The organism is Peribacillus saganii (assembly GCF_003429095.1).
GTDB lineage: Bacteria > Bacillota > Bacilli > Bacillales > DSM-1321 > Peribacillus > Peribacillus saganii.
This window is the reverse complement of record NZ_QVTE01000004.1, coordinates 1-57671: the sequence shown is the minus strand read 5'-3', so window position 1 is coordinate 57671 and position 57671 is coordinate 1. Positions and strand designations below refer to the sequence as shown.

The 57671-nt window shown below is 41.9% G+C and carries 58 protein-coding genes, 3 pseudogenes and 1 riboswitch (1 of these 62 running past the window's edge); of the genes and pseudogenes, 20 read left to right on the top strand and 41 right to left on the bottom strand.

Going from position 1 to position 57671, the window contains the following annotated elements; translation table 11 throughout:
* A pseudogene (locus tag D0469_RS01670) lies at positions 1–604 on the bottom strand (SpoVR family protein) (its annotated part extends 200 nt beyond the left edge of the window); the annotation flags it as partial.
* A gap of 262 nt (positions 605–866) precedes the next feature.
* Positions 867–1193: a DUF3889 domain-containing protein gene (locus tag D0469_RS01665; protein WP_117324924.1), complete on the bottom strand. Its 327-nt coding sequence runs from the start codon at positions 1191–1193 to the stop codon at positions 867–869.
* Positions 1194–1374: 181 nt separating this feature from the next.
* Here D0469_RS01665 and D0469_RS01660 point away from each other — a divergent pair, with 181 nt between their 5' ends.
* A complete protein-coding gene (locus tag D0469_RS01660; RefSeq protein WP_117324923.1) occupies positions 1375–1614 on the top strand; it encodes a YhdB family protein in 240 nt (79 codons plus the stop codon).
* A 566-nt stretch (positions 1615–2180) separates the two neighbouring features.
* Here the strand turns inward: D0469_RS01660 and D0469_RS01655 are convergent.
* Entirely contained in the window at positions 2181–3911 is a 1731-nt protein-coding gene (locus D0469_RS01655; protein WP_117324922.1) for a phospho-sugar mutase, read from the bottom strand.
* Between the two features lie 124 nt (positions 3912–4035).
* Positions 4036–5583 (bottom strand): bifunctional GNAT family N-acetyltransferase/carbon-nitrogen hydrolase family protein, encoded by a 1548-nt coding sequence (locus D0469_RS01650; protein ID WP_117324921.1) that lies wholly within the window; start codon positions 5581–5583, stop codon positions 4036–4038.
* Between the two features lie 489 nt (positions 5584–6072).
* Here D0469_RS01650 and D0469_RS01645 point away from each other — a divergent pair, with 489 nt between their 5' ends.
* Both D0469_RS01645 and D0469_RS01640 read left to right on the top strand, forming a co-directional pair.
* Positions 6073–6510, top strand: a complete 438-nt coding sequence (locus tag D0469_RS01645) for a disulfide oxidoreductase (RefSeq protein WP_117324920.1) — start codon at positions 6073–6075, stop codon at positions 6508–6510.
* Positions 6507–6974 carry a thioredoxin family protein gene (locus tag D0469_RS01640; RefSeq protein WP_117324919.1) on the top strand — a complete coding sequence of 156 codons (468 nt, stop codon included), beginning with the start codon at positions 6507–6509 and terminating at the stop codon, positions 6972–6974. Before D0469_RS01645 ends, D0469_RS01640 begins: the two co-directional genes overlap by 4 nt.
* 195 nt (positions 6975–7169) lie before the next feature.
* Here D0469_RS01640 and D0469_RS01635 read toward each other — a convergent pair whose 3' ends face one another.
* A complete protein-coding gene (locus tag D0469_RS01635) occupies positions 7170–7586 on the bottom strand; it encodes a DUF5365 family protein (protein ID WP_233522912.1) in 417 nt (138 codons plus the stop codon).
* Positions 7587–7794: 208 nt separating this feature from the next.
* Between D0469_RS01635 and D0469_RS01630 the strand changes: the two genes are divergently transcribed.
* Positions 7795–8721, top strand: coding sequence for an RluA family pseudouridine synthase (locus D0469_RS01630; protein ID WP_117324918.1), 927 nt, complete (start codon positions 7795–7797; stop codon positions 8719–8721).
* 74 nt (positions 8722–8795) lie between these two features.
* On the opposite strand, the gene D0469_RS01625 is transcribed toward D0469_RS01630, so the two are convergent.
* Both D0469_RS01625 and D0469_RS01620 read right to left on the bottom strand, forming a co-directional pair.
* Complete coding sequence (locus tag D0469_RS01625; RefSeq protein ID WP_117324917.1) at positions 8796–9056, bottom strand: GlsB/YeaQ/YmgE family stress response membrane protein; 261 nt, start codon at positions 9054–9056, stop codon at positions 8796–8798.
* A gap of 605 nt (positions 9057–9661) precedes the next feature.
* Positions 9662–10492 (bottom strand): aldo/keto reductase, encoded by an 831-nt coding sequence (locus D0469_RS01620; RefSeq protein WP_117324916.1) that lies wholly within the window; start codon positions 10490–10492, stop codon positions 9662–9664.
* A gap of 298 nt (positions 10493–10790) precedes the next feature.
* Between D0469_RS01620 and D0469_RS01615 the strand changes: the two genes are divergently transcribed.
* Both D0469_RS01615 and D0469_RS01610 read left to right on the top strand, forming a co-directional pair.
* Positions 10791–11411, top strand: coding sequence for a DUF47 domain-containing protein (locus tag D0469_RS01615; protein WP_117324915.1), 621 nt, complete (start codon positions 10791–10793; stop codon positions 11409–11411).
* 15 nt (positions 11412–11426) lie between these two features.
* Positions 11427–12425: an inorganic phosphate transporter gene (locus D0469_RS01610; protein ID WP_117324914.1), complete on the top strand. Its 999-nt coding sequence runs from the start codon at positions 11427–11429 to the stop codon at positions 12423–12425.
* Positions 12426–12566: 141 nt separating this feature from the next.
* Here D0469_RS01610 and D0469_RS22045 read toward each other — a convergent pair.
* From D0469_RS22045 to D0469_RS01590, 4 genes and pseudogenes are all read right to left on the bottom strand, one after another.
* Positions 12567–12896, bottom strand: a pseudogene (locus tag D0469_RS22045) (methyl-accepting chemotaxis protein); the annotation flags it as partial.
* Positions 12897–13559: 663 nt separating this feature from the next.
* Positions 13560–13778, bottom strand: a pseudogene (locus D0469_RS21455) (GNAT family N-acetyltransferase); the annotation flags it as partial.
* Between the two features lie 341 nt (positions 13779–14119).
* The gene (locus tag D0469_RS01595) at positions 14120–14299 is read right to left on the bottom strand and encodes a hypothetical protein (RefSeq protein ID WP_117324912.1); all 180 of its coding nucleotides are present in this window, start codon (positions 14297–14299) and stop codon (positions 14120–14122) included.
* Between the two features lie 256 nt (positions 14300–14555).
* On the bottom strand, positions 14556–15398 hold the full coding sequence (locus D0469_RS01590; RefSeq protein WP_117324911.1) for an aldo/keto reductase: 843 nt from the start codon (positions 15396–15398) through the stop codon (positions 14556–14558).
* A gap of 237 nt (positions 15399–15635) precedes the next feature.
* Here D0469_RS01590 and D0469_RS01585 point away from each other — a divergent pair, with 237 nt between their 5' ends.
* From D0469_RS01585 to ald, 4 genes are all read left to right on the top strand, one after another.
* Positions 15636–16892: a PucR family transcriptional regulator gene (locus D0469_RS01585; protein ID WP_117324940.1), complete on the top strand. Its 1257-nt coding sequence runs from the start codon at positions 15636–15638 to the stop codon at positions 16890–16892.
* Between the two features lie 339 nt (positions 16893–17231).
* Positions 17232–18050: an EcsC family protein gene (locus D0469_RS01580; protein WP_117324910.1), complete on the top strand. Its 819-nt coding sequence runs from the start codon at positions 17232–17234 to the stop codon at positions 18048–18050.
* Position 18051: 1 nt separating this feature from the next.
* Entirely contained in the window at positions 18052–18384 is a 333-nt protein-coding gene (locus tag D0469_RS01575) for a hypothetical protein (RefSeq protein WP_233522911.1), read from the top strand.
* A gap of 57 nt (positions 18385–18441) precedes the next feature.
* On the top strand, positions 18442–19572 hold the full coding sequence (ald, locus tag D0469_RS01570; RefSeq protein WP_117324909.1) for an alanine dehydrogenase: 1131 nt from the start codon (positions 18442–18444) through the stop codon (positions 19570–19572).
* Between the two features lie 79 nt (positions 19573–19651).
* On the opposite strand, the gene proC is transcribed toward ald, so the two are convergent.
* Positions 19652–20464 carry a pyrroline-5-carboxylate reductase gene (gene proC, locus D0469_RS01565; RefSeq protein ID WP_117324908.1) on the bottom strand — a complete coding sequence of 271 codons (813 nt, stop codon included), beginning with the start codon at positions 20462–20464 and terminating at the stop codon, positions 19652–19654.
* A 99-nt stretch (positions 20465–20563) separates the two neighbouring features.
* Positions 20564–21025 (bottom strand): DUF1259 domain-containing protein, encoded by a 462-nt coding sequence (locus D0469_RS01560; protein WP_117324907.1) that lies wholly within the window; start codon positions 21023–21025, stop codon positions 20564–20566.
* Between the two features lie 217 nt (positions 21026–21242).
* Between D0469_RS01560 and D0469_RS01555 the strand changes: the two genes are divergently transcribed.
* A complete protein-coding gene (locus D0469_RS01555) occupies positions 21243–21857 on the top strand; it encodes a DNA-3-methyladenine glycosylase (protein ID WP_117324906.1) in 615 nt (204 codons plus the stop codon).
* A gap of 368 nt (positions 21858–22225) precedes the next feature.
* Complete coding sequence (gene modA, locus D0469_RS01550; protein WP_117324905.1) at positions 22226–22996, top strand: molybdate ABC transporter substrate-binding protein; 771 nt, start codon at positions 22226–22228, stop codon at positions 22994–22996.
* Positions 22997–23067: 71 nt separating this feature from the next.
* Here the strand turns inward: modA and D0469_RS01545 are convergent, their stop codons facing one another.
* Positions 23068–23733, bottom strand: coding sequence for an SOS response-associated peptidase (locus D0469_RS01545; protein WP_117324904.1), 666 nt, complete (start codon positions 23731–23733; stop codon positions 23068–23070).
* A 271-nt stretch (positions 23734–24004) separates the two neighbouring features.
* Between D0469_RS01545 and D0469_RS01540 the strand changes: the two genes are divergently transcribed.
* The 4 genes from D0469_RS01540 to D0469_RS21445 are packed head-to-tail and all read left to right on the top strand — an operon-like array spanning position 24005 to position 27329.
* Entirely contained in the window at positions 24005–24910 is a 906-nt protein-coding gene (locus D0469_RS01540) for a putative selenate ABC transporter substrate-binding protein (RefSeq protein WP_117324903.1), read from the top strand.
* 10 nt (positions 24911–24920) lie between these two features.
* Positions 24921–25679, top strand: coding sequence for a phosphonate ABC transporter ATP-binding protein (locus D0469_RS01535; protein WP_117324902.1), 759 nt, complete (start codon positions 24921–24923; stop codon positions 25677–25679).
* Positions 25672–26472, top strand: coding sequence for a PhnE/PtxC family ABC transporter permease (locus D0469_RS21450; protein ID WP_117324901.1), 801 nt, complete (start codon positions 25672–25674; stop codon positions 26470–26472). Before D0469_RS01535 ends, D0469_RS21450 begins: the two co-directional genes overlap by 8 nt.
* A complete protein-coding gene (locus tag D0469_RS21445; RefSeq protein ID WP_117324900.1) occupies positions 26469–27329 on the top strand; it encodes a PhnE/PtxC family ABC transporter permease in 861 nt (286 codons plus the stop codon). Before D0469_RS21450 ends, D0469_RS21445 begins: the two co-directional genes overlap by 4 nt.
* Before the next feature lie 416 nt (positions 27330–27745).
* Here D0469_RS21445 and D0469_RS01520 read toward each other — a convergent pair whose 3' ends face one another.
* From D0469_RS01520 to D0469_RS01460, 13 genes are read right to left on the bottom strand one after another with little or no spacing between them, the layout of a single operon-like run.
* Complete coding sequence (locus D0469_RS01520) at positions 27746–28474, bottom strand: ATP-binding protein (protein ID WP_117324899.1); 729 nt, start codon at positions 28472–28474, stop codon at positions 27746–27748.
* Positions 28471–28956, bottom strand: coding sequence for an ECF transporter S component (locus D0469_RS01515; protein ID WP_117324898.1), 486 nt, complete (start codon positions 28954–28956; stop codon positions 28471–28473). Before D0469_RS01515 ends, D0469_RS01520 begins: the two co-directional genes overlap by 4 nt.
* Positions 28957–29541, bottom strand: a complete 585-nt coding sequence (locus D0469_RS01510) for a cob(I)yrinic acid a,c-diamide adenosyltransferase (RefSeq protein ID WP_117324897.1) — start codon at positions 29539–29541, stop codon at positions 28957–28959.
* 13 nt (positions 29542–29554) lie between these two features.
* A complete protein-coding gene (locus D0469_RS01505) occupies positions 29555–29992 on the bottom strand; it encodes a bifunctional adenosylcobinamide kinase/adenosylcobinamide-phosphate guanylyltransferase (RefSeq protein WP_117324896.1) in 438 nt (145 codons plus the stop codon).
* Entirely contained in the window at positions 29944–30558 is a 615-nt protein-coding gene (locus D0469_RS01500; protein WP_233522910.1) for a histidine phosphatase family protein, read from the bottom strand. The genes D0469_RS01505 and D0469_RS01500 overlap by 49 nt, the downstream gene beginning before the upstream one ends.
* The gene (gene cobS / locus D0469_RS01495; RefSeq protein ID WP_117324894.1) at positions 30528–31319 is read right to left on the bottom strand and encodes an adenosylcobinamide-GDP ribazoletransferase; all 792 of its coding nucleotides are present in this window, start codon (positions 31317–31319) and stop codon (positions 30528–30530) included. The genes D0469_RS01500 and cobS overlap by 31 nt, the downstream gene beginning before the upstream one ends.
* Positions 31316–32815, bottom strand: a complete 1500-nt coding sequence (locus D0469_RS01490) for a cobyric acid synthase (protein ID WP_117324893.1) — start codon at positions 32813–32815, stop codon at positions 31316–31318. Before D0469_RS01490 ends, cobS begins: the two co-directional genes overlap by 4 nt.
* Complete coding sequence (locus D0469_RS01485; RefSeq protein WP_117324892.1) at positions 32781–33389, bottom strand: bifunctional adenosylcobinamide kinase/adenosylcobinamide-phosphate guanylyltransferase; 609 nt, start codon at positions 33387–33389, stop codon at positions 32781–32783. Before D0469_RS01485 ends, D0469_RS01490 begins: the two co-directional genes overlap by 35 nt.
* Positions 33371–34435 (bottom strand): threonine-phosphate decarboxylase CobD, encoded by a 1065-nt coding sequence (gene cobD, locus D0469_RS01480; protein WP_117324891.1) that lies wholly within the window; start codon positions 34433–34435, stop codon positions 33371–33373. The genes D0469_RS01485 and cobD overlap by 19 nt, the downstream gene beginning before the upstream one ends.
* Positions 34410–35375, bottom strand: coding sequence for an adenosylcobinamide-phosphate synthase CbiB (cbiB, locus tag D0469_RS01475; protein WP_117324890.1), 966 nt, complete (start codon positions 35373–35375; stop codon positions 34410–34412). Before cbiB ends, cobD begins: the two co-directional genes overlap by 26 nt.
* Entirely contained in the window at positions 35372–36835 is a 1464-nt protein-coding gene (locus D0469_RS01470) for an adenosylcobinamide amidohydrolase (RefSeq protein ID WP_117324939.1), read from the bottom strand. Before D0469_RS01470 ends, cbiB begins: the two co-directional genes overlap by 4 nt.
* A 6-nt stretch (positions 36836–36841) precedes the next feature.
* Positions 36842–37900 (bottom strand): FecCD family ABC transporter permease, encoded by a 1059-nt coding sequence (locus D0469_RS01465; RefSeq protein ID WP_117324889.1) that lies wholly within the window; start codon positions 37898–37900, stop codon positions 36842–36844.
* Positions 37863–38852: an ABC transporter substrate-binding protein gene (locus D0469_RS01460; protein ID WP_117324888.1), complete on the bottom strand. Its 990-nt coding sequence runs from the start codon at positions 38850–38852 to the stop codon at positions 37863–37865. Before D0469_RS01460 ends, D0469_RS01465 begins: the two co-directional genes overlap by 38 nt.
* A gap of 113 nt (positions 38853–38965) precedes the next feature.
* Positions 38966–39160, bottom strand: a riboswitch (cobalamin riboswitch).
* 140 nt (positions 39161–39300) lie between these two features.
* Between D0469_RS01460 and D0469_RS01455 the strand changes: the two genes are divergently transcribed.
* Positions 39301–39783 carry a hypothetical protein gene (locus tag D0469_RS01455; protein ID WP_117324887.1) on the top strand — a complete coding sequence of 161 codons (483 nt, stop codon included), beginning with the start codon at positions 39301–39303 and terminating at the stop codon, positions 39781–39783.
* Positions 39784–40072: 289 nt separating this feature from the next.
* Here the strand turns inward: D0469_RS01455 and D0469_RS01450 are convergent, their stop codons facing one another.
* The 9 genes from D0469_RS01450 to D0469_RS01415 all read right to left on the bottom strand — a co-directional run bounded on the left by D0469_RS01450 (position 40073) and on the right by D0469_RS01415 (position 49595).
* A complete protein-coding gene (locus D0469_RS01450; protein WP_233522909.1) occupies positions 40073–42199 on the bottom strand; it encodes a M6 family metallopeptidase in 2127 nt (708 codons plus the stop codon).
* Positions 42200–42443: 244 nt separating this feature from the next.
* On the bottom strand, positions 42444–42623 hold the full coding sequence (locus tag D0469_RS20805) for a hypothetical protein (RefSeq protein WP_158553322.1): 180 nt from the start codon (positions 42621–42623) through the stop codon (positions 42444–42446).
* Between the two features lie 943 nt (positions 42624–43566).
* Complete coding sequence (gene rpiA / locus D0469_RS01445) at positions 43567–44244, bottom strand: ribose-5-phosphate isomerase RpiA (protein WP_117324885.1); 678 nt, start codon at positions 44242–44244, stop codon at positions 43567–43569.
* A 169-nt stretch (positions 44245–44413) separates the two neighbouring features.
* Positions 44414–45205: a putative hydro-lyase gene (locus D0469_RS01440; RefSeq protein WP_117324884.1), complete on the bottom strand. Its 792-nt coding sequence runs from the start codon at positions 45203–45205 to the stop codon at positions 44414–44416.
* A 23-nt stretch (positions 45206–45228) separates the two neighbouring features.
* Positions 45229–46419 carry an NRAMP family divalent metal transporter gene (locus tag D0469_RS01435; RefSeq protein ID WP_117324883.1) on the bottom strand — a complete coding sequence of 397 codons (1191 nt, stop codon included), beginning with the start codon at positions 46417–46419 and terminating at the stop codon, positions 45229–45231.
* A gap of 20 nt (positions 46420–46439) precedes the next feature.
* A complete protein-coding gene (locus D0469_RS01430) occupies positions 46440–47213 on the bottom strand; it encodes a LamB/YcsF family protein (protein ID WP_117324882.1) in 774 nt (257 codons plus the stop codon).
* A gap of 11 nt (positions 47214–47224) precedes the next feature.
* Positions 47225–48226, bottom strand: coding sequence for a 5-oxoprolinase subunit C family protein (locus tag D0469_RS01425; RefSeq protein WP_117324881.1), 1002 nt, complete (start codon positions 48224–48226; stop codon positions 47225–47227).
* Positions 48220–48936 (bottom strand): 5-oxoprolinase subunit PxpB, encoded by a 717-nt coding sequence (gene pxpB / locus D0469_RS01420; protein ID WP_117324880.1) that lies wholly within the window; start codon positions 48934–48936, stop codon positions 48220–48222. Before pxpB ends, D0469_RS01425 begins: the two co-directional genes overlap by 7 nt.
* 293 nt (positions 48937–49229) lie before the next feature.
* The gene (locus tag D0469_RS01415) at positions 49230–49595 is read right to left on the bottom strand and encodes a winged helix-turn-helix transcriptional regulator (protein ID WP_117324879.1); all 366 of its coding nucleotides are present in this window, start codon (positions 49593–49595) and stop codon (positions 49230–49232) included.
* Between the two features lie 233 nt (positions 49596–49828).
* On the opposite strand from D0469_RS01415, the gene hxlA reads away from it, so the two are divergent.
* The 3 genes from hxlA (at position 49829) to D0469_RS01400 (ending at position 51811) form a co-directional block, all read left to right on the top strand.
* Complete coding sequence (gene hxlA / locus D0469_RS01410; RefSeq protein WP_117324878.1) at positions 49829–50467, top strand: 3-hexulose-6-phosphate synthase; 639 nt, start codon at positions 49829–49831, stop codon at positions 50465–50467.
* Positions 50464–51021 (top strand): 6-phospho-3-hexuloisomerase, encoded by a 558-nt coding sequence (gene hxlB / locus D0469_RS01405; RefSeq protein ID WP_117324877.1) that lies wholly within the window; start codon positions 50464–50466, stop codon positions 51019–51021. Before hxlA ends, hxlB begins: the two co-directional genes overlap by 4 nt.
* Positions 51022–51094: 73 nt before the next feature.
* A complete protein-coding gene (locus D0469_RS01400) occupies positions 51095–51811 on the top strand; it encodes a 3-ketoacyl-ACP reductase (RefSeq protein ID WP_117324876.1) in 717 nt (238 codons plus the stop codon).
* Positions 51812–51899: 88 nt separating this feature from the next.
* Here D0469_RS01400 and D0469_RS01395 read toward each other — a convergent pair whose 3' ends face one another.
* The 5 genes from D0469_RS01395 to D0469_RS01375 all read right to left on the bottom strand — a co-directional run bounded on the left by D0469_RS01395 (position 51900) and on the right by D0469_RS01375 (position 57618).
* On the bottom strand, positions 51900–52691 hold the full coding sequence (locus D0469_RS01395; protein WP_158553321.1) for an SDR family NAD(P)-dependent oxidoreductase: 792 nt from the start codon (positions 52689–52691) through the stop codon (positions 51900–51902).
* 16 nt (positions 52692–52707) lie between these two features.
* Complete coding sequence (locus D0469_RS01390) at positions 52708–54144, bottom strand: SLC13 family permease (RefSeq protein WP_117324874.1); 1437 nt, start codon at positions 54142–54144, stop codon at positions 52708–52710.
* Positions 54145–54147: 3 nt separating this feature from the next.
* Entirely contained in the window at positions 54148–55512 is a 1365-nt protein-coding gene (locus D0469_RS01385; protein ID WP_158553320.1) for an MmgE/PrpD family protein, read from the bottom strand.
* A gap of 23 nt (positions 55513–55535) precedes the next feature.
* Positions 55536–56513 carry an aminopeptidase gene (locus D0469_RS01380; protein ID WP_158553319.1) on the bottom strand — a complete coding sequence of 326 codons (978 nt, stop codon included), beginning with the start codon at positions 56511–56513 and terminating at the stop codon, positions 55536–55538.
* A 73-nt stretch (positions 56514–56586) separates the two neighbouring features.
* Positions 56587–57618, bottom strand: coding sequence for a tripartite tricarboxylate transporter substrate binding protein (locus D0469_RS01375; RefSeq protein WP_117324871.1), 1032 nt, complete (start codon positions 57616–57618; stop codon positions 56587–56589).
* Between the last annotated feature and the right edge of the window lie 53 nt (positions 57619–57671).

The window sequence follows — 57671 nt, the reverse complement described above, 5'->3', positions numbered from 1 at the left end:
CGTTCTTCTGATCCAATCCCCATAAGTCATCGTACGGTGATGAGGCAGGCTTTTGCTCCTCTTCCTCCTCCACATCCTCCCTGCTCCATGATAGCTTTGGCCGAACCAATGACGGATCGATATGTTCCTCAATTGCCAGGACTGCATCAAGGAAATGCTCAACCTTTTTTTTGCCATATTTAATTTCGTACATACGAATCCGGTCAGCTGTAGCCGCCATGCTTTCAACCATATCCCGTTTCGTATTCTGGAAACGAACATTATTTTTGAAAAAGTCACAATGAGCCAGAACATGGGCAACAATCAGTTTGTTCTGAATAAGTGAATTGGAGTCGAGCAAAAAGGCATAGCACGGGTCTGAGTTGATTACGAGCTCGTAAATTTTGCTTAAGCCAAGATCATAATGAAGCTTCATTTTATGAAACTGTTTCCCAAAGCTCCAATGGGAAAATCTTGTGGGCATTCCATAGGCACCAAATGTATAAATAATTTCAGACGGGCATATTTCATAACGCATTGGGTAAAAATCCAGCCCAAACCCCTTCGCGATTTCGGTAATTTCTGATATCGCGTATTCAAGGGCTTTTTGTTCCGATTTTTTCATATGCATTTCCCCTTTCCCTTACCACAATGTATGATACAAGGTACGGAAAATGACGTACATTTTGCCCGATAATTAAGAAATGCGAAAGCGCTGCAGAGGAATAACGGCTAAGACCTCCACTCCGTGTGGCGACGCCGGCACTAACACGTCGTGTGCGTCGGGGCTTTATTTCCTACGGAAAAAAAGTTGCTGGGCGCTGGAGCTAGACATCTGTACTTGTTAGAAAAGTTATATTTCTTTTCTAAATAAAAACCTCGCTCTATTAGCGAGGTGTTGATTGTGAAGGAGACTTTTCTTCTACTTTCAAATTTAATAGCCTATTGTTGGTAAGGCTATGATTAACAGTAACCACGACATCACGTTCTTTTCCATCTTGGGACACTTTAAATAAAAAAGAATCACTTACTTGGCCGTTTCCGAGATCTTTTCTGCCCAAATATTGATAGTCGGTTACATTAGCCTCTGGATAATCGGCCTGTACAACAGTAATAGCTATTTTGCCGTACTTTTCGTAGTCCGGTTGTTGAGCAAATGCCGAACCCTGACCCAGAAACATTACCATGCAAAGAATAGACATTAATTTCTTCATATATATACACCTCACTTTTTCCTTAGAATGCGATGGGTTCCCATTTTTTATTCCTGGAATCCTCACAGTTTCGTTTCCATATTGATCTTCATAAAATACAGTTAATACTCCACATTTTGCATAGGAAGGTTCTTGGCTTTTTGAACAAACTAAAAGTACTCCTTTAAAAGGAGGAGATAAATTGGATAAAGCAGAATATGACCGCGCGTTGTATTATACACATCGCTCAGAATGGGATAACCTGCTGATTTTAATGGTTCGAACAAAGGATGATTTCTTATCCAGAAAAATTGAGCACTTCCTGCACGCTTATCATTTCGAGCATGATTATAAGGTAATCGAAAGCCATTTGTATGCGCTGCTTCGTTATATTGACCATGCGACTGAAATGACGTTCCAGGATATACGCCTTCACGGATAACCATATGTTAGTTTTTACAATTCATAAACGGGTATTCACTAATATGGGAATAAAGTTAATGGGATGGCTTTAATTCCTAGCGGCAAGACTGATTAGCGGACAAAGAAATTCAGCCATATGGCTGTCAAATAACAAATGGCCCGATTGGGCCATTTGTTATGCTAATTTCCAATAAAAAGCTCTTTGCCGTCCACCTACTCCGTAATACGTCTTCTATTTTTTTATCCCTTTTTGCTCCAGTTTCTGTTTTGCCCAAAATTTTAGTAACAAAGAATAATGCAATAAATCCAGTTAGCAGTCCAATGAAATTTGACCATATTCCATGTATTTCACCTCCTTGTTAGTAAATTTGAACAACAAGATAACTTTAAATTACATGTCGGATTTTTATTCAATATATCAAGGACACATGAACGATTACACAGGTGATTTCTAAATGACAAAAATACTTTAAACCTGGGGTTCCTAGGTCAGCTATAACCTTAAAAATTAGCTGTTTGGCTATAATGAGACCGTTGCTTCCACATAAAAAGGTACCCCTTCATCAATTGAAGGAGCACCCTTGTTTATATTATTGTGTTAATAATCTCCATGAACCCATCAGTTACCTGCGTAAGATTCTCATCCGCTTCTCTTTCTGTTTTGCCCTGTACTCCAAAATAAAATTTTATTTTCGGCTCAGTGCCTGATGGGCGGAGGCAGCACCATGTTCCATCCTCAAGAAAATATTTAAGCACGTTCGACCGTGGCAGGAGAATCTCCTCTTGAAGGTTTTCAAGCAGCAAATGTTTGGAACTGCTCTGATAATCTTCTATCGCAACGATTTTTCTGCCTGCAATTTGCTGTGGAGGACTGGTCCGGAAATGTAACAGGATATCCTGGATTTGCTGTGCACCGGAAATCCCTTTTAAAGTCAGCGAGCGGAGTCCTTCCTTGTAATATCCATACTTTTCAAAAACCTGTAGCAAACCCTCAAATAAAGTCATGCCTTGCTTTTTGTAATAACCGCAGATTTCGACCGCCATTACGGAAGCCTGGATGGCGTCTTTATCCCTTGCAAAATCGCTGATTAAGTAGCCATAGCTTTCTTCATACCCGAATAAAAATGTATGTTTTCCGGTTTTTTCGAATTCATTGATTTTTTCCGCAATAAACTTGAAACCAGTCAGTACATCGATGGTTTCAAGTCCATATCGCGAAGCAATCTCCCTTCCAATTTCCGATGTTACAATCGTTTTTAGGACTGCACCATTGGCAGGAAGTTTTCCTTTTTGCTGTCTTTGCCCCAATAAATAATCAAGGAATAGCGCCCCCGTTTGGTTACCGGTTAAGACTACATATTCACCTTGTTTATTTTTCACAGCAATTCCGAGCCGGTCTGCATCAGGATCTGTTGCAATGAGAATATCAGCATTTTCTTTCACCCCCTGCTTGATGGCTAATTCAAATGCCGCATGCTCTTCAGGATTGGGTGAAGCGACAGTGGAGAACTCCGGATCCGGAAGCTCCTGTTCTTTTACAACGGATATGTTGTGGTATCCAAGATCACGAAGCGCACGGCGGACTGATTTATTTGCGGTGCCGTGCAAAGGTGTAAATACAACCTTTACATCCGTTTCTGCTGCCATATCCGGATTTTCTGAAATTGTTAATAACTTTGAATTATATGCAGTGTCAATCTCTTCTCCAACTATTTGAATCAAACCCTGTGCCTTTAAAGTTTCTTCATTCTCTACATTAATTAATAATTCATTTTGTACGGCATTTACAAATTCAATAACCGTGTCAGCTGCTTCGGGGGGAAGCTGTCCTCCATCATTGCCGTAAACTTTATACCCGTTGTATTCTGGCGGATTATGGCTTGCAGTAATCACAATCCCCGCATATGCTCCCAAAAAACGGACGGCAAAGGATAGCTCAGGTGTGGGTCTCAATTCATCAAAAAGAAAAACCTTGATCCCGCGGGATGCCAATGTCTTTGCTGCTTCCATAGCAAATTCCGGAGATTTCCTTCTTGAATCAAAAGCAATCACCGTACCGCGTGCCTTTGCTTCCTCTCCAAACGATTCAATATAGCGCGCTAACCCTTCTGTTGCTTTTCTTACTGTATAGATATTCATCCGGTTTGTACCAGCGCCTATTTCGCCGCGCATTCCGCCCGTTCCAAATTCCAGATTCTTATAAAATGCATCCTCAAGGCTTTTTTCATCCTCTTTCATTTCATCCATTAATCCCCTGATTTCAGTGTCAAGGGTTGGGTGTTTATCCCACACCGTAAAAGTCTGCTTCCAATCCATTCTCTCATCTCCATTCTTATGTAAACCTGATGCATGTATAATGTCTATTTCTATACGAAGGCCGTAAAACCCTTCAAAAAGGATCTACATCTTGCCAGAAAGGCAATAAGCAGATCCTTTTATCTTATTTAGTTCCGAGGGTATATTTAATTTTGTAAACATCTTGCCGGCGGTCCTTTAGCTGACGAACAGTACCTGATTGGCGCTGACGCCTGAGCACCTCAAGGTCAACATCACCAATCAGCACCATTTCGATATTTGGATTGGTTTCACCGACTATGCCATCTCGGGCATATTCAAAGTCAGAAGGGGCAAAAATTGCTGACTGGGCATATTGGACATCCATATTATCCGTCTGCGGCAGGTTGCCTACTGTTCCGGATATAACGGTATAAATCTGGTTTTCAACTGCCCGCGCCTGGGCACAGTACCTGACTCTTAAATAACCTTGCCGGTCTTCCGTACAGAAAGGGGTAAAAATGATCTTGGCTCCCAGTTCGGTCGCAATCCGCGCAAGCTCAGGAAATTCAATGTCATAACAGATTTGAATCGCAATTCTGCCGCAGTCTGTATCGAACACCTTTACCAAATCCCCCCGGCTCACTCCCCACCATTTCCGTTCATTTGGCGTGATATGGATTTTATACTGCTTTTCGATCGTGCCATCCCGACGAAATAGGTAAGCAATATTATAGATATTGTCATCTTCCTCCATGACTACATGCGAGCCGCCAATGATATTGACATTATATCGGACTGCCAGCGTTGTGAACAGTTCAATATATTGTTCGGTAAACTCGGTTAGCCTTCTTATTGCCAGGCTTGGGGCACGCTCATTCAAAAAGGACATTAATTGTGTCGTGAACAGCTCTGGGAACACGGCAAAATCAGCATGGGCATCGGATGCTACATCCACAAAGTATTCAACCTGATGTGCAAAATCTTCAAATGAGTTAATTTGCCTCATCATATACTGAACTACACATATCCGGACCGGCTGGGAAGTTTTATAGAAGCGATTTGACTGCGGGTGATATTCAACATTATTCCATTCCATAAGAGTGGCATATTTGTTTGATTGCTTATCATCCGGAAGGTAATTCCGGTTGATTCTCATTAGTGTAAAACCATTCAACAGCTGAAACGACAGCACTGGATCATAAATTTTATGAAGCTGTACCTCCGCAACATATTCCCTTGGTGTCATTTCATCAGCATATTTATGGTAGTTGGGAATTCTCCCTCCAATGATGATGCTCTTTAGATTCAGCTGACGAGCGAGCTCTTTCCGGGCTTCATATAGACGGTGGCCAATTTTCATTCTGCGGTAATCCGGATGTACCATAACCTCAATCCCATACATATTGTATCCATCCGGATTGTGATTTGTGATATATCCCTCATCCGTAATATCATCCCAAGAATGACGGTCATCGTACTCATCGAAATTAATAATTAAACTTGAGCAGGACCCAATTATTTGTCCGTCATATTCAGCGCAAAATTGCCCCTCCGGAAAAATGTCTAAATGGCTCTCCAGCTGGTCCCTCCTCCAAGGCTCCATCCCGGGAAAACAAACCGCCTGAAGGGCAATGATTTCATCTATGTCTTTATACTCCATTTTTCTTATTTCCATCTTTTTCTCAAACTTTTGCAAATCCAGCTTATTCATCCGTGTGGCATCTCCTTGTCTATATAAAAGAAATCTTTTTATTTTACCCGTTAGAAGTAAAAAGGAAACGGACCTCGTCCCCCGCAAAGTATGTTCTTTCTTCTTTTCACTTCCCATTCATGGTTTTTTTGCTTCACGTATTCTGCAGGGATGCATATTTTCAAATTGAAATATTTTATTTTTATTATTACAATTAAGTGAAACTGCTAACAGGAAAAGCGGAAGCGCCCTGATAAATGAAGAACGGCTAAGGTCCCCGCAATCGTCACTAAGCTGCCGTTATGTTTGGTGTGATGGATCACTGCCAAAACATTCCTTGTCCTGTGCGTAAGGGCTTTATTTTCCTGCGGCAACAAAGCTGCTTGGCGCTGGAGCTAGACAGCTTTTCTAAAAAAAGTTATTCAATCTTATATTTTAATAAAACGCGCTGCTGTGCTGCCCATTGCAAAACAGTGTCGAAATTTGATACCGATAAGAGGTGGAATGTAAATGGAGTCAACTAACAGCCGCAATGATAACCTGCTTTTTTTTGCTTGGGCCACATCCATAATCGCAATGTTTGGCAGCTTATACTTTTCCGAAATCAAACAATTTGAACCTTGTGAGCTATGCTGGTACCAGCGCATTCTGATGTACCCATTAACCGTTATACTTGGGATTGCCACTGTGAAAAAGCATTACTGGATCAGTATGTATTCAATGGTTCTTTCCGCTATCGGCGCATGTATTTCAGGCTACCATTATCTTATTCAAAAGATTGACTTTTTTTCGGAAGCTGCTCCCTCATGCGGAAGGGTTCCTTGTACCGGACAATATATTAACTGGCTAGGCTTTATCACTATCCCTTTCCTCGCCCTGACCGCCTTTATCATTATTTTTGTTTGCAGTTTGCTTATTTGGTCCAAAATTAGGGAGGTCTCAAAGTGAAAAAAATTATCATATTTCTCGGCATCATTATTGGTCTTTTCGCGGCAATAGCCTTAATTAATAATAATCAGCAAAAAGAAAGTTCTGAGGGTAATCCCTACGGCAAAGATACGCTTCAGGCATCTACAATCGATCAATTAGATGACCCAAACTATCAAAATTTAATTTTGCCTGATGAGCTTAAGAAAAAACTGGACAAGAAAGAGGATGTTACAGTTTATTTCTACAGTCCCGAGTGCCCGCATTGCAAAGAAACAACACCAGTAGTTAACCCGGTTGCAAAGGAAATGGACATTGACCTAGTGCAATACAATCTTCTTGAGTTTGAAGAAGGATGGAATGAATACCGGCTAGAATCAACACCGACAATCGTCCATTACGAAAAAGGCCAGGAAAAGGCACGAATCGTAGGATCCCAAGAAGCCGAGAAATTCAAGGGATTTTTCCAGACAAATGTCAAATAAGAGATAAAAAATTCCCTGCCGATAGAATTGGCAGGGAATTTTCAAGTACATTTATTTTTTATTTAATATTAGTTATGGTTAACACCTGAGTTTTTTAAGCGCTTCCACATGCTTCCAACTAGGTAGAGCATACGGAAACGAGGACATAACACTTTAAATTTCTTAAGTTTTAGTTGTACTATAATATATGCCTAATTATATTAAAAGCTGATTGGCCGCTTCAGTATAAACATAAAAAGATTTCTCAGTACGATCTTCCTGCAGAACAGTGAAATGATCAAGGGTCAGCGGAAAAAACAAACCATAATCATTTAATAAACGGGCGTTATGGATAAATAACTCTTCACTTTTCCGGTCTATCCTGAAATCCAGCATATCTTTTCTTTCCAATATGGACATGATAACCTGAATCGACGTCATTACCTGATAGGCTTCCTTTAATGTTCCAAAATAGCTAAAGTTTTTGCTTTGAGTGTGCAATACCCCTAAATCCGCTAAATGCCTTATTTCCTTGTCAGAAAAATAACGCGGAAAAATGGATTCATAAAAATCAGCAACCAGGTCGCAGATTTCCTGTTCCTGTTCAATTGTTGAAGAAAAGACAACCTTCACAAATAACCCACCCTTTAATAAGTATATATGTCTAATAATATGTTTATCTTTTTTCAGAATACCATATGCCACAGAAAAAGAGGGTGGTAATTATACCCACCCCGCAGATTTCATTAGGCAAAATGGCCTTTTTTCCTCCCTTAAGCTGGGAATCCGCTGACAATAAAATTACAGAATACCATATATTATGTCGAAAGTAGGGAGTATTATGGTTTATACTGTTAAAAATGGAAAATTTTTAGTAATTACAACAAGTGAAGGATGGGAAAATTTAACGCTCGAATCATTATTCAAAAATTATTGGAAAGCCCCAAAAAAACTTGTCCATGAGTGGAGAATGGAAAAGGCTGTACTTGTAAATGACACTGCTCCCTCCTGGACGGTGCCATTTGAGGAAAAAAGCACAATTTCAATTCCGGTATTTAAGGAAGAGCCTATTGAAATTTCTATTTCCAATGAAGAAATTGAAGTTTTATTTGAGGATGATCATTTGCTAGTAGTAAATAAACCAGCCGGGATGGACACACATCCATCTCATCCCTCCGATAACAACACATTACTAAATGCAGTCGCCGGCTATATTGCTGCAAAAGAATGTCATTACGGATTAAAGCATATTCATCGCCTTGATAAAGATACAACTGGAGCTGTTCTTTTTGCAAAGCATCCATTTGCTGGTTCCCTTCTTGATCGGATGCTTGAAGAAAGAAAAATAAAAAGAACATATTTAGCTCTCGTCGAAGGGGTTTTGACTCAGGATAATGGTACAATAAATGAAAAAATCGGACGGGATAGGCATCACGGCACTCGAAGGAGAGTTTCTCCTTCCGGACAGCAGGCTATTACTCATTTTAAGGTACTAAAGCGGATGAAAGACAAAAACCTAACACTGATAAAATGCTCACTGGAAACAGGCCGCACGCACCAAATCAGAGTACATTTACATCATATTGGCCATCCTCTTGCAGGCGATGTGCTGTATTCTGGTAAACCTGTTTTTCCTCGCCAGGCGTTACATGCAGCCGCCCTTCAGCTTCATCATCCTATCACCGGAGAAATAATCAAATGTCTGGCACCCCCGCTTGACAGCCCTCCGATATTTCACGAGGATGATATTAAATTTCTTAATTATTAAATGATTTGGCACCAAAAACCCCTTGCCACTGGCAAGGGGTTACATTGGTTGTTTTAAGCGGAAAGATTTTGCACCTATCGATCAGCTTTACGCATGCTTCTGAAAATAAGGCTAAGCACGAATACAAGTACGATCGCACCAATCAGGGCTGGGATAATCGCAAAGTCGCCTACGACAGGACCCCAATCGCCTAAAATGGCTGTACCTAACCATGCACCGACAAATCCGGCAATGATGTTGCCGATTACGCCAAATGGAACATCACGCCCAATAATCATTCCTGCTAACCAACCGATAATACCACCAACTATTAATGACCATAAAAATTCTAACATGTTTGTTTTCCTCCTTGTAGATTCTTTTTTTACCTGAATATTCATTTACAGGTTCGGAACGAAGCGGCATCCGTCTAATGATGAATTAGTTTGTAGACAGCTTCGGTCCGGACGGCACTTTTTGCTAAGAATCAACTACGGACCCTTCTCTTTACCAGTTACATCAAAACCATGTGCAAATGAATTGATATTATTCCTCTAAACTTCCTTTTGGTTATGGCTGGAGTTCCTGCAGTTTACTGTTCTTTCCGCTTTCAAGTTCCTCTGCCAATAAACCATGTCCGATGATAAGATTACGGCTAGAATTGCCCACTGTCGGGTAACTCAACCTCATCTTATATCTTGTCGATTCTTAGCTGTTTTATACTGCCGCTTGTACTAATTACTTTCCCCTTTTAAATTGATTAAAACCAAAAAACGTATAAAAAAATGTATAACCAAAAAGGATTAAAACCGGTTATTTTGGGTAATTTATAAAATTACTTGTCATTTTATGTATATTTATACATTGTTATACGATGGTATTAAGCAATCAAGCAAAAAAAAGAGAAAAGCTTAATCAGCTTTCCTCTTTGATTTGATAATTGTTAGTTTACAGGTTTACATTAAAAATCGAAATTATCAGGGTCTGCAAAAAAGCGTTCATTCATATTCAAAGCATCAATCTGCTGCATTTCATCAAGGCTTAGTTCAAAATCAAATAAATTAATGTTTTCTTCAATGCGGGAAGGAGTAACAGATTTCGGAATGACAACAATGCCATTTTGCAAATGCCATCTTAGCAGCACTTGTGCAGGTGTCTTTCCATGTTTTTCGGCAATATAGCTGATGGTAGGTTCATCAAGGATCTGCCCCCTGCCCAGCGGAGACCATGCTTCTACAGCAATATTATGTTCTGAACAGAATTTTCTCAATTCTGTCTGTGAGAAACGCGGATGCAGTTCTACTTGGTTAATAACTGGCTTTTCTGTACTGTTTGCAAAAAGATCTTCAAGATGGTGAATTTGGAAATTACTTACACCAATTGCCCGTACGCGCCCATCCTTATAAAGCTTTTCAAGCGCCCTCCATGTTTCCACATACTTTCCCTTTACGGGCCAGTGAACAAGATAAAGATCAATATAATGAAGTCCCAGCTTGGAAATGCTTGTTTCAAACGCTTCCAATGTACTCTCATAGCCCTGGTCGCTATTCCAGACCTTTGTCGTAATAAAGATCTCCTCACGAGAAATTCCGCTTTCTCTTATAGCCTGACCAACACCTTCTTCATTGTTATATAATGCAGCCGTATCTATGGAGCGGTAACCTGCTTCAAGCGCTTTTTTCACAGTCTCAACCGTTTCCGGCCCTTTTTCAACTTTGTATACGCCAAAGCCAAGCTGCGGCATTTTAACGGCATTATGTAAAGTAACTGCAGGAATTTTACGATTCACCATAACTACCTCCTTTTACTTTCTTAAGTATAACATGCAGCAATTCCCCAATCGAAAAATTAGCCTGCCAAGAGAACTTATCGGCAGGCTAATTAATAACAACCATAGTGTTTTATGTCCTTACAAGCCTCAAAATTTTTATTCTAAATTATGTTAATTAAAAGTAATTAAGACTTTTGTAAAGTTTGTGTAAATTTTTGTCGATTTAGCTTCCAATCTTCAGTGTTTATTCGTTACAATGATTTGAGTAATTTTTTATGGGTAATACTTGGATGAAGTAAAAGACAATGGGGGTTATCAAATGGTTTTCAAATCAAAGAAAGACAAATTCGCTAATTTGCTTATCAACATCTCGCAAAACTTAAAAGAAAGTGCAGATTACTTCGCGGATTACAAGCTCGCCAATGTAAGTGATCTAAAGGTATTCTCAGATAAGATGAAAGAGCTTGAAACAAAAGGCGACTCTTATGTGCATGAAGTGATCAAGGAATTGAACAATGCGTTTATTACTCCGCTTGAGCGCGAGGACATCCTAGCACTGGCCATGAGCATGGATGATGTTCTTGATGGGCTTGAGCATTCCTCTGCCATGCTGGAAATGTACTCAATCATTAATGCTGATGAATATATGCTGAAATTCGTTGAGGCAATCCGGGAATGTACGTATGAAATTGAAAAGGCTGTTGATCTGTTATCAACGAAAAAACTTCCGCAAATCCGTGAACACGCAATCAAGATCAAGGACCTTGAATCTCTTTGCGATGGCATACGCCGCCAGTCCATTAAGAATTTATTTACGGTTGAAAAAGATCCTATTCGAATCATGCAATATAAAGAAGTATATGAAGAACTGGAAGAGATCGCTGATAGCTGCCAGGCCGTTGCAAACACACTAGAAACGATCATCATGAAAAACGCATAAGGAGCCACTTGATAAATGGATACTATTTTTATTCTAACCATACTTATCGTCATCGGTGCCCTTGCGTTCGACTTCATAAATGGCTTCCATGATACCGCTAACTCAATAGCGACTTCGGTATCGACAAAAGCGTTAAAGCCGAGACATGCGATTATCCTTGCCGCCGTCATGAATTTCGTCGGCGCTATTTCTTTTACAGGTGTAGCGAAAACGATCACGAAGGATATCGTCGATCCCTTCCAGCTGCAAAACGGTTCAATTGTTATATTGGCTGCTCTGATAGCTGCTATCACCTGGAACCTTATCACATGGTACTACGGAATTCCGAGCAGCTCGTCCCATGCGTTAATTGGTTCCATCGCGGGCGCAGGAATTGCGGCCGCGGGGTTTGGTGCCTTAAAGTGGGAAGGTTTCCTTAAAATCCTTCAAGCACTTATTATCTCGCCCTTGCTCGCATTCGGATTAGGATTTCTTGTTTATAGTATATTTAAGGTTGTCTTTAAAAATAATAATCTGGCCAAGACGAATAAACGTTTCCGATATATCCAAATCGCCACGGCTGCACTTCAGTCGTATACGCATGGTACAAATGATGCCCAAAAAGCAATGGGTATTATTACAATGGCCCTGATTGCGAACAACTATCAATCAACCACAGACATACAGCCATGGGTACAAATCTCCTGTGCAATTGCGATGGGGCTTGGTACATCGGTCGGCGGATGGAAAATCATCAAAACAGTCGGCGGCAAAATCATGAAAATCCGTCCTGTTAATGGTGTAGCAGCAGACTTAACTGGAGCCGCCATCATCTTTGGAGCTACTTACATCCATTTACCAGTTAGTACTACCCACGTTATCTCGTCTTCTATTTTAGGTGTTGGGTCAGCCCACAGACTTAAAGGGGTTAAATGGGGTACTGCGCAGCGGATGATCATCACTTGGTTTATCACGCTTCCTATTGCCGGAAGCCTGGCTGCTCTATCTTACTTTATTTTAAGTATCTTTTTCTAATTAAGAAAAGCGCAAGCGCCCTGTTCAGCCCTAAAAAGGGAATGCTTTCTTAGTTTAATCAAGTCCAAAATCCCCCGTCCGGCAAAAGCTGGCGGGGGATTTTTTCTTAAAGGATCATTACTGTGAAAACGATACTATAAATTATAATTTATCCGCAAACTGGTGAAGTCTGTTTGCCAAGTCCTTGATTTCCTCAATGTTGGCGGATGTCTGTGACATAGATGCTGCTTGCTCCTGGCCTATTGCCGCTATTTTTTCAATTGATTGCCCCATTACTGTCATGGCTTCCTTAATTTGAGCCATCGTTTGATTAATGGTTTGCGTGGAAGTGACCGTTTCTTTAGAAAATTTTCTAATTTCATTGGCTACCACCTCAAATCCCTTACCTTTTTCACCCGCACGTGCAGCCTCTATTGCAGCATTTAATCCGAGCAAATTGGTCTGGTCAGCCACCCGTTTAATTATGGAAAGCACATCGGTGGATTTCTCTACATTTTCTCCTGCTTTATGGGATTCAACGAGAAGATCCTTTGAGAAATTCGCCAGTAAGACTGATCCATTAGCAACACTGCTGATTTGCTCATTCGCCTCTGATAGCGAACCCGATATTTGGTCAACGATCGCTCTCAACTCAGACTGTCTGCGCAGCTGAACTGCAATCCCTCCAATTACCGTTCCTGTTTTATTATGAATCGGTGTAGCGGTTCCAATGAATTCAAATCCATAAAAATCAGCAGGTATGTTAGCCTTTAATGATTTGTTTTCACGTAAGGCTACAGAAAGCGGCTCCTCAGGATTAAGCTGCTGGCCTATCTTAATGTTTAAATTAATGCTTTCGCCTGGCAAATATGCAATAAACTTTTCCAAATCACAAATCGCAATAGATAAATCAGCGGGTATTGCCTCTTTTATAACAGGGATTGTTTCTATAAGTCTATCTAAAGACTCTATTCTGCTAAACAATGATGTAACCTCTCTTCTCCTTTTATGAATAAGCATAGCGAATACATACTAATATGTGTTAAATTTATACAAAACGCAAGCGGTTTATTTCTCAAAGCATCCGGGAAATGGCAATTTAATGTTATGATTTATGATTGCCAGCACTTGATGTTCCTGCCATTTTCCGTTTATTTAATCATTTTTTTGAGCTATTCCTTCTTTATGAAACCCTGCTTTTCCAACACTCGAATGCACGCTATATTATGAAGCATTACACCGGCTTCGATTCGGTGGAGGTTTAACTCCCTAAATGCATAGTCAACATTTAATCTGGCAGCCTCTGTAGTGTAACCAATCCCATTGTTTTTTGTCCAAATAATAACCAATGAACGCACTCTGAAGGGAACCTCTCTTATTACTTTTATCGACTGTACATTATTAATTCTTTACATTTTTATTCCAGCAGATTGTTCCTCTGTGTTAAACAACAAGCGTTTTATTCCACAAATCACTGCTTCTGGATCACCTTTCTGAATATAATGGGCAGTAAGCCAGCTGCATCAGCAGGATACTCGGTGGCATATAACCGCATATTTACTCCGCCAAAAGAATGGCCCACTAAATGAGGGAGGTTTTATCTTTAACTGCAGCAAGAGCTCCTTCAGCTCGCTTGCTATTTCTTTGCTCGTTCTGCGATACTGGCTGTTCTCACTTTCTCCTAATCCTGCTCTATCATAAACAAGCACTTGTGTTTATCTGGCTATTTCCGGGATGATTAAATCCCATGCTTTTGAATAATCTCCATAGCCCAAGTCCAATATAACAGCTGGTTTAATTCTTTTTTCCCCATATATTTTTGCAAAGAGTTTAACATCTTTAACTTGCACAAAAGTTTCCTTCTCCTCTAAAACTGGTTTTAGATTTTGTTTCATTCTAAATCCCCTTATCCATATAGCGTAAGAATCTTTATTAACTAACCCGCCGAACAATAAAGTAAACCCAAACAGATAGTATGGTAACTGTTTGGGTTTACTTTTTGACCAAAGCTAAAAGCCTAAAAACTAAACTGATTTTTCAAGTTACGGCGGTTGTTTATCCGCCTAAATCGTGGCTTTTTCCCTTAATTGACATGGTTATCGCTTACAAAACCTTATAGACTTTTGCTTATAAGCAGATAATAACTTCTAATTAAAAGTCAAAATTATCCGGGTCCGGCCCTACACGGAGATTTTCATTCAGAGCGTCAATCTCTGTCATATCTTCATCTGATAAAGAAAAATCGAATATTGAAGCATTCTCAACTATCCGCCGTTCTTTTGTGGATTTCGGAATCGTTATTACTTCATTTTGCAAATCCCAGCGCAAAATGATCTGGGCTACGGATTTGTTATATTTTTTTGCAATAGCCGATAAGATTTCATTGTCTAACAGCTGGCCCTGCATTAATGGTGACCATGCCTCCAATTGAATGCTTTGCGCACGGCAGTATGAATGAAGTTCCTTCTGGGTTAAACGAGGGTGGTATTCAACCTGATTTATAACAGGTTTAACCTCAGCGTCCTGCATTAAGTCTTCCAAATGATGAATGTGAAAATTGCTTACGCCAATGGACTTAACGCGTCCCTGTTTATAAATAGTTTCTAATGCTCTCCATGCTTCTTTATACTTGCCTTTTACAGGCCAATGAATCAAATATAAATCCAAATAGTCTAATCCAAGTCTTTTTAAACTCGCATCATAGGCTGACAGTGCAGATTCGTACCCCAAATCAGCGTTCCAAACCTTTGAGGTTACAAACAGATCTCCTCTTGAAATGCCAGCCTCTTTCATTCCTTCCGCGATTCCCTGACCAACGCCTTCTTCATTTTGGTAGATTGCTGCTGTATCAATACTGCGATAACCGTTTTTAATAGCTGTTTTAACAGCATTCACCAGCTCTGGTCCTTCTTCTACTTTAAAAACTCCTAAACCAAACCAGGGCATTTTCACGCCATTATTCAAAGTTTTTGTATCCTGCAAATTTTTTACCATTACAATTCCCTCCTTGAAAAATTTCTTTCCTTATCATTGCATATATTGGAATAAATTACTCTATCCAAGAATTCATTTTACCCTTTTCTAGTGCGGAGTTGGTTGCCAAAGTATTTAATATTCCCATAGCAATATTGTGGTCAGCATCCAAACTAATATTTCCATGATATTTTTTTAAAATTATATTAAAATTCAGATAAGGGATTACATGAACATAAGGGGTCCTCAATGATGCATATGCCTGAAAAGAGAAAAGATTTGTTTAAAGGAGTATTTGGCGATCTCGAGGAATTTGCTGATCTTATCAGCAACGTCCTCGGGTGTCCGATTACAATTGAAGATGGCAGCCATAGGCTGCTAGCCTATAGCATGCACGGGGATGCAACCGATAAAGCCAGAATCTCGACCATCATCGGCAGACGGGTTCCAGAAAAAGTAATTAATAGCCTATGGAAAGAAGGAATTTTGCCTGCCCTGCTGCGTGAAGACGCTCCCATCAGGGTTGAGTCGATTTCTGAAGTAGGTCTCGGGAATCGTGCAGCAGTTTCAATCCGGAAAAACAATGAAGTACTTGGTTTTATCTGGGCTCTTGAAGTCGATAAGCCATTTTCGGACGTAGATATGGAGTTTCTCCACCTCGCCGCAAAAGAAGCAAAGAACCAGCTGTTACAGCATCAGATTAGAAAGAAGAAAAAAGAAGAAAGCTATCAGGAGTTTTTATGGCAGCTTCTAACCGGCCACTATCAGACAGAAAGCGACCTTGAGGAGCGCCTCGCCCGTTTCACTTTTCAAATGCCTGACTTTTTTTCCATATTAGTTTTCAGATTCCCCCTTGAAATCACAGATGAGCTTGAACAGAAAATTTCCTATATGCTAACAATCACACAGAAGGTAAAAGTCCCCTTTTTCACGATTGATCAAAATAGGCTTATTTTGCTCGCCGGAGAAAGGGATGAACAGTTGTTCCGCTCCGTTGTAAAGGAATTTATCCCTTATTTTGTAATGCAGATGAAACAGAGATTTGGAGTTGAGGACATATATGGAGCGTCCGGCCAAATATACCATCGGCTGCTTAATGGGGTGCAAAGTTATCAGGAAGCGCTTTATGTATTGAAAATCAAAGATATTTTTCAGGCGGAAACAGAGAAATTTTATTTATTCGAAGAGCTTGGAATTTACCAATACCTTGACGTGCTTTCATACTACCGAAAACCTATGCAAACTGAGAACGTAGCTATCGACAAATTAAAAGCTTATGATGCCAAGCACCAAACCGACTTACTTAACACACTGACAGTGTTTCTACATAAAGACAGCAATCCAAATGAGGCAGCAAAAAGTCTGCACGTACATGTAAATACATTAAACTACCGTTTAAAGAGGATTTCAGAAATAGGCAATATTAGCCTTAAAGATCCACTGCAAAAGATCGCTTTGTTTCTTCATTTAAAATTGCTGACATATGAAGCTGCAGAGGCTAAGAAAAAGCTCTGAACCATACATTTTAAATGGACATGACAAAGGTAAATTAAGGGCTTGGCGAATGACAGGGTTTAACGAATAACCGATTTTCGCGAAAAAATTATCGCGGAATTAAGCGGCATTTCCACGGCACAGAATCACCATACCATTTAATAGAAGGCTATGTTAAAGCTCATTGTTTTTGACATTTTGTTGATTGGAGTGGAAGGTGCGAGACTCCTGCGGGAAAAGCGGGTCAAGGGAGACCCCGCAGGCGCAAGCGCCTGAGGCTTCCTAACCGCCCGCGGAAAATGAGTACCTGGAGCGGAAATCAACAGGCGAGTTTAACGTAGTAATAAGGAGACATACCGCATGCATTTAGAGTCGAAGGAGTTGCTCAAGCAGGAATTAATGTTGATCGAAAAGTGGGAAGGCAACCAGAAAGGGTTATGGTTCTGGGAGCGTCTCGGGCGTCTGCCTTTTAAAATACTTGATAAGCTGACTCCATCCTTTATCCAAAGTAAAATAGGCGCTATGCTTGATGAATTGGGAAGCTTCATCCAAAATGGCGGCCAGTATCTAACCAGCGAGAAGACCGTGTTGAAAAAAATCCAGCAGCTCACATCGGAGCGGCAGATTATGTCCATAGCGGATGTTCAGCGAGTTCCCCTTGCAGTGATGGCGGCAGTCAGCGAGGATTTGAAAAAGAGCCGCGGCAAGGCTGCTACTGTACAAGGTGCAGCAACAGGTTTAGGCGGTTTGTTCACCTTGGCTTTAGACATTCCCGTTCTTCTTGGTTTATCTTTAAAAACTTTGCAGGAGATTGCTATTATTCACGGTTATGATCCAAACGATCGAACCGAGAGAATGTTCATAGTGAAATGCCTTCAGTTTACTTCCGCTGATATTGTCGGCAAAGAAGCAATATTAAATGAATTATCCAACTACAACAAAGCTGGCAGCAGGCCGAAGGAAATGATGTCCCAGCTGCAGGGGTGGCGGGAAGTAGTCTATACATACCGTGATCAATTTGGCTGGAAAAAGCTTCTTCAGATGGTTCCGGTCGCAGGAATGATCTTTGGAGCACTTACCAACCGGTCTATGGTACAGGATATAGCTGAAACCGGAACAATGCTGTACAGGAAACGGAGAATCCTTGACCGATTAAAGGAATTTGAGGAAAAAGCATGAGGTGTATTACTTGTATGGATCTACAAGATTTAAAAAGGATTTCAGGGAGGCCAAAGCCGCTCTTACTATACAAGGCCATATTGTTGGCTTTTTCGAAAAAGGAAAAGGTATAGAAATTACAGAGGAACAAGAAAAAATGATATGTTCGGTGAAATCTTTATCATTGTTGACATTGGCTTTATTTGGTGAAAGTACAAATAATGAAATAGAATACAAAAAGCAAAAGGAAAAGCTGTGCATTATTTATCGGACTATTAATTATTTTGAAGAGGCTTTGTGGAATTCCACAAAGCCTCACTTTTATATTCTCATCATTGCACAAACAAACCTTTAGCGTTTCACCGTATACTTTTCGTACAAGGGGATTTTTAATTTTTGGAGGTATATGCACATGAGAATTGGTATTCCTAAAGAGATTAAGAACAATGAGAATCGTGTTGCGATCACCCCTGCTGGTGTTGTTGCCTTAGCTTCAAAGCATGAGGTTTTTATTGAAAAAAACGCTGGCATGGGGAGCGGATTTACAAATGAAGCTTATATGGCTGCAGGGGCAACCATCGTTGAAACAGCAGCGGATGTATGGGAAACTGCTGAAATGATCATGAAAGTGAAAGAACCGCTTCCAAGCGAATATATGTATTTCCGGAAAGGTTTAATCCTGTTTACTTATCTTCATCTGGCTGCGGAGCCGGAACTGGCACAAGCTCTAAAGGATAGCTCTGTCTTGGCAATTGCTTATGAAACAGTATCAGTTAACAATTCACTGCCTCTTTTAACTCCTATGAGTGAAGTAGCAGGCCGCATGGCAGCTCAAATCGGCGCGCAGTTCCTTGAAAAGCCTAAAGGCGGAAAAGGTATTTTGCTAAGCGGTGTGCCAGGTGTCAAGCGCGGAAAAGTAACGATTATCGGCGGCGGAGTAGTAGGAACAAATGCTGCCAAGTTGGCTGTTGGTCTTGGGGCAGATGTTACTCTTATTGACTTGAATCCAGACCGGCTGCGCCAGCTGGATGATATTTTTGGCAACCAAATTACCACATTAATTTCCAACCCATTCAACGTAGCTCAAGCAGTTGCAGAGTCTGACCTTGTTATCGGAGCAGTTCTGATACCGGGTGCAAAAGCTCCAAAGCTTGTTTCAGAGGAAATGGTTAAAGCGATGTCTCCTGGCTCTGTTATTGTTGACGTGGCAATTGACCAAGGCGGTATTTTTGAAACAGTGGACCATATCACAACACATGATAATCCAACTTATGTAAAACATGGTGTTGTTCATTACGCAGTTGCGAATATGCCGGGAGCTGTTCCACAGACTTCTACAATCGCACTTACTAATGTAACAGTTCCCTATGCACTGCAAATTGCCAATAAAGGGGCGGTATCAGCTATCCTTGAAAACTCAGCTCTTGCCAAAGGAGTAAACACAGCAAATGGTGAGATTACTTTTGAAGCAGTAGCCCGCGACCTTGGATACACTTATGTACCGGTTAAAGATGCATTGCAAAATGATAGTGTAAGTGCATAATTTTCATTAACGAAAGCCAGGGAGCGAATGCCCCCTGGCTCTTATAATTATGTCGTGTAAGACGAAAATCGGCCAAATGTTATTTCCCCGCTGCTAACCCTTTAATTTTTTTCGTGCAGCTGTTCATTGCCGAAAGGATTGCCCCCCTAAATCGGCTATTCTCCAGTTCCGCAACCGCTTCAATGGTTGCTCCTCCTGGGGTGCACACATCATCTTTGAGGGAACCCGGATGCCTTCCAGTTTCCAGCACCATTTTTGCAGCTCCCAAAACTGCCTGGGCCGCAAGCCTGTATGCCTGCTCACGCGGAATTCCCTGCCGGACCCCACCATCTGCAAGTGCCTCAATAAACATAAACGCATACGCTGGAGATGAGCCGCTGATAGCGGGAATCGCATCCATGAGGTGTTCAGAAATGATTTCTGTTTTCCCAACGCTGCCCAGAATGTTTATGATGGCCTCTAAATCATCCGCTGTTACCGATTCGTTTGGACATAGAGCAGTCATTCCCTCTCCAACTAACGAAGGGGTATTGGGCATAGTCCGGACTGCCTTTACCTTCCGCCCAAACCTGGCCTCTACATCACCTAGCGACACTCCGGCGGCAATCATCACAATAATGGCGTCTGTACGAATATCATCTTTAATTTCTGTAATTACTTTATTATAAAGACCCGGTTTCACCGCTAAAAAAAGGACATCTGCAAATTCAGCAATTTCCCTATTATTCTTGGTTCCTACTATCCCAAATGTTTCTTTCGCTATTGCTACTGTTTCATCCGTTGAAGCACTCACTTTGACCTGCCGCGGGATAGCTAGTCCGGATTTAATGATTCCGGAAAGTATAGCCTGTCCCATCTTTCCAAAGCCAATGAAGCCTATTGTTTTATCCATAGTATCCCTTCCGTTTCCATGTATGTACTGTTCAGTGTCATATCCATTATACGGTAAAATACGAAACGACAGCAGAAATTCACTGTCGTGTACAATGCATTATCTAAATTTATAGCCTGTTGTTGCTATTGCCCGCTTAATTGTCATTGCCTGCTGTCGCAGATCGCCCATCCCCTGAAAGTGCAAATAAAGAACACGCGGTTCCTCCTGGATCATGTGATTATGTATCGCGGATACCTCTATCCTGCCTTTTCTTAATTCGTCCACAACCTGGTTTATTTCGTCTTCCATTAAAGCCATTTCGCCCATTACAGCTGTTTTTCCATCAATAGTTTCAAAACCCATATGGAAAACTAATTCCATCGTTTCCGATGATAATTTTATCCCCATATGAGTCACATTAAGATCTTCTCGAACAATTTCAACTTTACATATACCTTTCTCTGCTTCAACCTTGGTATCGAATATCTCCTCCAGCATCATGCAATTTGTCTGTGCGGATGCATTTGCAGGAAATGTTAAGGCACAGCATAATAAAGTTAAAAGAAAAATATGTTTCATATGTCACCTCCTCTAATTTATTATTTGAAAATGAGATATCATTTATCCTTTTTTCAATCACTAGTAAAATCAGACCCCTTCGTTTGAATAATAAGTTTTGTATCCTGGAAATATCCAAATAGTCAGCGTTTTTTCTTACCGGGCATGAATCCCGATATTCAATTTGTTATCGACTCATAAGGGTATATAATAGCAGGGCAAAAAAGGAGGAAATAAGATGGATAAACCACATGCATTTTTACCAGTTTCCAGAGACTTTTTTGACCGGCCTACTCTAGAGCTGGCAAAGGAATTGCTTGGCTGCCTTCTTGTAAAGGAAGCAGAGGACGGGCTAGCCGCAGGTTATATTGTGGAAACGGAAGCCTATATTGGGCCAGGAGACAGGGCAGCACACAGCTTTGAGAACCGGAGGACAAAAAGAACGGAAATAATGTTTGCAGACTCCGGTTATGCCTATACATACCTCATGCATACTCATTGTCTAGTTAATGTAGTAAGCGGCGGTTCGGCTAATCCGGAAGCTGTTTTAATCAGGGCAATTGAACCAGCATATGGAACAGAATTAATGAGCGCGAGAAGACGAGGAGCTTTTGGAAAAAACATCGCCAATGGCCCGGGCAAGCTGACAAAAGCGCTTGGAATTTCGATGGAGGACTATGGCCATCCGCTTTGGCAGTCTCCTCTCTTTATTGCAGAAGGAACTCCTCCCCATAGCATAACGGAAGGAAAGCGGATCGGAATAGAAAATTCCGGGGAAGCCAGGGACTATCTCTGGCGTTTCTGGATTACTGGAAATCAATTTGTATCAAGGCACCGCAAAGAGGAGAAATAAAACAAAAGCGCAGGCGCACTGTTCGAAGGACGAACGGCTAGGATCGCCATGTCCTGTGGCAACGCCGTTCTGACCCACATCCGACAAAGGAACGTCGACTAACTTCTGGCACGTCCTGTGCCAAACATCGACGCCAGCACGTCCTTACAAAGCTAACGCTTTGTTTCGTGCGATGTATCGGTGCCGTAGCGTTCCTTGTCCTGTGCGTCGGTGCTGGGCGCTGGAGCTAGAGATAGACAAACTCTTTTGTTAACCACAACTCAGGAATTTTATAATTTCTTAAACAAGAACAAAAGGTTCTATTCTTTTTCGTTTTTAGTCATTACAATTATATATGACTGTATATTTGGCAAAAAGGAGGAGGAGCGATGAATGTCAGATACCGTTTTATCATGACATTTATTCTTATATTGCTTGTCCTGTGCGGCTGTTCTGGAAAAAATGATAGGAAAACTGAATTAACAATATCTGCAGCCGCCAGTTTGCAAAATGCCTTGTATGATATAAAAAAGGCATTTGAGGCAGAACATCCTGGTATCAAATTAAACTTTAACTTTGGTGCCTCAGGCACACTTCAACAGCAAATTACCCAGGGTGCTCCGGTTGACCTCTTTTTCTCTGCTGCAGAAGACAAGTTTGATAAACTGGTTGAAGACGGTCTGATTAAGAAGGAAAACGCAGCAGACCTTGTAGGAAATGAACTTGTGATTGTAGTACCAACGGGTTCGACAAAAGAAATTCATGGCTTTGAGGATCTCGCCAAAGCAGAAAAAATTTCCATTGGTACACCGGAATCTGTACCGGCTGGAGCCTATGCCAAAGAAACATTGGAAACCTTGCATGTTTGGGAAATTCTCTCAGATAAAATGGTCTATGCCAAAGATGTTCGCCAAGCGCTTACATATGCTGAAACGGGTAATGTCGATGCAAGTATTGTTTATAAAACAGATGCTATAATCTCCAAAAAAGCTGGGATTGCTGCAACGGCTATAAAAAATAGCCACTCCCCTATCATTTATCCAGCGGGAATTATTCAGAACAGTTCCCATCCAAAAGAAGCGGAATTATTCTTTGATTTTCTTCAAGACGATAAATCTATCGAGGCTCTTGAAAAGCACGGGTTTAATAGACTGCAGTGATAAACATTATCCCCGTCATGATTGTCCTCTGGAAACTGCTGATGGGGCAATAAATGAAAGGCTCGTAAAACTTAAAGCGAATTCAGGATTTCCTTCCCTTCATTTTTAGGGCTGTTCACGAGGGGTGAGACAGGATATGCTTCCATCTTTTCCGGGTTATATGGCACAAGCAGCTGCTTTATTGACTGTCCGTCGGTATTTTCCGAATTCAGCCATTCTTTTTCAGCCTCTCTAGTCAGAATAACTGGCATCCGGTCATGAATCTCTTTCATTAATACATTCGCTTCTGTGGTGATAATGGTGCAGGAGTGGATGGTTTGCCCTTCCTGCTCCCAGCGGTCCCATAGACCGGCGAAGGCAAACGGCTCCCCGCTTTTCAGCCGGATATGGAATGGCTGCTTAAGCTTCTCAATCTGTTTCCATTCGTAAAATCCATCCGCCGGAATAAGACATCGCCTTCTGGATAAAAGACGTTTAAAGCTTGCCTTCTCACCAAGGGTTTCGGCTCTGGCGTTAATCATTTTATAGCCGATTTTCGGATCGCTTGCCCAGGATGGGACCAGCCCCCATTTTAAAAAACCGCCTTTATTCCCCTTGGACCCCCGTACAACAGCAATTACTTCCTGGCTGGGTGCTATATTATAACGGGCAGCAAAGTCGACATCTGCAAGCTCTGCCAGTTCAAATCGTTCATACAGTTTCGTTAAATCCGAAAAAAGATTATAGCGTCCGCACATATGATACTCCACCCTTTTTCTTTATTTTCAGCCTGTTAATCTTCAGTATCACTCAGGTTTACATTATTTACTAAATATTATAAGAAACATTTATTTAATCATAGACCAATCCCGCCTTTTTCTTCCATTATTAAGCTCTTCCCGTTTTTCTTGGCAAAACAAAGGCTCCACCTTCGCTTTTTGAATCATTTTTTAGTAGAATAAGGTAGTTCAATTATATTAATTTTGATAGGTGTAAAAACCTATAAACTAATAAGGAAGGTTTTTAATTATGAAAAAATTATTATCTATTTTCTTATGTTTGGTTCTGCTTAGCGCCATTTTATCAGCATGTGGCACAAAAGAAGAAGGCCAGGATGCCGAAAAGGAAAAAGACAGTAAAAAAACAGATGCTGTTTTTAAAATAGGTGCGATCCCAGACCAGAATGCTGCAGATTTAAATAGAAGCATGGGGGAACTTGCTGACTATTTAAGCAAGGAAACCGGCTTCCAGGTTGAGTATGTGCCGTCTGTAGATTATGCAGCTTTAGTTACCGCCTTTGAACGAGGCGAAATCCAGCTTGCCTGGTTTGGCGGATTGACTGGCGTTCAGGCGCGCAGCTTGGTGCCTGAAGCGGAAGCCATTGCGCAGAGACCGATGGACAAGGAATTCCATTCTGTGTATATCGCTAATAGCGAGACAGCCATCACTAAGTTAGAAGATGTTAAAGGAAAAAGTTTTACATTTGGCAGTGAGAGTTCAACTTCCGGACATTTAATGCCTCGTTATTTTATGGAGCAGGCAGGAATCAGCCCGGATAAAGATTTAAATGGGGCGCCTAACTTTTCAGGATCCCATGATAAAACTTATAAGCTTGTTGAATCTGGCGCATTCCAGGCCGGTGCTTTAAATGAGCAAGTGTGGAAAAGCGCGATTGACGAAAAACTTGTAGATACTAATAAAGTGAAAGTAATCCATACCACCCCTGCTTATTTTGATTATAATTGGACCATTAACGATGTCAGTGAGAAGTTCGGAAACGACGCGAAGGACAAAGTGAAACAAGCACTTCTCTCTATAAACGGGGAGCAAGAGGAAATCATGTCATTATTCGGTTCTGATTCTTTCATTGAAACAAACAATGACAATTACAAAGCGATTGAGGAAGTTGCAAAAGAACTCAAGATCATCAAGTAGGTGAACATGAATGTCTGAATCCATTATCAAAATGAACAATATAGCAAAGCATTTCGAGCGGAAGATAGCATTATCTTCCCTTTCTTTTATTATCAATAAAGGTGAGCATATCGCATTGATTGGGCCCAGCGGGGCAGGAAAGTCCACTCTTCTTAATATCCTGGCTGGAATCACAAACGCTGATAGCGGGGAATATTTACTGGATGGAAAATCAATTGTTAACTATCAAAAAAGAAATATTCGTTCCAGGAAGATCGGGGTAATCCGTCAGCAATTTGATTTAATTGCATCCCTTCCCGTCATTCAGAACGTGCTCGCAGGTAAACTCGGTGAATGGGGATTTTTCAAATCGCTGATTTCCCTGCTTTTTCCCATAGAAAAGGAAACCGCAGCAAGAGCACTGAATCAGGTAGGGCTTTTGGATAAAATGTATGAACAGACTTCCCGGTTGTCTGGAGGCGAACAGCAGCGCGTGGCCCTTGCCCGCCTGCTCGTCCAGAATCCTGAGGTAATTTTGGCAGATGAGCCTGTTGCATCGCTTGACCCGGCACGGGCAGAGGATATTTTGTCATTGATGACAGAACTGGTGAAAGACAAAAAGCAAACATTGATTGTCAGCCTCCATTCTGTTGAGTATGCAAAAAAGTACTTTTCCCGGATTATCGCCTTAAGGGATGGGGAAATTTTCTTTGACCTCCCTTCAGAACATGTTACTGATTCTCTTTTGGCAAATCTTTACGCGCTAAAAGGGGAGGCAAAGGATGGGTAAGTTTTTATATTTCCTTACTTACTATAAAAAGTCGCTGCTCACCCTTCTATTAATACTGATTTTTGTATGGAGCCTTTTCTCGGTTCAATGGAACGCTGACCTTCTTCATCCTGGCGGAGGAGTAACGACAAAACAGATATTTCAAGCGCTGCTTGCTCCCGATCTTTCGCCTGAAATTTTGATCCTGGCGCTGGAGTCCACCTGGATAACTCTTGTTTACGCAGTAGCCGGGATGTCAATCGCCATCATTCTAGCCTTTTTCTTTGGGATTTTGGCCTCTGGGGTATTGTCCACTTCCAGATTTAACCTGTTTGCAGTATCAGGATTTTTCCGTGGCATCCTGGGATTTACCAGGGCTATCCATGAGCTGGTTTGGGCCTGGCTGTTTGTTGCAGCGATTGGCCTGTCACCTTTTGCTGCAGTTTTTGCGCTTGGCATTCCGTACGGTGGCATACTGGGGAAAATTTTTGCCGATATGCTGAATGATATTCCTGAGGAGCCAATTAAGGCTCTGGAAACAGCAGGAGCTTCAAAGCTGCAAACCCTACTGTATGGTTATTTGCCACTGGTCCGTGCCAATATCATCAGCTATGTGATGTACAGGTTTGAATGTTCGGTTCGTTCATCAGCCATTATGAGCTTTGTCGGTCTTGGCGGACTTGGTTACCAAATCCAGCTGTCACTGTCAGATCTCCAGTATGATGAGGTTTGGACATTTTTATTTTTCCTGATAGCACTGGTGGTCCTGATTGATGCCTGGAGCAATTTATTAAGAAAGCGGATGGTTCTATGAAAAAGACGCTGTCTTATCCAAAGAAGAAACGTTCCTTTACATTCGTTACTTTTTCGGTTTTGTCCGTATTTTGCTTATTGGCTGCTTCATGGGGATATATTTTCATCGCTGAAAACGCCAGTTTCTTTGGGCTTTTCACCGAAGAAAATTACCTGTTTGCCAAGAAATTCCTTAGCAGCTTAGCGGGTATCGGTGATAACGATCCTGCCTTCACAAATAAAGAAAGCTGGATCCATGCTCTAAAGCTGACATACGAGACACTGCAAATGAGCGTAATGGCAGCCGGTTTTGCAACAGTGACTGCCCTTCTGACCGTTATCCCGGCTGACCGCAATGTAGCAGACGGAACCTTAACACTTTCAAAGCGCTGGTATCGCTGGATATTATTTTGGATTATAAGGGGTATATATGTTTTTTCAAGAGCCATCCCTGAGCTAGTCTGGGCGATGGTCATTGTCTTTATTCTAAAACCCGGTATCCTTCCAGGAGCCCTGGCACTGGCCCTTCACAATTTTGGCATCCTTGGAAAACTTTTTGCTGAGATAATTGAGGATATCGATATGAAGCCGATACGTAACTTGGCATCAAGCGGTGCATCTAATGCCCAAATCTTGTTTTACGGTGTCATCCCAGCAGTAATGCCGAAGTTCTTGACCTATATCCTATACCGCTGGGAAGTGATCATGCGTACTTCAATCATTGTGGGATTTGTCGGCGCAGGTGGACTGGGACAACAATTTAAATTGAGCATGAGCTTTTTCAATTATACTGATATCACGCTAATTCTTATCTGCTATCTCATCCTGGTTGCCATTGCTGATGCAATCTCTGAAGGATTTAGAAGAGCAGCAAGGTAGCCATTTACCAATTGGGATACAGTTAAGGAAAATCTATATAATCAATTAAATATTTGTAAAAGAGCGATCTGCCAATTTATATAGAAATAGCGAGATCGGCGTTTCATTATGAACTACGATAAGTGAGAAAAAGGAGCCGGGTTAATTGCCCGGGCTCCTTTTTTCATGGAAAAACAACTGAAATGAAACTTTTTCACCGTAAATATATGGTCAGAGCCGCAAAAACTGAATATTTACTATCCTTTGATTTAAAAAATACCGGCTATAAAGCTGCCTATTTATTGGTCCACAGTTTTACTGTCCAAAATCTGCAGTTTACTTGCCGAATTTGGGAGTTTACTATCTAAAAAAAGAAGATTACTCCCATTTTACTTGCCAGCCATCTTCACAGCAACCAAGCAAGATGTTCTTTAGATTCATTCCGATTTTATTCGAATTGAATGAAAATATGACCCCGCCATAGCCTTAATTTGATCAATAGCATCCTTTTTAAAAACAGCAATAAAACAGGTGGACGGCCCTGAAGACTTCTCAATGACCACTTCCGTGTGTATCTGCCTTCTGTTTAATAGAGCACATGGAAACACCTGATTCAATTCAAAAAGTACACCTCTTGACCCGACCGGGATGACAGCTTCCACATCTGCATGTTCACATAAAAATCTGAAAAGTGATAATGGCGCCACCTGGCTTTTATACTGAATCACTTCATCTCCTATTAGAGGCAATCCTATTAATGCCACCCCTAGCTCATTGGAATAATCCAGTTCTGTCTTAAGGTTAACTTGATTCGCTTTCTTTCCGATTACTATTGCCCCAAGGGCAGATTGCAAAAGCTCGAAGTTACTTTCTGTACTTCCCGTAATGGTGACTCCCTGTATATCCAGCTCGTTCAAAGCTTGATGGGCACCTGATATAACCGCATTCCACGCTTCCTGACCGCAGAAATTTTGCAAGACCACAGTCATCGGATTACCGCCAACAGCCATGCATTCCATTAGCGCAACTCTTGTACTGTAATATCCCAGAACTTCATATGGCACTGAAATAATATCATCAGGTTTCATTCCGATTCCCCCGCTATTATCTGCGGCAATAACTAACGAAGCAGCTTCATCCAATGGGGTTATAATGATGTCTCTCATCGACCAGCTGCCGTTCTTTTCTTTAGAATTGGGCCAATTCTGGGAATTGCCAAAAAGGCTGCCATTACATTTATGAAAGCTCCTGCAATAAGTGACGGGACAACAGCAATATAAAATGGGGTACCGAGAAACATTATAAATGGTAATGGTGCAATAAGTGCGTTTCCGACAAAAAATACGGCTACTGCAGTCTTTTTTCTGCCTTTCAGATAAAGAAAACCAAAAATACCAACAATGATTGCCATTTCCACAGCTATTATTATATGCAGCTGCCCAAGCGGCATTCCGCCAATAATGGCAGAAACAATATGCCCCAGCGCTGCGATTATGGAACCGGCAGGGACTCCTAAAAGGGCTGAAGCAAGCAGGGCTGGAAATGTATCAAGGGCAACGCTGCCCACTACGGCCGGGATTTTGATGGCGGCCCCGACCGTCGAAAGGGCGATAAATAACGCAATAATAGCTGCCTTCCTGGCTGTCATTTATTTATCTTCCTTTCGCTTTCCATCCCGGAAGACCTTTGCACTTCTGACATATTCCACGTCTTTGACATTAAGCCTGAAATTAATGACCCTTGCCAGTGCAAAGAAATAATCAGACAAACGATTTAAAAACTTCAATGTTACCTGAGGGAGGCTATCGTCCGTTTTCATCAAACTCACAACCAAACGTTCAGCACGCCGGGTGACAGTCCGGGCAATATGGACGGAGGCTGACGGCTTGCTGCCTCCTGGAAGGATAAATCTTTCAAGCTCTGGAGCTTCCTTTATTAATTCATCAATCCTTGCTTCCAGGTAATCCACCGCTTCATCCTTTAGCTTCATCGGCCGTTTGTCTGAGACATTTGCCAGGTCCCCTCCACAATCAAACAATTCATGCTGTATTTTTTCAAGGTCTACAATGATATCTTTGAACCTCTTGGGATCAAGCTCAGCGAGAGCCTGCCCCACGAAGCAATTAACCTCATCTACCGTACCGTATGCTTCAACCCTTATATCATCTTTATCGACTCTGCCGCCGATTAAGCTTGTTTTCCCTTGATCACCTGTACGTGTATAAATTCTCATGCGATATCCCCCTTTATTTTAATTGCGTTCCTAACCCATACCATATCAGATCAACCCGGTCACATGCAGCTGCCAGGTCCTGATAAGCCCAGCCGGTAAGGTCTCTCCATTTTCTTTCGTTCGGATCAACAGGGACTATTCCCTTTGAGATGTCTGTCCCGATAAAGATCACCTGCCGGCCGTTTTTCTTTTGCTCCCATGCTTTCCAGCTTGACAATTCCTTCTGCCAGGACTGCCTCCATTCCTGAATTTCAATTGTCTGGCATTCATTTTTTATCAAAAGTTCGAGCCCTTCCATAACAATCAAAGAGCTATCCGGTTCCTGAAAGCGATAGTTAATTAGATTTCCAAAGTAGGCTGAAAACCAGCGGCTAGGCCTCTCATTAAGCTGATAGTAATCCTTTACCCATTGAGATTTCCCGTTAAAGGCACCTCCCGTAATAAAGTGCATCGGCTTTCCCTCCTAAACGCTTTCTTCTTCCACACTAACTCAAAACCCCTTCCGTGTCCGATATTCCAATCCCAAAAACTTCTTTCCTCAGGCGCAAAATTCGTTAACAAAGTTCGGATAACACCGCCATGCGTTACGACGGCCACCCTGGATACTCGTTTGTCAATAGTTGCTTCAACCAGCCAGCACCATTCAAGTAAAATTCGCTTCTCAAATTCAAGAAAGAACTCTCCCTGGGGAATTTTATCCGTAAAAGGATTCTTGAGCCATTGTATATAATCCGGATCCTCTTCCAAATCCTGATGCGTCATACCTTCCCAGCTGCCAAAATTCATCTCACGCAATCCGCTTCGTTTATCAATTGGCTGCCCCGGAAAAAGAATGGCCGCCGTTTCACAGCATCTCCCCAAATCACTGGAGACAATCCATTCATACTTGCCAATCATTTTCTTTAATGAAATGATCTGCTGCTTCCCTGCACTGCTTAACTGTGAATCGCTCCATCCTACATATGCTTTCCTTATATTTCCCTCTGTTAGGCCATGACGAAATAATGCAATAACCACACAATCATCCAAAGTGCCAGTTCAGTCCCTTCCACAGAAGCACCAATCACATCCCCTGTTATCCCGCCAAACCAGTCTTTAACCTTCTTTTTAAGGGATAACGCCAATAATAAGGCAGCTCCCAGCATAATCAAATTTGGAAGTAATGTACCCCTTGCCAAAAGATAGGCAGCGGAACAAAAGACAATAGTATAAACCATGTAGACAATTAAACTTGTTCTGCCGGCTTTTTGCTGAAAAAAATAGGCGAGTCCCTCCTGCTTTGCCAAAGCTGCCCTTATCAATAAGTACCCCATGACCTGCCTGCTCAAAAACGGGATGGCGATAATCACTATATATGTTGGAGCTGAGACATTTCCTATAATTTCATAGATAAAAATAAATTTGCTGCTTAGCAGAACGATTACGGATAGTACACCAAAAGCACCAATCCGCGGATCTTTCATGATTTCCAGCCTTTTTTCAATGTCCCTGTAGGAAAAAAAGGCATCACTGGCATCCATCCAGCCATCCAGATGCAAACCCCCGGTTAGCAAAATAGTAAGCAGCCATAACAGAAAAGCAGTTGCCAGCTGAGAAAAAGGTGTCCCGTTCAACAGCAGATAGAGAACACCCGCATAGGCTGCCCCCTGCAGTAAGCCGAGCAGCGGAAAAGATTGTACGGCTTTTTTTATATATGCGGCATCAAGCGGCAGAGAAGTCCGTACTGGTACAACGGTAAAAAATTGCAGATTAATTAAGAAAGCGATTATCAACTTCATGTATGCTTTCCCCGTTGAAAGATGATTTCTTTTAGCTGTCCCCAATCTAAATGTGGCTCAATGCTGTCCGCCAATTGGTCATAGCTTTCATTTTTCACACTGCCAACATCTACTGCATCTAATAAGGGCAGCTGCTTTTCTATTCGGATTCTATTTAGCCATTGATTTCTCCAGCGATCATTATGGAATACATGGTGCAAATAGGTGCCAATGATTCTTCCGTTTTCACCGCAGTAACCGTCCACCCTGCCGTCTTCCAGCTGCAAAAAAGGTATATAATCGTGATCTGAAATACTAGTTTTCCCAAGATGGATTTCATACCCTTCCATTAAAGCTGATTCTTCAGTGAAAACTCTTCCCCTTGTTCTGACCGTTATCTTACTTTTTTGAAAGGTGGTATGCCCTGGGATAATTGCCAAACCTTTTTCACTACTTCCGGCCTTGCCTGTATCTGTTCCCTCAGGGTCCATTAGCGTCTCACCAATCATTTGGTAGCCGCCGCAAATGCCGACAATTCTTCCGCCGCTTTTGTCATATGCCTTGATTACAGCATCCAGGCCGCTTTTTCGCAAAAAGTGCAAATCATGAATAGTACTTTTTGTTCCTGGAATGATGATAGCGTCTGGCTGTCCAATTTGATCTGGTTCAGTAATCCATCTTACCGATACATCTTTTTCATATAAAAATGGCTCAATATCAGTGTAGTTTGACAGAAAAGGCAGCTTGACAACCACAATGTCTATGCCAGCCTTTCCAGAAGCAGAGAATCGGTCTTTAAGAGACAGGGAATCTTCCCCTTCAATTCTGTGCCCGTCAATATAGGGCAGTACACCCAAAACCGGTATTCCTGTTCGTTTTTCCAGCCATGCTTTCCCATCTTCAAACAGCCCGATGTCTCCACGAAATTTATTGATAATCAGTCCTTTGATTCTTTTCCGTTCGCTTTCGGTCAGCAGTTCTATTGTCCCTACAATACTGGCGAAAACGCCTCCGCGATCAATATCAGCAACCAAAAGGGCTGGGACATCGGCAAGCTCTGCCACCTTCATATTCACCAGTTCTCTTGGCTTCAAATTAACTTCAACCGGGCTTCCTGCCCCTTCCATAATGATTACATCATATAATTCATTCAGCTTTTTCAAAGAAGCCTGGATAGCCTCTATGCCCTGTGTATAAAAGGATTCCCGGTAATCCCTTCCTGAGTAAGTCTGAATCGCTTGCCCGAATAAAACAACTTCCGAGTGCATATCAGACCGGGGCTTTAGCAAAATCGGATTCATCCATTGAGTTGCTTCTGTTTTGGCAGCTTCCGCCTGAATTCCCTGGGCGCGTCCAATCTCTTTGCCATCCAGGGTCACATAAGAATTATTGGACATGTTTTGTGATTTAAAAGGAGCAACCTTATAACCCTCATTGGCAAACAGACGGCAAAGGGCTGTTACGATAAAGCTTTTTCCCGTATCAGAAGCCGTCCCAAGAACAATGATTCCATTCATCGGCTATTTCTCCCTTCTTGGAAATTGCATGGCCCGCCTCCACTAAAAAGGCAGAATCAGCCTTATCCACTGCCCATTGGTGCAGCTTCCCAAGTATTTTGCCGTATATAAATGTAACTCCGTCTGTTAAAGGAGCATTTAGCACCTCATTGGAAACGATAATTAAGTATTTACAGCTGTTAAGAATTGCTTCGATGCCAATTGTTATCATGTTGAATACATCTTCCTGGAAAGCGGCCAAGTTCCACTTTTCTTCTTCACTTGCAAAAAGCTCATTATTCAATAGGGTTGTTAGGCAATCCAGCAGAACGATGCCCTGCTGATCAAAGCGGGAGGCTAAACGGTGTATGTTGGTACTGTGCTCCCACGTGTTCCAGGCTGGGACGCTATTTTCCCTTTCCGCTCGATGATGTCTGATCCGCAAAGCCATCTCTTCATCCGAGGCATGCCCGCAGGCTATGTAGTGCAAGCTTCTCCCTTTTTGTTTTGCCATCTTCGCCGCGATTTTTTCCGCATAGGAGCTTTTCCCGCTTCTGACTCCCCCGCTGATGAAAATCATTCTTCCTTTCTCCATCTGTTCAGCACCTCCATTAAGCTGCTGTTGTCTCTGCCGGTTTTCACCGCAAACCTGAGCCACCTTCCTGATAATCCAGGAAAATTAAATGTGTGTCTTGGCACAATTCCATTTTCGAGCAAGAAGCGAAGCAAACCTGAAGCATCTGCGGTATCTGGCTCCCTAAGAAGATAGAAATTAATGCTCGATTTAGACATAATAAAACCGGAAGAATCATAGAAATCTTTCAATTTCAATCGCTCTGACTCTATCATCTCTCTCGTTCTCTTTACATGATCCTCGGCATCCATACAAATTTCACCCGCCATCAGAGCCAGAGCATTTACACTCCAATGAGGACGATATGCCGAGATCCTGCTCACTATCTCCTGATCTGCCATTAAATAACCAAGTCGCAAACCTGGAATGCTGTACATTTTCGTCAGCGAGCGAAGAATTATGAGATTTGAGTAATCAGGCAAATGCGCAGTGTAAGTAGCTGCCTCTTCCAAGAAGTCATAAAACGCTTCATCAATAATTACATACACTCCCCGTTCACTGCACTCCTGGATCAAATGCACAACTGCCTGCGGTGAATACTCTATGCCGGTAGGATTGTTTGGAGTACATAAAAAGATCGCATCGATTCCATCCAAAGCCGGCAGCTCAAGCTCCCAAACTCCCTCCTCCAGCATATGCCAGGTTACCCTGCAGCCATTGGCCAGGCAAGCGGTTTCATATTCCGAAAAAGCTGGCTGGACGATCATCACCCTTTTTCCGGCAAGCCAGCGTGCTACAAGAGAAATGATTTCCGCACCACCATTGCCAACCAATACCGATTGCTCCGGTACCCCCTCCATTGCCGCTATTTTTTTTGTTAAAACAGAAGCCTGAGGGTCCGGGTAATCGTGTATATAATGGAAGGAATGCTTCCATTCTTCCAAAAGAGCAGGCGGAGGACCGAGCGGATTGATATTCGCGCTAAAATCCACATAGTGTTCAGGCATTTCAATCCCAAGCGAATTATATAAGTAATGAGGATTAGAGCCATGAGAAGGTAACTTCAACAGCCATCCCTCCTATCCATAAAAGAACAATAAATCCAAAAACAGCACGATGCATCAGTGTGTTTGCCATTTTAATATGTACAGTCTCCAGAGCGATTAGGGGTTCTCCCATTTTTGCCCTGTCAGATACCATGCCTTTGTAATAATTCAAGCCGCCTAATTGAATTCCCAGCAGAGATGCGACAGCCGCTTCCCCCCAGCCGCTGTTAGGACTTGGATGTCTTCTTGCATCTCTAAAAAGAATGGCCCAGGCCTGTTCTCGGCTGCAAGCTTTTGGTTTCATACTGACCATAAACATCATTGATGTCAGCCGGCTCGGCACCCAATTAACTGCATCATCAAGTTTTGCCGACGCCCAGCCAAATTGCTGATACCTTTCATTCTTGTAGCCTATCATTGAATCACAAGTATTAATAGCTCGATAAACCATTGCCAGCGGCGCGCCGCCGATCAAAGCCCAAAACAGCGGGGCTGTTATCCCATCGCTTGTATTCTCGGCAACTGTTTCAACCGCACCCCTGACAATCTCGCCTTTATCAAGGTTATCCGTATCCCGTCCAACGATATAAGAAAGCTTAAGTCTCGCTGTTTGAACATCATTTTCCTGCAGTGGATTATAGACCTCCAGAGCCGCACTCCTTAGGCTTTTTTGTGCGATTGCAGTGGAGATGATTATAGCTTCCAGGACCACGCCGGCAATAAAATGAATCTTATAAGCCATATAGACACTTAAGGATGTCAATCCACCCACAAGAATTATTACTCCAGACAGCAACAGCAGCCCATTTCGTTTTCGGTTTTTTCCGATGTTTAATTTGTTTTCCAAATACGAAATAAAAGATCCAATCCATCTGACCGGATGGGGCCAGTTTGGCGGATCTCCCAATAGAAAATCAATAATATAAGCTAACGTAATGGAACAGAGGTGAGCAATAATCATTGTTTACCCCTTCTTAAGTAATTCTTGAGTGCTGTGGAGGTGCAGGTATATACTCCATGGCCAATTAGCTTGCCTAGCGGCGTAGCAGTTCCGGCATATTGCAGCATCTCCCCTGTCTGGGTAGCCGCAATTAAAATGCTATCAGTAGATGTCCCAGTCGCCAGTGTGTCTGTGAGGCGATCTTTTATATTCATTTCCTGCAATACTTTCACCTTGGCTTCGGTCGCAGTCATGATGCTTTGAATGAAAGCCTCCTCTGAAATGTTTCCATTCACAAATACCCATGTATTAATCGTTCCGGGAACTTGCATGAATTCATGTTGTCTGCTGCTGGAAGCGTCAACAGCATTTCCAGTTCCGGCTGTAACGACAATAAATACAGAAAACGATTCTTCCTCAAAAAATCTATATGAAACATCCTCCAGTATAACAGCGGTCATCATTCCAATTGTTTCGGAAGGGTCAAAACCATTCTCCCTCAAATAACCTGACATTTCCTCCAGATGGTTATTGCAGCAATACGTCTTCGGTACATGCCGGTTGACAAACGTTTGAAACCATCCCGTTCCAGATCCTGTCACACCTGAAGACATACATTTTAGATATACCTCAGAAGAGAGTGAAATGTATTCATCAGTTATTCGTAAACAGCTCTCATTAATTTGGACTTTCCGTTGTTCTTGATCCTCCGGTATTAAAAACAACTGGGGCTTCGGTACCTCTGGATGATACTGCTTTTGAATCGATGTTTTATATACTGCCCTGATTCTTTCTTCTTTTAGCACTTCATTTGGTTTATTGATGCTGACTATTTTTCCTTTTTCTAATAGCAGGATCCTGTCACAATATAGCCCTGCCAAATTTAGATCATGGAAAATGGAGATTACTGTAAGCTTCCGCTCATTTGTCAATTTTTTCAGCATATCAAGCAATTCCTTTTGATAGGAAAGGTCGAGATGATTGGTCGGTTCATCAAGGAGCAGGACTTCTGGCTCCTGCGCCAGCGCCTGGGCAAGGAACACCCTTTGCCGCTCTCCTCCGGATAATTCATGTATATATTGAGCCTGAAATTCCGCCACTCCGGTTTGCTTCATCACTTTTTGCACAGTTTCTTCATCATTTTCTTTCCATGTCTGAAACAAGCCTTTCTTGTGGCTATAACGGCCAAGAGAAACAGTTTCCTTAACAGTATAGGAGAAAAATTGTTCTGTATGCTGCGGCAAAACGGCCATGACACGTGCAAGCTCCTTGGAACTATACACGGTCAGAGGCTTGCCTTGTAGCGTTAACTCACCATTAGAATTAGGGAGCAGACCACTGATAATTTTTAAAAGCGTTGTTTTGCCGCTTCCGTTCGGACCCAATATTCCGAACAGTTCACCCTCTTCAACCTTAAAACTTATATCCCTTACTATATCTTCTCCTGCATAACCACCCGATAAATCGTTGAGCTCCAGCATAATCAATCACCTTCTTCCCATACGCCTCTTAACCAAGATCACTGCAAAAACAGGTGCACCGATCAAGGAAGTGATAACCCCAATTGGAAGCTCTGTCGGCGAAATAACCGTTCGTGCGATTAAATCGGTCACTATCAAAAATCCACCGCCTGCCATAACGGAGAGCGGGAGCAGATGTCTGTGATCAGGTCCCCACAAAAGCCGTACCAAGTGAGGAATTACGAGTCCTACAAACCCAATTGTCCCCGAAACAGCGACAGCCGCCCCTGTTAAAACTGAACCTGCAGTCAGGACAACCAATTTCCGCCTCGCTACATTGACTCCCAAGTGCTGCGCCCTTTCTTCCCCAAAGGACAAAGCATTCAATTCCCGAGCGTTCAGTAATAACAACAGTGAGCCAATGATGAAAAAGGGAAACATAATGCCGATATATTCCCAGCCTCTCATTGAAACACTACCAAGCAGCCAGCCAATGATCTGAATCAGTTCTTCACCGGTAAGGGCAATCATTAATGAAATGAACGCCCCAAGAAACGAGCTGAATATAATGCCTGTCAGGATGATTGTCTCGACCCTCATTGTTCTGTCAATTGCCCGCGCAAAAAACAATACGAAAAGGATAGTCGCAATGGCGGCCGTAATACTAAAAAGCGGCAGGGTGAATAACCCCGCTGCCGGAAGTGAAATGCCAAAAAATAGCGTTACTACCGCACCTACAGATGCACCTGAAGATACTCCAAGGGTATACGGGTCCGCAAGCGGGTTACGCAAAAGGCCTTGGAAGGCTGCTCCTGCTATTGCAAGAGACGCCCCCACAAGCCCTGACAGAATAACACGCGGCAATCGAATATTCATGACAATGGTCGCCTGCATCGGGTCTATCGGTTCTGCTGGTACCAGGCGAAAAATTTCTGAACCGATAATCCTGATAATATCGATAATCGGCACATTTACAGTCCCGATCGATATCCCGAGAAGCATAGCCAACACAAGGAATGATGCTGCCGCAATGTATGCTATGCTCTTATTATTCTGTAAAAACGTCCGGGTAAATAGCCTTTGCAAGTTCTTCTACTCCTTCAGCTAGCCTTGGGCCAGAGCGTGTTACCATATCCGAATCAACATCTATAACCTGTTTCTCCTTTACCGCGGTCACATTTTGCCATGCTTTACGAGCTAAAACCTTCTCGACCGGTTTTTCTGTATAAAAACCGTAAGTGGTAATAATAACATCCGGATTCCTTTGAATGGTTGCCTCAGGATCAATCTTCACCCAGCCTTCACTATTATTATAGATATTCTCTGCATTAATCATGGTAATCATCTCATCCATGAAAGTATTCTTTCCTGTTGTATAAATTTCAGGCTCCGGCGAAACTTCAACAAGCACCTTTTTGCGTTCGCTTTCTTCGATAGCAGCAGCCTTCGCTTTAATTTCATCAAATTTAGCCTTCATAGTTTCGACGGTTTTCTCGGCTTCTTCCCTTTGTCCTGTTGCCTTGCCGATCATCTCAATGGACCCATATACTTCGTTAATTGCCTTTGCATCGTTGACAACCAGAACGTCTGTGCCTGCATCCCTTAATTGCTGCAGTCCTTGTTCCGCGTTTTGTGCAGATGACTCATGCGCTAAAACTAGATCAGGCTTTAATGAAATGATCTTTTCAATATTAAATTCCATCCCGCCGACCTTTTCTTTTGAAGCCACTTCCTCTGGATAATTATCATTGTCTGAAACGCCTACGATTTCCTCATTCAGCCCCAGTTCAAAAGCAATTTCCGTGTTGCTCGGAATCAATGTGACAATTCGTTCGGGTTTCTGATCGATTACAACCTCCTTATCGGCAGCATCCTTAATCGTTACCGGAAATAATGCTTCCTCTTTTTGTTCCGTTTGGGATTCATTTTTTTCCTGACTTTTTTGATCTTTACCATCTTCATTTCCTGTATTACAGCCGGCTAGTACGCCTGCCGATAAAAGTGAAGCAAACAAAAGTGAATAAAACTTCTTCTTCATGACTTTCCCCCCTGGTGTGTAAAATAAAAAAATCTCCACTAAGACAGAGGAGATTTTGTGATGGCATGGCTGTTTAAAGGCTGGCTTCACACTCCTCCTATCCTCGTAGGGTTTTGGTGCACAAAATGCAGGCAGGTCTCCTGGCTCATGGTCATCGCTTGCTGCACCTTCCCATACAACTTTGTACAGTGGCATTAAGCAGCTTGCTCCCCATTTACAGTGGCGGGACCGCGTTGGATTTTCACCAACTTCCCTTTTAAGAGTCCAATTCGATAAGAATCTTTCTCACCTGGTTTTAAATATGTATGAAATTTTTCGCTACATTGATTATACACTAGTTTTTTGAAAAATAAAAAATTTATTTGTAGAAATTTGTAACTTCCTGCCATATAAATTCGTTTAATTAATGAATGCATTTTTTAATAAAATTTACCTGGAGGGAATTCAAATGAAGAAACCTAAAATTCTATTTAAGCTTCTGATATCGGCTGCCTGCCTGTTTTCAATCGCTGCAACGGCGCCTGTCACAGCAGAAGCTGGCGCCCAAACTATCACTAAAACAAAAACAATTAAAGGAGCAACGCTGACATACAAAGTCCCTGTCACAGTACAAGTAACTTCACTAAAAGGCAAAGCTGTGTTTAAGAAAAAAGGGGAAGTTATAGGAGGAATCAACTTTTTGGCATATGACCCAAAAAAACCAGCAACAGCACTTTTGCCAAAGTATGAAACTGTGATTAACTCGCGGACAGTAAAGGGCACATCCCTGCCGTGTGTTCGTTATTATACCCAAAGCGAGGATTTCCGTTCATATCACAGCTTTTTGCTGGATGCCAAAAAGAAACGGGCGTTTGATTTCTGGGTGAACAGCAAAAAAATGACAGATAAAGAAATCCAGGATATTCGTGCAAGCATAAAAGTACTTAAATAGAATCATGCAATCAGCCGGGACCTGACCAGTCCATATAAAAAATCCTCCTGCTAAAAGGGCAGGAGGATTTTACTTTTTGAAGATCGAAAATTTAAGTCTTCAACCCTTAACTATTTTATCGTACTTTCCATCTTCATAACGGTGAACACAGCTAAGTTCGCCACGTCCTGTGGCAGCGTCAGTGTGACCCGCATCCGCTTTGTTTCGTGCCATGTAAGACCTTCCGTAGCGTTCCTTGTCCTGGGCCTTCACTTTGCTATACAAGGCTCGGCAATCCACCATTTTTCTTCTATTTCTTTTTGGGCTTTTTCTTATCCTGCTTATATTCAATTTCATATGTGAAAGCCACAGGATTCTTTTTGCCGGACGGAGCCGCATAGGTCATAATCATATAGTTTTTGCCGCCCATTTTTAATCCCTGGCGAATTTGGGCAGCTTTAGCTTCTGTAATATTGAATGGTTCAACATGGAATACTTTATATTCTGTTTTCGCATTATTCCCTTTGCCAGAAGTTTTTTCATTAATGAAGGTTAACGTATACTCAACATATTTACCGCGGATTTCATCAAGCGATTTAAAACTGTCAGTTGATGTACCATCATCGTAAAAATTGATTTCAGGAATTGAAATATTGTCAATGAACCAGCCCTCCTCCGTGGTTACCCAATCCGACATGTACCGGAAAGAAATCAGGATTTTCTGGCCAGAATAAGGCGTTAGGTCAAAAGTTTCTTTTTCCCACCCATCACTTTGACCTGTGAACCCAGGCAGATTTTCTTTAATGGTTGGATACCCTTCCTCTACTACATCAGTTCTAGTATTTTCATTCGCAAGGCTTTTCCACGTGGTTCCGCCATCCGTTGATACCTGGACAGCCCCAAAATCCCACGTTTCTTCAATTTTATAATAGTTGTCAAAGTTTAGCGTTGCCACGGTTTTATTAGATAAATCAGCTTCAAGGATTATGGAGTTATCTGCTTCATCACCTTCATTGCCCCATAAAACCTTATTGTTCTGATCAACAGGATCAGTTACAGAAAGCCATGGAGTCGGCAGGAAATCCACGCCATCGATTTTTATCCCCTTAATTTTGTCACCATTTTCCAGCTGTTTGAAGTCACCCCCCCACGCTGGAATACCATCTTTTTCAAACTGCTTGGCAGTTTCATAGTTTACGGTTATACCGCGCTTCGTGCCGTTGTTATCTACTATCAAGTCTCTTAAATTAATACTGTCAAAGTCATAGATTCGATTACCCGGTTTATCGCTGTCGATTGCCAGGGAAGCGATGAATCGATTGTACACTTCTTTGAAATCTAATTTTTGGCCGCTAGCGCCAAGCGTCTCAGTAACACTGTTCATACCATTTGTTTCGTTTAATGCAAGCTTACGTATAAACTCCCTGCCGAATTTATCATGCATATAAAGTGTGAATAAGTATACCTGCCCATAGTCGGCAATCGTTTCCGGTCCTGTTGCGGCTGTACGATGGTCATCCCAGTTTACCAACGAGTTTTCAGGGTGATCAAGATAATAATTGATCGACCTGTCATCGTGGCCATAGCCGCCAAGATATTCTGAAAAGGTAGACATCCCTTCATTTAGCCATGTTTCTTCATCACTATCATTATCGCTGTGAATTAAGTGCTGAAGCTCATGGATTGTGGTTCCGTAGAATGTCGATTCAAGGTGGGTATCCCAGTCTCTTGCATCAATCGTTATTATGTTTCTATCAATATAGTCCTCTAGCACTTGCCAGAAAAATCCGGCAACGAAGAACGGATAGTTATGATCATTGTAATTATCATCAATAATGTTATCAACAAGCATTATCACTTTATCGCTGCCTTCGTAGTAGCTCTTGTCCACTAATCCCCAATCAGCCAGCGGTGAATGAGAACCATCAAGTACATCCGGTTTGCCGAAAAATTCAGTAGCCTTTGGATAAATATTGGCATCAAACTCGTCTCTTAATTTATCAACCTGCTGCTGCGTAATTACTTGAGCTGGACGCGGGTCTCCCGCCGGGAAGGAAAGATCATTTGCTACCCAAATCTCTACATTTTCACCAACGCTTCTTAAGGTAAAATCTTTAAAAGTAAGATCACGATTCAAAAACTTTTTTGTGCCGCCATCATATGTAAAATGGCTGTCAGCATTTGTAGATTCAGCACCGGATTCTTCACCGAAATTGATGCTGGCTGCCTGTTCTTTAATGCTTTGTTCAGCCTGCCTCTGAAAAGCCTCGTCATTCACCAGGCTGTTTAGATAGCCGTCTATATCGACCCTGTCGCCGTATCGCTCTATATCCCAATTTGTTGTTGCTGCTTTTGCTGACGGTGCTCCGATAGCAGGTGCAAATAATGATAGTACTAAAGTCCCAATCAATAGAACAGAAACTAGTTTTTTCTTCAACAAAAGTCCCCCTCGAAAAGGTAGATTTAAAATATAAGTTATTTTAGCATCAGGATTTTTTTGAAAAAAGCGCCTTTTGTCCCATAGTTGTAACGTTTCAAAGAGCTAAAAGAACTAGTGGAGGATAGTTACTTCTCTGGCTTGAAATATTATATCTTAAAAATTTAGTTGAAAAGTCTCTGTCTTAAGATCAAAAAGGCAATACATATTGGAGAGCGTTAATAATGTATGCTAGACACCGATACTATTGTTCTATGATAGGGATGCTGATATAAAACGTGATGTGTTTTGACTGTGCAATTAATCGCACTGAATCAATCGCCCTCTCCGCAATAGGACGAAAGTCAAACCTTTCATTTACGTGTTCAATCATCCCAGAATCGGACCTCGCCAATGTCAATAAATCCCCGACTAATACAGTCATTCGTTTCACTTCAAGTTTGGCTAGGTCTTTGCATTGTCGATAAGTTCCTGTGCTTTTGCTTTATTCGCGTCAACTAAGCCTGCAAGCAGGTCGGCTTTTTTGCCTTTATCCCCACGCTCTGGAATGGTAGCGACTATCTCTTTCAGTTGTGTGTGTGCTTCTTGATGGGTGATAGTACCGGCTTCACAAAGGGAACGAGTTCAATTTTAATTAATATAGTGAATTGAGACACGACAGCTTTTGGGAGCAGTTTGCCAAGGATGGATTAAGTAAGGTGAAATTTGTCTATATGGACGCGGATGTGCCTCAACATTCATCTCTCTTAAGAAACCAAAACGGCCATTAATATATCAAATGAAGTGAGAAATACCTTGGTACTGAAGACCTCATATTCAAACATCCCAATATAGGTATAAACTCTTCAATAAAAGACTCGTTATTTATCAAAAGGAATAAAGATGAAGTAGGGCAGGTGCTCGTAAATATGATCAAAAATGGCCTCGAAGCCATGGAAACGGGAGGACAGATAACCGTCCACGCATTTGAACACTCCGGAATGATATCAGTATGGAAAGGGCATGTCACAAAGCCAGCTTAAAATGATCGGACTCCTTTTTATTCAACGAAAGAAAAAGGCACTGGCGCCGGACTTACCATCTCCTAACAGCTAATCCAGTCTATGAAAGGGAGGGTAATAGCAGAAAGCATGGATGGGCAGGGGACTAAGTTTACAATACAATTTCCGAAATTATCTCAAGAGATGAGCTGAACCTGATCGGGATGACCATTAAGTTCTGCCAGTGTTTGGGGGGCGTACCGGTCGGGAGTAATCGGCCAAATACAGGAGAAGGCAGCAAGCCATTTTATTCGAGAAGATATTGGTTTAATAGCCGATGGGTTTCTAATAGTTTCGCCATCATTGTAATTAAAACACTAGAGTTATCTATACGGATTGTTTCGATTTTTTTATTACAATATTCTTTTCAATGTCCAATGTTATAACGATATCAGCCATCCCAACAAACAAGCCGTTTTCTACTACTCCGGGAATCATATTCAGGTCTTGTTCCAGCTGCTTGGGATTGGTGATATTTGGGAAATTACAATCGAAAATATAGTTGCCATTGTCTGTTTTAAACGCTTGTCCATTCACTATGCGAATATGCAAATCGCTGCCCAGGCTGCGGATATGTTTTTCTGTCATTTCATATCCAAAGGGAATTACCTCCACCGGCAGTTGAAAAGTACCTAATCTATCAACCATTTTGGACGTATCTGCTACTACGATAAATGTGCGGGCGGCCCTTGCAATTATTTTTTCCCGAAGAAGAGCACCACCGCCTCCTTTTATAAGGTCCAGTTCCGGATTCACTTCATCTGCCCCATCAATGGCAATATCAATCTGTTCAATTTCATGAAAGTTAGCAAGCGGGATTCCATTTTCCTTCGCCAACCTTTCAGTTTGAAAAGATGTTGGAATACCTTTGATGGAAAGCCCCTGTTTTACGAGAAGACCCAGCTTCTGAATCGTGTAAAATACGGTTGAACCTGTGCCAAGTCCGATGACCATTCCGTCTTTTACGAATTGTGCTGCTTTTTCACCGACAATTTGTTTTTCCATCTTTCCCCTCCTAGTTGTGTACTCCAATAATTTTTATCTTAAGTAAATGCCAAATACAAGGTAATCCAAGAAGAAGATCTTTATATAAAAAACTCGTCAAAAGACGAGTTTTTTATATATTTCCGGTTGGGTTTTGAGCTGCATAATGGCCTAGCCCATCTGAATAATCTTACAAAACTGCAAATTGCTCGTTTGGCAGGTCTGTAATAAACATATGTCCCGGTGCATGTGTGATCATCAGCTCAGGTTTAACATGCATTGCCACGGCCTGGGGAGTTACACCGCATGCCCAAAAAACAGGAACCTCGCCGTCTTTAATCGAAACCCTGTCACCAAAATCAGGATTATTGATATCCTTGATCCCTATGCTGGCCGGATCTCCAATATGCACAGGGGCACCGTGGACGGATGGAAACCGGCTTGTTACCTGGACTGCCCTGACCACATCTTTTTTAGGCATTGGCCGCATGCTGACGACCATTGGCCCTTCGAACCGCCCAGCCTTAATGCACTGAATATTCGTTGTGTACATCGGAACATTACAATTTTCTTCAATATGCCTTATAGGGATGCCATTTTTAAGCAGCCCTTCTTCAAATGTAAAGCTGCAGCCTATTAAAAATCCTACCATACTATCATCCCAAAGGCCGGTTACATCTGTTGTTTCTTCCACCAGTTCACCATTTCGGTATACACGGTATTTTGGAATATCCGTCCTTAAATCGGCATGCGCTGCTGCCAATGCAGGAATCCCTGAGCCCGGTTCAGTGACATCAATAATAGGACAGGGCTTTGGGTTACGCTGGCAAAACAAAAGAAATTCAAACGCCAGGTCTTTTGGCAATACAGCTAAATTAGCCTGGATAAAACCGTGAGAAACGCCTGAAGTAGGCTTCACCCAATTGTTGTTTCGAATCATTTCGCGAGCCGCTTTCGGACTCATCCCTGCAATAGAAGACATCCCCATCTCTCCCTCAAATTTCTTTATTTAAATAGTTGTGGTATCCCGTTAATTAAAGTATAACTGCCCATAAACGCCATCGCGATTACAATGACTATTCCAAAAAGTGTCATCCAAACCGGGTGCTTGTAATCACCAACAATCTTTGTCTTATAAGCAGCAATTAGCATAACACCCAAAGCAATTGGCAAAATAAGTCCATTTAAAGACCCAACCAGTACCAGGATCTTTACTGGCCGTCCGATTAAAACAAACACTAAGGTTGATACCGCAATAAATCCTACAATGAACCATTTCTCATATTTTTCAACCGTTCTGCTGATTGTCCGGATAAACGAAACGGAAGTATACGCAGCTCCAACAACAGAGGTTACGGCAGCTGCCCACATCACGATACCGAAAATTTTATAGCCAAAATTGCCGGCAGCCAGCTGAAAAACTGAGGCCGGCGGATTTTCCGGATTAATTGGCAATCCCTGAATCACTATACCCAACGCTGCCAGAAATAGGAAAATACGCATGATTGAGGCGATGCCGATTGCGCTTACCGCACTGCGAGTAACCTCTGGGATAGCTTCTTTTCCTTTCACGCCTGCATCTAACAAGCGATGGCCGCCCGCAAAGGTAATGTAGCCCCCAACTGTCCCGCCTACTAGAGTGACAATGGCCAGAAAATCAATTTTTTCCGGCGCGAAAGACCTGACTATCGCTTCACCAACAGGAGGCTGGGCCTTAAACATAACATATAAGGTCAAAGCTATCATTACAAAACCCATGATTTGGGCAAAGCGATCCATCGCCTTGTTCGCTTCCTTCACTAAAAATATCCCGATAGCCAAAATTCCGCTCAGCAATGCCCCCATCTCCGGAGAAATTCCAAACAATACATTTGTTCCCAGTCCGGCCCCGCCGATGTTGCCTATATTAAAGGCTAGACCGCCCATTACTATTAAAATAGCCAAAAAGTACCCTAATCCCGGGAGAACCTCATTTGCGATATCCTGTGCCCGCTTTTCCGATACAGCAATAATTCTCCATATATTGATCTGAGCACCTATATCGATAATAATGGATATTAAAATAACAAATCCAAAGCTCGCGAGTAATGTTTGAGTGAAAACGGTCGTTTGAGTTAGAAAGCCTGGCCCGATAGCCGAAGTTGCCATTAAGAACGCGGCTCCAATCAGAATGCTTAGGCGTGAGTTTTTTTCCATAAATATTGTACCTCAATAGTTTATTTTTTTATAAAGTCTGCCATTTTTGCGATTTTAATACCTGCATCTGTTAAGGCTTCAGAAATATACCTGGCAAACTCTAGTGCACTTTCACCATCTCCATGAATGCAGACCGTATCAGCTTTAATCTTTACATCCGTACCTTGGAGGGAACGAATCTTTCCTTCTTTCACCACTTTAATAACTTGGCTAATTGCAGAATCATGTTCCTTGATCAGTGCATTGCTTTCGCGTCTTGGCGTCAAAGACCCATCCTGCTGATAAGTTCTATCAGAAAATACTTCACTTGCTGACCTCAAGCCGATTTTCTCGCCCGCCTTTACCAATTCACTTCCCGCTAAACCGACTAGAACCAATTCGGGATCCACTTTGTAAATAGCTTCTGAAATTGCTTCTGATAATTGGGAGTTTCTAGCGGCCATATTATAAAGGGCTCCGTGCGGCTTAACATGCTGAAGCGTCCCTCCTTCTGCCTTAACAAATCCATAAAGGGCCCCAATTTGATAGAGCACAAGGTCGTATGCCTCCTGAGGGCTAATATGTATGTCCCTTCGGCCAAATCCGACTAAATCCTGGAATCCTGGATGCACTCCAATCCCAACATTTTTCTCCATGGCCAATCGTACGGTTTTCCGCATAGTTGCCGGGTCCCCTGCATGAAAACCGCATGCTATATTGGCCGATGTGACGTAATCGAGCAGCTCCTCATCCCTGCCCATTCGATAGGCACCAAAGCTTTCACCCATATCACAATTAAGGTCTATCATATGCATCTCTTTTCCCCCTACCTGAATTTTAATGATATTCCGGATTTCAACTGCTGAATCTTTTTCTCTTTTTTAATGAGAAGAAGCTGTGCATCATAGAGGGATACTTCTGTAAACTTGATAAAATCTCCAGGTTTTACTTGGGCAACCAAAGGCAAATCAACTTTCGCAACCTGTCCAATTTTAGGATAGCCGCCTGTTGTTTGTCGGTCTGCCATTAGAATAATCGGATTTCCATCGGAGGGCACCTGAATCGTTCCAAATGTTACTGCTTCAGAAAGTATTTCCTCAGCTTTTTGCAATTCGAGTGATAGACCTTTTAGCCGATACCCCATCCGGTCGGATTGCGGTGTTACCTGAAAGTGTTCTTTATACAGAATCTCCCTGCTTTCTTTTGTGAATAAATTAAATTCACGTCCTCGGATGATGCGGACACTTGGCTCGGTTGGTGTGGATAGAATAAGGTCTTTAGCTATTGACCAATCCATTTCTGCAAAAGGCTGCCTGGAAAGGCTGTCTGACAGGGATTCGATAATTTTAGTTGACAGGCTACCTGGCATGCCCACTCTGATTTTATCGCCTTCTTTTAGGGCCCGCCCATGATAACCGCCGATCGCTGCTCTTAAATAGGTAGAACCGCTAGCCATGACTGCCTCAACTGAAATACCTCCGGCAACGGCAAGATAGGCCCTGCAGCCTGAACGAGGGGATCCAAATTTCAACTTGCTGCCTTTTTTAATAAAAATGGAACGCCACAGCCGAACAGGGCTCCCATCAATGGTAGGTGTTAAATCACCCCCGCAAATGGAGATTAAGGAATTTTCATTAAACTCGATTTGCGGACCAAGGAGGGTTATTTCCATTGTGGGTGTATTTTCTTGATTCCCGACCAATATGTTTGCCATACGGTGGGCAAACTGATCCATGGCTCCGCTCACAATAACTCCATACCTTTGAAAACCGTACCTGCCTAAATCCTGAATAGTTGTAAGGAGGCCTGGCTTGATGATAGTCAGCATCTTTTATCCTCCTCCCATTCTCTATATTCCTTTTCGCTTATTGGTTTAAATCTGATCTTATCACCTGCCCGGAGCAGGCTTGGCGGATTTTCGTCTGGCCGGAACAGCTCAATTGGTGTCCTGCCAATTAGCTGCCAGCCTCCTGGCGTTTCTATTGGATAAACTCCTGTTTGCATGCCCGCAATTCCAACAGTCCTGGCCGAAATTTTCAAACGGGGAGTCTCACGCCTCGGTGCTGCTATCATTTCAGACATACCTCCTATATAAGGAAAACCTGGAGCAAATCCAATCATATAGACAATATAATCTCCAGTTGAATGGATATGAATGACTTCGTCCTTTGTTAAATTATTAATTTTTGCCACATAATCCAGATCAGGACCAAATTCCCCGCCATAACAAACAGGGACTTCCACCACTCGCGATTCCACTGATTGGCCTTCGGATATGGTTGGCAAAAGTGTATCAAGATGATAACAAACCTTTTCATATGGCAAGGCAAATTTTTCACCTAATAATGACGGACTTACCGGATCATAGATAATAGTTATGGTGGTAAAAGCAGGTATGTATTCGACCATCCATTCTAAATGATTCTCATCAAAATAAGAGGCAATTACCTGAACCCGCTGCTGAGTTTGTATATTTATTTCTTTTCCGAGTTGGATAATAACAGCATTATCACCTAACGGATGTAAACTATATTCCATTTTTACACCCCTCCAAGCTTTAAATTTTGCAGTTCTTATATAAAATACGTCAATGACCTAAAGAGTGGTGACTATTAATTATTTTCAAATAATAATAACACCTTATTATAATTTTTTATTATTCGCAACATTTTTTCTTTTACAAATTAAACCACTAAAGTGCAATGGTTTATATGACATAGCTATACACGCTTAGTTTGATTCAAAATACAGATTAGATTCCGGGAAAACAAAAAACCGCTGGCATGTTGCCGCGGTGTAATTAGTTCTGACTTGCAGTTAAATGTAAGATGTTACTTTACAGCATTCTTTTCAGTTTCAGTACTTTCCAAAACATTTTCCATGTAATTTTTACCCCATTCATACATGGAATCTAGGATAGGCATCAGGCTTTTTCCTTGTTCTGTAAGGGAATACTCCACTTTTGGCGGAACAACAGGATACACCTCACGATGGACGATAGTGTCTTCCTCCAGCTCACGGAGCTGGTTTACAAGCATTCGCTGGGTAATTCCCGGCATAAGCCCCTTCAGCTCACCAAATCGCTTTGTTCCCTCTTTTCCCAAATGCCACAATATGAGCATTTTCCATTTCCCGCCAATTACAGAAAGGGTCAATTCTTTTTCACAATTAAAAGTCTTATCCTGGATACGTGACATTGCTTTTCACCTCTGTTTCCTATTATAACTTATGGTATACTTTTTGACACTATGTAAGAAAAAAGTGCGTACTTTTATATTTAAAACATACTTAGTATACTAGGACAGTACCAATGTGAACTACAGTTTCGCGGGTGCAAGAAAAGGGTACACACAGCACATACTACTATGGTGCAGGATTCGTTATCATCCCTGCGTGCACCCCAATAAATTTTAGAGGAGTGGAGAAATTCATGGAACTTCAATTAGCATTAGATCTAGTAAATATTCCGGAAGCAATAAAATTGGTGAAGGAAGTCGAAGACCATATAGATATCGTTGAAATCGGCACGCCGGTTGTCATAAATGAAGGCCTTAGAGCCGTGAAGGAAATAAAAGCTGAATTCCCTAATCTTAAGGTTTTAGCAGATTTAAAAATCATGGACGCTGCTGGGTATGAAGTCATGAAAGCTTCAGAAGCCGGTGCTGATATTATCACGATTCTCGGCGCAGCGGAAGACATGTCGATCAAGGGTGCAGTTGAAGAAGCGAAAAAACAGGGCAAGAAAATCCTGGTAGACATGATCGCTGTCAAGGACATTGAGGGACGGGCGAAAGAGCTTGACGAGCTTGGCGTAGACTATATCTGTGTACACACTGGCTATGACCTGCAGGCTGTCGGGCAAAACTCGTTTGAAGACCTTGCTAAAATTAAAAGTGTGGTAAAAAATGCGAAGACTGCAATCGCTGGCGGCATTAAATTGGAAACTCTTCCAGAGGTTGTAAAAGCACAGCCGGACCTGGTTATTGTTGGAGGCGGTATTACAAGCCAGGACGATAAAAAAGCAGCAGCAGCCGAAATGCAAAAGATTATAGAACAGGGTAACCAATGAATACGACGCAATACCTTGATATAATCCTTAAGGAGCTAAACAAAACTGTTCACTTAATCGCTGATGAAGACGCGGAAATATTGGTGAACAGAATACTGGAGTCCAAAAAGATTTTCACTGCAGGAGCTGGCCGATCCGGCTTTATGGCGAAATCATTTGCAATGCGCATGATGCATATGGGATTAGATGCATATGTGATTGGAGAAACAGTTACTCCTAACTTTGAAAAAGAGGATTTGCTAATCATCGCTTCCGGTTCAGGTGAGACGAAAAGTCTCGTTTCAATGGCAGAAAAAGCAAAAAGTATCGGCGGAACGATCGCTATTGCAACCATTTTCCCTGAATCCACTATCGGAAAATCAGCGGATATTGCAATTAAATTGCCAGGATCCCCCAAAGATAAAACTCAAGGTGATTACAGTACAATCCAGCCAATGGCTTCTCTTTTTGAACAAACTTTATTGCTGTTCTTCGACGCCGTTATCCTGCGATTTATGGAGAAAAAAGGACTGAATTCAGACACGATGTTTGGAAGGCATGCAAATTTGGAATAGACTTAAAAGGCAAAGACCGCAATATTTTTCAAATGCGTTGCGGTCTTTGTTTATTGAGAAAGGAGCACGAAAAATGAGTTCTTTATCAGGAAAAACAGCGTTAATAACTGGAGCTGGGAGAGGAATTGGGCGTGCCACAGCAATCGCTCTTGCTAAGGAAGGTGTCAACATAGGACTGGTTGGCCTCAACATGTCAAACCTTGAAAAGGTCTCTTCTGAATTGGCGGAATACAACATTGAAATTTCAGCGGCCTCAGCAGACGTCGCAGATCTTGAATCAGTTACCCATGCAATCGAACACATCAATTCAGATCTGGGTGCAATTGATATCTTAATCAACAATGCGGGAACCGCCAAGTTCGGAGGGTTTCTTGAGCTCTCTCCGGATGAGTGGGAAAACATTATCCGTGTCAACTTAATGGGCGTATATAATGTGACGCGCGCTGTTTTGCCAGGAATGATTGAAAGAAAAACAGGTGATATCATAAACATCTCTTCTTCAGCGGGCCAAAAAGGAGCCCCGGTTACAAGTGCTTACAGCGCATCAAAATTTGCGGTTCTGGGATTAACCGAGTCGCTCATGCTCGAAGTGCGCAAGCATAATATCCGGGTCAGCGCCCTTACGCCAAGTACTGTCGCAACCGACCTGGCGATTGAGACAAATTTAACGGACGGCAATCCTGAAAAAGTGATGCAGCCTGAGGACCTGGCAGAATTTATGGTCGCTCAATTAAAACTAAACCCACGGGTATTTGTTAAAACGGCAGGACTATGGTCAACTAACCCTTAAAAATTAAGCAAGCAGGTTCCTCGGTGGGACCTGCTTGTTTTATGGTGTAGATAAAGCTTGTAAAAAGTATTAAAAGGTTTTAGGAATACTAAATTATAGATCTAATCAGGCCCCCATCAACGGATATAGATTGCCCCGTTATATAAGATCCTTTAGGCGACACAATAAAGGAAATGAAATCAGCAATTTCCTCAGGATCTCCTAAACGTTTTAAAGGAACCGTCTCTGCTACTTCATTTATATAATCTTCAAAAGAAACCCCTCTTTTTTCTTCTTCCATCTTTGCAATATCGTATCTTCTTGTTGTTAGAAAACGTCCAGGGCAAATATTGTTGATAAGAATATTGTCAGGCGCAAGCTCTTCTGCCAATGTTTTGACCATTGGTAAAAGGCTTCCTTTTGTCGTATTGGAAATGAGCTGATTTGGGGTAGGCTGCTTTCCGCTGGATGCTCCCAGTACTGCAATGCTGCCGCCACCTGCCTTTTTTAATTCAGGAACTATAAGCTTTACGGTTCTAAAGAAGGAAACAATGTTTAATTCCCAATTCTTTTTCCAATCTTCCGGCTCAAGCTCCATAAGCTTTCCATGTTTACTGATGCCGGCTGAGTATATTAAAATATTAAGCCCGCCAAAATTCTCAATAATATTTCTAAATGTTTCTTCCATTCCCACAGGATCATTGGCATCAGCCGAAATTACTAAAGGGCAAGTTTCAGTTTCCTCATACAACTGTCTTGCAGCAAGTGATAATTTATGTTCATCTCGTGAAGAAATGGCGACTTTGGCTCCTTCAAGCAGCAAGCTTTTCGCACATGCGTAGCCAATTCCGGTACTTCCTCCTACTATCCACACCACTTTATCTTTTAAATGTAAGTCCATTCTCATCCTCCTAGAATTATAGGGATATAGGCACTCCTGCCAATGGCCAATACCAATAGGCAAATCCAATGGTTAATATAATTATTAGAACCGTCAAAAGACCTCCAGCTTTCGCCATATCCTTCATCGTATATAAACCAAGTGAATATGTAGTCATATTTCCAATGGATTGGGTAGGCATAATATAGGAAATGGTGCTGGCAACCACACAGATCATGCCGATCCAGACCGGATTAAATGGTGTTGCTAAAGCAAACGTTATGGCCACAGGCAATAAGGAAGCGATCATTGCAGCATAATGAGTAAACCCTATTCGAATTACGACAAATATCAGCATGATTGTTAATGCAACTACAGAAACTGGCAGGTTCTTGAGTGAATTTGCTGCAAGCTCAGATAGCCAGACCATTAATCCGCTTTGTTCAAATGCATTTGCAATCGTAAAGCCTGCAGCAAACAAAAGAGGGATACCCCAATTTATACTTCTCATCGCTTCTTTCCACTTAATCAGCTCTATCCCGGGCAGAAAAATAAACACACCTACTAAACAGGCACTCATTGCAATTGAATATCCGTGCAGCTCTTTTGTCAGCCAAAGCAAAATTAGACAAGCATAAAGAACAATGATCTTCTTTTCTGCCATCTTCAATTTTCCTAACTCTCGTAAACTATTTTGTATATATATTTGCCCAGACGTAATATGTTTTTGTTTAGGAGGAAATAGAATAACCAAGATTGCCCATAAACCGATAAGAGTAAATGCAATTAACGGAAGCATTACTATCATCCAGTGTATATAGGTCCATTCAAAGCCAATCATGCTTTTAAATAAACTGGCCGCATAAATGGCACCATTTGACCCTGTTATTAAGGTGACTGTACAGATCCATGGAACATAAGTAATCGCAAGCATGATTGATTTATTAAAATGATCGTCATTTTCATCCTTCAGTGTATCTATTAACCCCAAACTGATTGGCAGAAGTACTGTTAAACGAGCCATTCCATTTGGAATAAAAAAAGTAAGCAGAAAAGCAATTAAAATGACATAGAAGATGGTTTTACTGGAATTCCCCTTTGATTTTGATAAGACATAAAAGGCTAGCCTCCGGTCAAGGCCAGTTTTCTCAACAGCTTTTCCCATGCAAAGCATAATAATAATTAAAAATACTACGTCGCTGCCGAGTCCCGCTGCTGACTCTTCAAAGGAAAGCACATGAAAGAAAGGTAAAAGAACCATTATAACTATGCTTGTTACGGCTGAAGGAATAATATTTGTCAGCCATAAAATAATTCCAAAAAAAAGGACAAGTAAAGTGACAGCTCCTTTTTCCGTCATCCCCCATAAAGGGGGGAAGAACGGAGAAACAATAAGGAGGAGAAATATGATTGATAAACTAAAGTATATTTTCCCCCTTGATTGGGTGCGTCCTTCCTTACTGGTGTCTGCCATTGGTTACCCTTCTCCCGCTTTTATAAACTCCTCTGAACTGCACTGTTTTAACACATCGGACAAAAATACCTTATCATTTAAATTCCAGACAAATTGTGCTAAATTATCGGCCCTTTCTTCATTTATAGCTTCTTTCGCCATTGATTTGTATTTTCCTTCTAATTCCTGGTCAGTGAGCGGGTTATTTTCGGTTCCTTTTGCAAAAGGAACATAGTGTGAGTACTTTTCTCCGCTGTAATGGTAAAGGGTAACCTTTGATTCATATGTCTGATAATTCTTGTTAATACGGGCTGAGACTTTTTTGCGCACTTCAGCAATATCATGGGCATTTACCCGCTCGTTTGTAAATTGCTTCGGACCGCATTCACCATCGAGCAAACCCGCTGCGGTGCAATGATAAACACTGAATTTACCTTCCAGGCCAGTTGATGGATTTTCTTTAGCTGTTACATCCAGGACCATAGGATTTACTTCAATTTCAACTCTCTCAATATCGCTCTGATTGGCAGCAAATTGCTTCCGCAGCGCTATTGCCCCGTCAATAATAGGATGCGTCACCACTCCGCATGCGTATGGCTTTACACTATTTTTAAATATTTCAAAGCTATTTCCCAACCCTTCGACAGCTGCTTGCAAATCACTTTCTGACGCATTCACCTCAAAATAGCCTCTCCTTGCTTCCAGTACATCCAATGCTGAACTAAATCCGTTCTTTGCCAGCAATGCACCGTACAGTCCGCTCATTGCCGCTTTTCCTGGATGAATGGATTTGGACATTGTTCCAAACATACTTCTTAAACCGCTTGCATAAGTGGCCGTTATCCCAAACGCTTGCTGCATTTGTTCGACTGTTAATCCCAGGATTCGGCCTACAGCAGCCGCTGCACCAAATCCCCCTGCCATTCCTGTCATATGCCAGCCTCGTTCTTCATGCTTTCTGAATAACACTTTGCCAATTCGGGTTTCGACCTCAAATCCAATAATAAATGCCTCGAGAGCCTCTTTTCCATTAATGGGATATATCGCAGACAATGCAGAAAGTGCAGACCAAACAGGCGGACTTGGATGCACAAAGCTATCAAGGTGTGTGTCATCATAGTCAAGGACATGTGCCATAAATCCATTTACAAGAGCAGCATGCAGTACATCAATTTTCTCGTTTCTTCCTATTACTGTTGCAATTTGGGAATTCCCCAGGCAGGAACCTGTTTTTAAAATAATGTCTACACCTTCATGCGAAGACCCTCCAAATGCCACTCCAAGCCAATCAAGCATACACCGCTTTGCTTCATGAACGGCCTGATCATTAAACTCTTTATGGGTAACTGCATATTCAGCCAATTTTCTTGTTACGTTTAAGTTGGTCATAATTGTTATATCCTCCAAATCTATTATAATTTCACGATTGCTTCCTTCAGAATAATGCCTTCTGCAATAAATTGTTTCTCGTCTATCCATACATTTGGCTTCAGTATTAAGCAATCAATATGGGTTTTACTGTAGGTATGACCTGCCAAAGTACGGTTATCTCCCAGGGCAAAATGAATCGTTCCCAGCATCTTTTTCGATTCCTGAGCGTTATCTGCCAGCCTTGCTTTTTTGTTTGTTCCAATTGCAAATTCTCCCAGGTTAAAGGAGTTTGCATCTCCTCGTTCATTCAGGAATCTTTCTAGTTTTTGTGCATCCTCATTACCTTCAATCCTAGTCACGAAACCATCCTTAATAGTTAATTCAATAGGGGAAGAAACCTTGCCGATATGATGGATGACACCATCAATGACAATAGTCCCATTAGCTGTCCCTTCAACAGGAGCTGTAGCTACTTCACCATCAGGGAAAGCCGCAATTTTTCTCTGTCCGGAAATGACACCTGTCAACGGGAAGGATGGACGGCCTTCCAGACTAAATGTTAGGTCCGTACCAATCGAGGAGGTTACTCTGATTCTCTTACACGCATCAAGTATTTCAGCTATCTGAAGCGATGTCTCAGTAACTTCTTCATAATTGGCCGTAGCTGCACCATTCGTGAGCGACTCTATCGTTATCCCTCCCATCGCCAAATACCTTGCCCCGCTTTTCAATGCTTCGCGGATGGCATCTGTATGGGTCATTGCAGTAGAGCATGCAGATAAAATTAAGTCTGCTTCCAGCAATGCGGCAGCTGCTACTTTATGGGGTTCGTTTCCGAATGAATCCGCAGGTGGAATTCTGACTAATATCGGTGTTGCCCCTTCATAATAAACAGCTGCGACTAAAGCCTCCTGGATTTCATAATTCACTTTGTCATCTGTTAAAATAACCACAGTTTCGCCTTTTTTTACATTCATTTGCACAGGAACGGCTGCATAGCGAAATACCTCTATATTCATTTTCATTCCTCCAGTCAGGATTATTTCAAAACTATAATCTTCATAACTAAGCTCTTACCAATCTTTGACGTAACTACTGTTTGAAAAAGTGTTCAACCTCTTTCAATTCCTTCTCCAGGGAATTTACCATTTCTTCATATTCTTCCGGCCCGATGTATCGAACCTTTTCATATTCACCAGTTTCTTTTAATTTAGCAATATAGTCGGGATTCTCTACAGCTTGCTTGAATGCCTCCACAAGTTTTTGGTAGCGATCAGGGTAATCTTCTTTTACCTTTCTGAGCGTAAATAACCCATATGTCGACGAGTTGTCGGGAATTTCAATTCCAAGCTGTTCATTGATCGTCTTCGCATTATCTGTTACATTCGGCCAATCATTGGAAGGCTGCTGAATCCCTATTACTCTTGTTTCATCAGCCATATTGATACTATTAAAAGCACCTGCATGGGTTAAATCTACTTCCCCAGACAATAAAGCCAGCCTTGATTCATTTCCTCCTCCATAAGGGATGATGTTGAACTCGACACCTGTTGCTTTTTCAAGCTGCTTAAGAGCAAGGAAGTTATTGCTTGTTCTAAAGCTTACACTTGCCGAAATTGTTCCAGGCGGCTGTGTTTTTGCGTACTCTATTAACTCCTTTAAATCCTTCCATTTTGCATCCCTTCGCACACGGATTACTCCTGGATCATACGTTAATGCCCCGATAGGCACAAAATCATTTAGCTTATACCCCACGTCCCCAGCTGTCAGATAGGAGAAGTGTAAATGTGGAGTACCTTGCATCATGATAGAATAGCCATCAGCCTGAGAGTTCTTAAGCATTCTTGTTCCGATTGCTGTCCCTCCGCCATCATGGTTTTCTACAACAAGATTTGTTCCCAGGGCTTCCTGCAGAAATGGCTGCAGCTGTCTGCTTGAAGTATCAAAACCTCCACCTGCACTAGATGGTACTATGAACTTAATATTCTTCTTTGGAAAATCATCGCTTCCTGAGGATTTGCCATCACCTTTTACAGCATTTCCCCCAGATTGGCATCCGGCCAGTAAAACACCTATTAATGCTACCGATAAAAGCTTAAAGAAACTGGATTTAATTTTTTTCACCTTTTTTTCCTCCCTCTATAAATGTTGATTTATCAACGGTTTGACCCGTTGGT

What these genes read in the sequence shown, in the direction of transcription:
- D0469_RS01665 (WP_117324924.1), bottom strand. Translation starts at nt 1,193, where the DNA reads ATGAAGAAATTAATGTCTATTCTTTGCATGGTAATGTTTCTGGGTCAG.
- D0469_RS01655 (WP_117324922.1), bottom strand. Translation starts at nt 3,911, where the DNA reads ATGGATTGGAAGCAGACTTTTACGGTGTGGGATAAACACCCAACCCTT.
- D0469_RS01650 (WP_117324921.1), bottom strand. Translation starts at nt 5,583, where the DNA reads ATGAATAAGCTGGATTTGCAAAAGTTTGAGAAAAAGATGGAAATAAGA.
- D0469_RS01645 (WP_117324920.1), top strand. Translation starts at nt 6,073, where the DNA reads ATGGAGTCAACTAACAGCCGCAATGATAACCTGCTTTTTTTTGCTTGG.
- D0469_RS01630 (WP_117324918.1), top strand. Translation starts at nt 7,795, where the DNA reads ATGGTTTATACTGTTAAAAATGGAAAATTTTTAGTAATTACAACAAGT.
- D0469_RS01625 (WP_117324917.1), bottom strand. Translation starts at nt 9,056, where the DNA reads ATGTTAGAATTTTTATGGTCATTAATAGTTGGTGGTATTATCGGTTGG.
- D0469_RS01620 (WP_117324916.1), bottom strand. Translation starts at nt 10,492, where the DNA reads ATGGTGAATCGTAAAATTCCTGCAGTTACTTTACATAATGCCGTTAAA.
- D0469_RS01615 (WP_117324915.1), top strand. Translation starts at nt 10,791, where the DNA reads ATGGTTTTCAAATCAAAGAAAGACAAATTCGCTAATTTGCTTATCAAC.
- D0469_RS01610 (WP_117324914.1), top strand. Translation starts at nt 11,427, where the DNA reads ATGGATACTATTTTTATTCTAACCATACTTATCGTCATCGGTGCCCTT.
- D0469_RS01595 (WP_117324912.1), bottom strand. Translation starts at nt 14,299, where the DNA reads ATGAAACAAAATCTAAAACCAGTTTTAGAGGAGAAGGAAACTTTTGTG.
- D0469_RS01590 (WP_117324911.1), bottom strand. Translation starts at nt 15,398, where the DNA reads ATGGTAAAAAATTTGCAGGATACAAAAACTTTGAATAATGGCGTGAAA.
- D0469_RS01585 (WP_117324940.1), top strand. Translation starts at nt 15,636, where the DNA reads ATGCCTGAAAAGAGAAAAGATTTGTTTAAAGGAGTATTTGGCGATCTC.
- D0469_RS01580 (WP_117324910.1), top strand. Translation starts at nt 17,232, where the DNA reads ATGCATTTAGAGTCGAAGGAGTTGCTCAAGCAGGAATTAATGTTGATC.
- ald (WP_117324909.1), top strand. Translation starts at nt 18,442, where the DNA reads ATGAGAATTGGTATTCCTAAAGAGATTAAGAACAATGAGAATCGTGTT.
- proC (WP_117324908.1), bottom strand. Translation starts at nt 20,464, where the DNA reads ATGGATAAAACAATAGGCTTCATTGGCTTTGGAAAGATGGGACAGGCT.
- D0469_RS01560 (WP_117324907.1), bottom strand. Translation starts at nt 21,025, where the DNA reads ATGAAACATATTTTTCTTTTAACTTTATTATGCTGTGCCTTAACATTT.
- D0469_RS01555 (WP_117324906.1), top strand. Translation starts at nt 21,243, where the DNA reads ATGGATAAACCACATGCATTTTTACCAGTTTCCAGAGACTTTTTTGAC.
- modA (WP_117324905.1), top strand. Translation starts at nt 22,226, where the DNA reads ATGAATGTCAGATACCGTTTTATCATGACATTTATTCTTATATTGCTT.
- D0469_RS01545 (WP_117324904.1), bottom strand. Translation starts at nt 23,733, where the DNA reads ATGTGCGGACGCTATAATCTTTTTTCGGATTTAACGAAACTGTATGAA.
- D0469_RS01540 (WP_117324903.1), top strand. Translation starts at nt 24,005, where the DNA reads ATGAAAAAATTATTATCTATTTTCTTATGTTTGGTTCTGCTTAGCGCC.
- D0469_RS01535 (WP_117324902.1), top strand. Translation starts at nt 24,921, where the DNA reads ATGTCTGAATCCATTATCAAAATGAACAATATAGCAAAGCATTTCGAG.
- D0469_RS21450 (WP_117324901.1), top strand. Translation starts at nt 25,672, where the DNA reads ATGGGTAAGTTTTTATATTTCCTTACTTACTATAAAAAGTCGCTGCTC.
- D0469_RS21445 (WP_117324900.1), top strand. Translation starts at nt 26,469, where the DNA reads ATGAAAAAGACGCTGTCTTATCCAAAGAAGAAACGTTCCTTTACATTC.
- D0469_RS01520 (WP_117324899.1), bottom strand. Translation starts at nt 28,474, where the DNA reads ATGAGAGACATCATTATAACCCCATTGGATGAAGCTGCTTCGTTAGTT.
- D0469_RS01515 (WP_117324898.1), bottom strand. Translation starts at nt 28,956, where the DNA reads ATGACAGCCAGGAAGGCAGCTATTATTGCGTTATTTATCGCCCTTTCG.
- D0469_RS01510 (WP_117324897.1), bottom strand. Translation starts at nt 29,541, where the DNA reads ATGAGAATTTATACACGTACAGGTGATCAAGGGAAAACAAGCTTAATC.
- D0469_RS01505 (WP_117324896.1), bottom strand. Translation starts at nt 29,992, where the DNA reads ATGCACTTTATTACGGGAGGTGCCTTTAACGGGAAATCTCAATGGGTA.
- cobS (WP_117324894.1), bottom strand. Translation starts at nt 31,319, where the DNA reads ATGAAGTTGATAATCGCTTTCTTAATTAATCTGCAATTTTTTACCGTT.
- D0469_RS01490 (WP_117324893.1), bottom strand. Translation starts at nt 32,815, where the DNA reads ATGAATGGAATCATTGTTCTTGGGACGGCTTCTGATACGGGAAAAAGC.
- D0469_RS01485 (WP_117324892.1), bottom strand. Translation starts at nt 33,389, where the DNA reads ATGGAGAAAGGAAGAATGATTTTCATCAGCGGGGGAGTCAGAAGCGGG.
- cbiB (WP_117324890.1), bottom strand. Translation starts at nt 35,375, where the DNA reads ATGATTATTGCTCACCTCTGTTCCATTACGTTAGCTTATATTATTGAT.
- D0469_RS01470 (WP_117324939.1), bottom strand. Translation starts at nt 36,835, where the DNA reads ATGCTGGAGCTCAACGATTTATCGGGTGGTTATGCAGGAGAAGATATA.
- D0469_RS01460 (WP_117324888.1), bottom strand. Translation starts at nt 38,852, where the DNA reads ATGAAGAAGAAGTTTTATTCACTTTTGTTTGCTTCACTTTTATCGGCA.
- D0469_RS01455 (WP_117324887.1), top strand. Translation starts at nt 39,301, where the DNA reads ATGAAGAAACCTAAAATTCTATTTAAGCTTCTGATATCGGCTGCCTGC.
- D0469_RS20805 (WP_158553322.1), bottom strand. Translation starts at nt 42,623, where the DNA reads ATGACTGTATTAGTCGGGGATTTATTGACATTGGCGAGGTCCGATTCT.
- rpiA (WP_117324885.1), bottom strand. Translation starts at nt 44,244, where the DNA reads ATGGAAAAACAAATTGTCGGTGAAAAAGCAGCACAATTCGTAAAAGAC.
- D0469_RS01440 (WP_117324884.1), bottom strand. Translation starts at nt 45,205, where the DNA reads ATGTCTTCTATTGCAGGGATGAGTCCGAAAGCGGCTCGCGAAATGATT.
- D0469_RS01435 (WP_117324883.1), bottom strand. Translation starts at nt 46,419, where the DNA reads ATGGAAAAAAACTCACGCCTAAGCATTCTGATTGGAGCCGCGTTCTTA.
- D0469_RS01430 (WP_117324882.1), bottom strand. Translation starts at nt 47,213, where the DNA reads ATGCATATGATAGACCTTAATTGTGATATGGGTGAAAGCTTTGGTGCC.
- D0469_RS01425 (WP_117324881.1), bottom strand. Translation starts at nt 48,226, where the DNA reads ATGCTGACTATCATCAAGCCAGGCCTCCTTACAACTATTCAGGATTTA.
- pxpB (WP_117324880.1), bottom strand. Translation starts at nt 48,936, where the DNA reads ATGGAATATAGTTTACATCCGTTAGGTGATAATGCTGTTATTATCCAA.
- D0469_RS01415 (WP_117324879.1), bottom strand. Translation starts at nt 49,595, where the DNA reads ATGTCACGTATCCAGGATAAGACTTTTAATTGTGAAAAAGAATTGACC.
- hxlA (WP_117324878.1), top strand. Translation starts at nt 49,829, where the DNA reads ATGGAACTTCAATTAGCATTAGATCTAGTAAATATTCCGGAAGCAATA.
- hxlB (WP_117324877.1), top strand. Translation starts at nt 50,464, where the DNA reads ATGAATACGACGCAATACCTTGATATAATCCTTAAGGAGCTAAACAAA.
- D0469_RS01400 (WP_117324876.1), top strand. Translation starts at nt 51,095, where the DNA reads ATGAGTTCTTTATCAGGAAAAACAGCGTTAATAACTGGAGCTGGGAGA.
- D0469_RS01395 (WP_158553321.1), bottom strand. Translation starts at nt 52,691, where the DNA reads ATGGACTTACATTTAAAAGATAAAGTGGTGTGGATAGTAGGAGGAAGT.
- D0469_RS01390 (WP_117324874.1), bottom strand. Translation starts at nt 54,144, where the DNA reads ATGGCAGACACCAGTAAGGAAGGACGCACCCAATCAAGGGGGAAAATA.
- D0469_RS01385 (WP_158553320.1), bottom strand. Translation starts at nt 55,512, where the DNA reads ATGACCAACTTAAACGTAACAAGAAAATTGGCTGAATATGCAGTTACC.
- D0469_RS01380 (WP_158553319.1), bottom strand. Translation starts at nt 56,513, where the DNA reads ATGAATATAGAGGTATTTCGCTATGCAGCCGTTCCTGTGCAAATGAAT.